At 22.0% G+C, this 57,671-nt stretch carries 43 protein-coding genes, 3 tRNA genes and 1 pseudogene (1 of these 47 cut by a window edge); 27 read left to right on the top strand and 20 right to left on the bottom strand.

Annotated elements, in window-relative coordinates; all coding sequences use genetic code 11:
- Positions 1-4 precede the first annotated feature (4 nt).
- On the top strand, positions 5-1,003 hold the full coding sequence (gene gap, locus BUCISPPS3390_RS00985) for a type I glyceraldehyde-3-phosphate dehydrogenase (RefSeq protein ID WP_154060800.1): 999 nt from the start codon (positions 5-7) through the stop codon (positions 1,001-1,003).
- Between the two features lie 168 nt (positions 1,004-1,171).
- Here the strand turns inward: gap and BUCISPPS3390_RS00990 are convergent, their stop codons facing one another.
- Entirely contained in the window at positions 1,172-1,693 is a 522-nt protein-coding gene (locus BUCISPPS3390_RS00990) for a flavodoxin (protein WP_154060801.1), read from the bottom strand.
- Between the two features lie 1,465 nt (positions 1,694-3,158).
- Here BUCISPPS3390_RS00990 and BUCISPPS3390_RS00995 point away from each other — a divergent pair.
- The 5 genes from BUCISPPS3390_RS00995 (at position 3,159) to pfkA (ending at position 10,269) form a co-directional block, all read left to right on the top strand.
- The gene (locus BUCISPPS3390_RS00995) at positions 3,159-3,908 is read left to right on the top strand and encodes a Nif3-like dinuclear metal center hexameric protein (protein ID WP_154060802.1); all 750 of its coding nucleotides are present in this window, start codon (positions 3,159-3,161) and stop codon (positions 3,906-3,908) included.
- A 61-nt stretch (positions 3,909-3,969) separates the two neighbouring features.
- Positions 3,970-6,819: a 2-oxoglutarate dehydrogenase E1 component gene (locus BUCISPPS3390_RS01000; RefSeq protein ID WP_154060803.1), complete on the top strand. Its 2,850-nt coding sequence runs from the start codon at positions 3,970-3,972 to the stop codon at positions 6,817-6,819.
- Complete coding sequence (sucB, locus tag BUCISPPS3390_RS01005; protein WP_154060804.1) at positions 6,812-8,023, top strand: dihydrolipoyllysine-residue succinyltransferase; 1,212 nt, start codon at positions 6,812-6,814, stop codon at positions 8,021-8,023. The genes BUCISPPS3390_RS01000 and sucB overlap by 8 nt, the downstream gene beginning before the upstream one ends.
- Positions 8,024-8,418: 395 nt before the next feature.
- Positions 8,419-9,111, top strand: coding sequence for a 2,3-diphosphoglycerate-dependent phosphoglycerate mutase (gene gpmA, locus BUCISPPS3390_RS01010; protein WP_154060805.1), 693 nt, complete (start codon positions 8,419-8,421; stop codon positions 9,109-9,111).
- Between the two features lie 192 nt (positions 9,112-9,303).
- Complete coding sequence (gene pfkA, locus BUCISPPS3390_RS01015; RefSeq protein WP_154060806.1) at positions 9,304-10,269, top strand: 6-phosphofructokinase; 966 nt, start codon at positions 9,304-9,306, stop codon at positions 10,267-10,269.
- Positions 10,270-10,525: 256 nt separating this feature from the next.
- Here the strand turns inward: pfkA and tpiA are convergent, their stop codons facing one another.
- The 5 genes from tpiA to serS all read right to left on the bottom strand — a co-directional run bounded on the left by tpiA (position 10,526) and on the right by serS (position 17,727).
- Positions 10,526-11,290 carry a triose-phosphate isomerase gene (tpiA, locus tag BUCISPPS3390_RS01020; RefSeq protein WP_154060807.1) on the bottom strand — a complete coding sequence of 255 codons (765 nt, stop codon included), beginning with the start codon at positions 11,288-11,290 and terminating at the stop codon, positions 10,526-10,528.
- A 434-nt stretch (positions 11,291-11,724) separates the two neighbouring features.
- Positions 11,725-13,395, bottom strand: coding sequence for a 30S ribosomal protein S1 (gene rpsA / locus BUCISPPS3390_RS01025; protein ID WP_154060808.1), 1,671 nt, complete (start codon positions 13,393-13,395; stop codon positions 11,725-11,727).
- Positions 13,396-13,895: 500 nt separating this feature from the next.
- On the bottom strand, positions 13,896-15,182 hold the full coding sequence (gene aroA, locus BUCISPPS3390_RS01030) for a 3-phosphoshikimate 1-carboxyvinyltransferase (RefSeq protein ID WP_154060809.1): 1,287 nt from the start codon (positions 15,180-15,182) through the stop codon (positions 13,896-13,898).
- 55 nt (positions 15,183-15,237) lie between these two features.
- Positions 15,238-16,326, bottom strand: coding sequence for a 3-phosphoserine/phosphohydroxythreonine transaminase (gene serC / locus BUCISPPS3390_RS01035; protein ID WP_154060810.1), 1,089 nt, complete (start codon positions 16,324-16,326; stop codon positions 15,238-15,240).
- Positions 16,327-16,422: 96 nt separating this feature from the next.
- A complete protein-coding gene (serS, locus tag BUCISPPS3390_RS01040) occupies positions 16,423-17,727 on the bottom strand; it encodes a serine--tRNA ligase (RefSeq protein WP_154060811.1) in 1,305 nt (434 codons plus the stop codon).
- Between the two features lie 334 nt (positions 17,728-18,061).
- Here serS and trxB point away from each other — a divergent pair, with 334 nt between their 5' ends.
- The 4 genes from trxB to BUCISPPS3390_RS01060 all read left to right on the top strand — a co-directional run bounded on the left by trxB (position 18,062) and on the right by BUCISPPS3390_RS01060 (position 21,999).
- Positions 18,062-19,027 (top strand): thioredoxin-disulfide reductase, encoded by a 966-nt coding sequence (gene trxB, locus BUCISPPS3390_RS01045; RefSeq protein ID WP_154060812.1) that lies wholly within the window; start codon positions 18,062-18,064, stop codon positions 19,025-19,027.
- A 37-nt stretch (positions 19,028-19,064) separates the two neighbouring features.
- Entirely contained in the window at positions 19,065-19,280 is a 216-nt protein-coding gene (gene infA / locus BUCISPPS3390_RS01050; RefSeq protein WP_154048895.1) for a translation initiation factor IF-1, read from the top strand.
- Positions 19,281-19,447: 167 nt separating this feature from the next.
- On the top strand, positions 19,448-21,163 hold the full coding sequence (gene aspS, locus BUCISPPS3390_RS01055; protein ID WP_154060813.1) for an aspartate--tRNA ligase: 1,716 nt from the start codon (positions 19,448-19,450) through the stop codon (positions 21,161-21,163).
- Between the two features lie 113 nt (positions 21,164-21,276).
- Positions 21,277-21,999, top strand: a complete 723-nt coding sequence (locus BUCISPPS3390_RS01060) for a YebC/PmpR family DNA-binding transcriptional regulator (protein WP_154060814.1) — start codon at positions 21,277-21,279, stop codon at positions 21,997-21,999.
- Between the two features lie 418 nt (positions 22,000-22,417).
- Here BUCISPPS3390_RS01060 and pyk read toward each other — a convergent pair whose 3' ends face one another.
- Positions 22,418-23,860, bottom strand: coding sequence for a pyruvate kinase (gene pyk / locus BUCISPPS3390_RS01065; RefSeq protein ID WP_154060815.1), 1,443 nt, complete (start codon positions 23,858-23,860; stop codon positions 22,418-22,420).
- Positions 23,861-24,276: 416 nt separating this feature from the next.
- Between pyk and zwf the strand changes: the two genes are divergently transcribed.
- The 3 genes from zwf to tsaB all read left to right on the top strand — a co-directional run bounded on the left by zwf (position 24,277) and on the right by tsaB (position 29,140).
- Positions 24,277-25,740 carry a glucose-6-phosphate dehydrogenase gene (zwf, locus tag BUCISPPS3390_RS01070; RefSeq protein WP_154060816.1) on the top strand — a complete coding sequence of 488 codons (1,464 nt, stop codon included), beginning with the start codon at positions 24,277-24,279 and terminating at the stop codon, positions 25,738-25,740.
- Positions 25,741-26,824: 1,084 nt separating this feature from the next.
- Positions 26,825-28,402 carry a TerC family protein gene (locus BUCISPPS3390_RS01075; RefSeq protein ID WP_154060817.1) on the top strand — a complete coding sequence of 526 codons (1,578 nt, stop codon included), beginning with the start codon at positions 26,825-26,827 and terminating at the stop codon, positions 28,400-28,402.
- Positions 28,403-28,465: 63 nt separating this feature from the next.
- Positions 28,466-29,140, top strand: a complete 675-nt coding sequence (gene tsaB / locus BUCISPPS3390_RS01080; RefSeq protein WP_154060818.1) for a tRNA (adenosine(37)-N6)-threonylcarbamoyltransferase complex dimerization subunit type 1 TsaB — start codon at positions 28,466-28,468, stop codon at positions 29,138-29,140.
- A gap of 29 nt (positions 29,141-29,169) precedes the next feature.
- On the opposite strand, the gene minE is transcribed toward tsaB, so the two are convergent.
- From minE to minC, 3 genes are read right to left on the bottom strand one after another with little or no spacing between them, the layout of a single operon-like run.
- Positions 29,170-29,415, bottom strand: coding sequence for a cell division topological specificity factor MinE (gene minE / locus BUCISPPS3390_RS01085; RefSeq protein ID WP_232036963.1), 246 nt, complete (start codon positions 29,413-29,415; stop codon positions 29,170-29,172).
- Between the two features lie 2 nt (positions 29,416-29,417).
- Positions 29,418-30,230, bottom strand: a complete 813-nt coding sequence (minD, locus tag BUCISPPS3390_RS01090) for a septum site-determining protein MinD (RefSeq protein WP_154060819.1) — start codon at positions 30,228-30,230, stop codon at positions 29,418-29,420.
- Between the two features lie 39 nt (positions 30,231-30,269).
- On the bottom strand, positions 30,270-30,995 hold the full coding sequence (minC, locus tag BUCISPPS3390_RS01095) for a septum site-determining protein MinC (RefSeq protein WP_154060820.1): 726 nt from the start codon (positions 30,993-30,995) through the stop codon (positions 30,270-30,272).
- A gap of 253 nt (positions 30,996-31,248) precedes the next feature.
- Here minC and BUCISPPS3390_RS01100 point away from each other — a divergent pair, with 253 nt between their 5' ends.
- Positions 31,249-32,286, top strand: a complete 1,038-nt coding sequence (locus BUCISPPS3390_RS01100) for a class I SAM-dependent methyltransferase (RefSeq protein ID WP_154060821.1) — start codon at positions 31,249-31,251, stop codon at positions 32,284-32,286.
- An 11-nt stretch (positions 32,287-32,297) separates the two neighbouring features.
- On the opposite strand, the gene BUCISPPS3390_RS01105 is transcribed toward BUCISPPS3390_RS01100, so the two are convergent.
- The 4 genes from BUCISPPS3390_RS01105 to BUCISPPS3390_RS01120 form a co-directional block, all read right to left on the bottom strand.
- Positions 32,298-32,382: transfer RNA gene (locus BUCISPPS3390_RS01105), tRNA-Leu, on the bottom strand.
- Positions 32,383-32,411: 29 nt separating this feature from the next.
- Positions 32,412-32,482 (bottom strand) — tRNA-Cys (locus BUCISPPS3390_RS01110).
- Between the two features lie 31 nt (positions 32,483-32,513).
- A tRNA-Ser gene (locus tag BUCISPPS3390_RS01115) sits at positions 32,514-32,598 on the bottom strand.
- Positions 32,599-33,000: 402 nt separating this feature from the next.
- Entirely contained in the window at positions 33,001-33,813 is an 813-nt protein-coding gene (locus tag BUCISPPS3390_RS01120) for a hypothetical protein (RefSeq protein WP_172599028.1), read from the bottom strand.
- Between the two features lie 2,137 nt (positions 33,814-35,950).
- Here BUCISPPS3390_RS01120 and BUCISPPS3390_RS01125 point away from each other — a divergent pair.
- The 11 genes and pseudogenes from BUCISPPS3390_RS01125 to BUCISPPS3390_RS02150 all read left to right on the top strand — a co-directional run bounded on the left by BUCISPPS3390_RS01125 (position 35,951) and on the right by BUCISPPS3390_RS02150 (position 44,120).
- Positions 35,951-36,667, top strand: a complete 717-nt coding sequence (locus BUCISPPS3390_RS01125) for a hypothetical protein (RefSeq protein WP_154060823.1) — start codon at positions 35,951-35,953, stop codon at positions 36,665-36,667.
- Between the two features lie 254 nt (positions 36,668-36,921).
- Positions 36,922-37,548: a flagellar basal body L-ring protein FlgH gene (locus BUCISPPS3390_RS01130; protein ID WP_154060824.1), complete on the top strand. Its 627-nt coding sequence runs from the start codon at positions 36,922-36,924 to the stop codon at positions 37,546-37,548.
- 84 nt (positions 37,549-37,632) lie between these two features.
- The gene (locus tag BUCISPPS3390_RS01135) at positions 37,633-38,412 is read left to right on the top strand and encodes a flagellar basal body P-ring protein FlgI (RefSeq protein WP_154060825.1); all 780 of its coding nucleotides are present in this window, start codon (positions 37,633-37,635) and stop codon (positions 38,410-38,412) included.
- Positions 38,413-38,753: 341 nt separating this feature from the next.
- Positions 38,754-38,999: a S4 domain-containing protein gene (locus tag BUCISPPS3390_RS02120; protein WP_232036964.1), complete on the top strand. Its 246-nt coding sequence runs from the start codon at positions 38,754-38,756 to the stop codon at positions 38,997-38,999.
- Between the two features lie 11 nt (positions 39,000-39,010).
- Entirely contained in the window at positions 39,011-39,718 is a 708-nt protein-coding gene (locus BUCISPPS3390_RS01140; RefSeq protein ID WP_232036965.1) for an RluA family pseudouridine synthase, read from the top strand.
- A 98-nt stretch (positions 39,719-39,816) separates the two neighbouring features.
- On the top strand, positions 39,817-40,014 hold the full coding sequence (gene rpmF, locus BUCISPPS3390_RS01145; RefSeq protein WP_154060826.1) for a 50S ribosomal protein L32: 198 nt from the start codon (positions 39,817-39,819) through the stop codon (positions 40,012-40,014).
- A 277-nt stretch (positions 40,015-40,291) separates the two neighbouring features.
- Positions 40,292-41,230, top strand: a complete 939-nt coding sequence (locus BUCISPPS3390_RS01150; RefSeq protein WP_154060827.1) for an ACP S-malonyltransferase — start codon at positions 40,292-40,294, stop codon at positions 41,228-41,230.
- On the top strand, positions 41,227-41,964 hold the full coding sequence (gene fabG, locus BUCISPPS3390_RS01155; RefSeq protein WP_154060828.1) for a 3-oxoacyl-ACP reductase FabG: 738 nt from the start codon (positions 41,227-41,229) through the stop codon (positions 41,962-41,964). Before BUCISPPS3390_RS01150 ends, fabG begins: the two co-directional genes overlap by 4 nt.
- A gap of 76 nt (positions 41,965-42,040) precedes the next feature.
- Positions 42,041-42,304, top strand: a complete 264-nt coding sequence (gene acpP, locus BUCISPPS3390_RS01160; protein WP_154060829.1) for an acyl carrier protein — start codon at positions 42,041-42,043, stop codon at positions 42,302-42,304.
- On the top strand, positions 42,297-43,280 hold the full coding sequence (locus BUCISPPS3390_RS01165) for a DNA polymerase III subunit delta' C-terminal domain-containing protein (protein ID WP_154060830.1): 984 nt from the start codon (positions 42,297-42,299) through the stop codon (positions 43,278-43,280). Before acpP ends, BUCISPPS3390_RS01165 begins: the two co-directional genes overlap by 8 nt.
- 34 nt (positions 43,281-43,314) lie before the next feature.
- A pseudogene (locus tag BUCISPPS3390_RS02150) lies at positions 43,315-44,120 on the top strand (TatD family hydrolase).
- 515 nt (positions 44,121-44,635) lie between these two features.
- On the opposite strand, the gene asnS reads toward BUCISPPS3390_RS02150, so the two are convergent.
- From asnS to BUCISPPS3390_RS01185, 3 genes are all read right to left on the bottom strand, one after another.
- A complete protein-coding gene (asnS, locus tag BUCISPPS3390_RS01175; protein WP_154060831.1) occupies positions 44,636-46,033 on the bottom strand; it encodes an asparagine--tRNA ligase in 1,398 nt (465 codons plus the stop codon).
- 637 nt (positions 46,034-46,670) lie between these two features.
- Positions 46,671-47,624: a rhodanese-related sulfurtransferase gene (locus tag BUCISPPS3390_RS01180; RefSeq protein ID WP_154060832.1), complete on the bottom strand. Its 954-nt coding sequence runs from the start codon at positions 47,622-47,624 to the stop codon at positions 46,671-46,673.
- 98 nt (positions 47,625-47,722) lie between these two features.
- A complete protein-coding gene (locus tag BUCISPPS3390_RS01185) occupies positions 47,723-50,590 on the bottom strand; it encodes a valine--tRNA ligase (RefSeq protein WP_154060833.1) in 2,868 nt (955 codons plus the stop codon).
- A gap of 965 nt (positions 50,591-51,555) precedes the next feature.
- On the opposite strand from BUCISPPS3390_RS01185, the gene argF reads away from it, so the two are divergent.
- A complete protein-coding gene (gene argF / locus BUCISPPS3390_RS01190) occupies positions 51,556-52,581 on the top strand; it encodes an ornithine carbamoyltransferase (protein WP_154060834.1) in 1,026 nt (341 codons plus the stop codon).
- Positions 52,582-52,657: 76 nt separating this feature from the next.
- Entirely contained in the window at positions 52,658-53,047 is a 390-nt protein-coding gene (locus BUCISPPS3390_RS01195; RefSeq protein ID WP_232036966.1) for a Rid family detoxifying hydrolase, read from the top strand.
- Positions 53,048-53,116: 69 nt separating this feature from the next.
- Here the strand turns inward: BUCISPPS3390_RS01195 and BUCISPPS3390_RS01200 are convergent, their stop codons facing one another.
- The 3 genes from BUCISPPS3390_RS01200 to rpsO form a co-directional block, all read right to left on the bottom strand.
- The gene (locus tag BUCISPPS3390_RS01200) at positions 53,117-54,862 is read right to left on the bottom strand and encodes a DEAD/DEAH box helicase (RefSeq protein ID WP_154060836.1); all 1,746 of its coding nucleotides are present in this window, start codon (positions 54,860-54,862) and stop codon (positions 53,117-53,119) included.
- Between the two features lie 267 nt (positions 54,863-55,129).
- Entirely contained in the window at positions 55,130-57,232 is a 2,103-nt protein-coding gene (gene pnp / locus BUCISPPS3390_RS01205) for a polyribonucleotide nucleotidyltransferase (protein ID WP_154060837.1), read from the bottom strand.
- A 212-nt stretch (positions 57,233-57,444) separates the two neighbouring features.
- Positions 57,445-57,671, bottom strand: the 3' portion of a protein-coding gene (gene rpsO / locus BUCISPPS3390_RS01210; RefSeq protein ID WP_154060838.1) for a 30S ribosomal protein S15. 43 nt of this gene lie beyond the right edge of the window; only the last 227 of its 270 coding nucleotides appear in the window; the start codon falls outside the window, past its right edge — the gene reads right to left on this strand; the stop codon is at positions 57,445-57,447.

Raw genomic sequence — 57,671 nt, forward strand, 5'->3', positions numbered from 1 at the left:
TTAAATGAATATTAAAATTGCTATAAATGGATTTGGTCGAATTGGACGCATGATATTTCGACTAGCCCAAAAAAGACCCAACGTAGAAGTAGTTGCAATCAACGATTTATTAAATCCGCAATATATTGCGTATATGTTAAAATATGATTCGACACATGGTTTATTTAAAGGATCGATTCAAGAAAAGAATGGTTATTTACTAATAAATAATAAAAAAATTTATATCTTCTCTGAAAAAGAACCTAAAAATATTGATTGGGGTTCTCTTAATGTTGATATTGTTATGGAATCTACTGGAGTTTTTTTAACTACTGAATCTGCTTCGAAGCACATACAAGCAGGAGCAAAAAAAGTTATTTTGACAGGACCGTCAAAAGACGATACCCCTATGTTTGTAAGAGGCGTTAATTTTAGTCAGTATAATAATCAAAAAATTGTTTCCAACGCATCTTGCACAACAAATTGTTTAGCTCCTTTGGCAAAAGTAATAAATGATGAATTTGAAATTATTGAAGGTTTAATGACTACAGTTCATGCGACAACAGCTACTCAAAAAACAGTAGACGGCGTTTCTTTAAAAGATTGGAGAGGGGGAAGAAGCGCTTTACAAAATATAATACCTGCATCTACAGGAGCAGCGCAAGCTGTAGGAAAAATTCTTCCAGAATTAAATAAAAAAATCACTGGTATTGCATTTCGAGTACCTGTAGCAAATGTATCAGTAGTAGATTTTACGGTTAGATTAAATAAAAAAGCAAGTTATCCAGATATTTGTTCTGCTATAAAATTAGCGTCAAAAACACATATGAAAGATGTTATTGGATACACAAATGAAGAATTAGTATCTAGTGATTTTAATGGACTACATTTAACATCAATATTTGATGAAAAAGCCGGTTTATCTTTAAATAAAAATTTTGTCAAACTAATATCATGGTATGACAATGAAATTGGTTATTCTAGCAAAGCACTGGACTTAGCGGAATGGATTTCGTTAAAATAATTTTATATATTTTATGAATGTATAAATGTCATATTTATATATATTCTGACAGTATTCAGTAGCATTTATTTCAATACTGTCAAATATATATCCGTTATATATAAAACTTTCATTCGTAATAACTGTTAAATATTTTATATAATTAAAAAAATTTACAATAATTAGAAATTAATTATACAAATTATTAATTTCCAGATTAATTAATTTCAACCAATCAGTAACGCGTTTTTTAGTTAAGTGTGGTTGATTATCTTCATCAATTGGTAATCCAAAAAAATGTGTTTTATTTTTTTGCGCTCGAGAAGCTTCAAAAAAATAATTTTTAATTGGCCAAGAACCTACAAATCTAACATTCTTTTTTTTTAAAAAATGATACATAATTCCTAGCGAATCACAAAAATATTCTGAGTAATCTTCTTGATCACCACATCCAAACAATGCTACTATTTTTTTATTTAAATGTGTTTTTTTTAAAAATTGTAGAGATTCTTCCCAGTCGCATTGAAGTTCGCCATAATACCATGTAGATATACCGAAAAATAAAATATCAAAATTTTCCATGTTTTTTAACGGAGAAACAGCAATATCAAATATTGCAGATTTTTTAACATTTAGTTTTTTTTGTATCATATAAGAAATTTTTTCTGTATTTCCGGTATCACTGCCGTAAAAAATACCTATGTTTTTCATTGTGCATCCATATAAAAAAATATCAACAAAATTGATATTATTAACACATAAAATATATACTATATTTATATTAATGTTATTATTTTAATTTTTAAAAAATAGATAAAAAAAGAATCATTTTTTATACATATAAATAATATATTACATTTATATAATATATGATATTTTGAAGTAGTTTATACAAATATTTTGTTTATATATTTCATATAATATAGTATATTATATTTAATAGTATATTTTTAATATTTATTTATTTTTCATGTCTTTTTAAAAAAATAAATATTAAAAATATACTAAAAAAAATATTTATATACAATATATTTCTCTCAAAATAAAAAATAAATTTTTATAAAAAAATTAACAATAAAACTATGTTCATGTATTTAAAATTATTAAATAAAATCTAAATATAAAAAAATAACGTTGTCGTGTAGTACGCGCAAAAAAAAATACGTCTATTCTTTCTATTATTATATCAATTTTTTCGAAATAGAAATATAATGATTAATTATCTAAATAAAAATTTAATTTTTATAAAATTAAATTTATATATTTCTATAAAAATAGATCATTTTTTTATTTAATCCATAAAATATATTAAAATTAAAAATATAATTTCAACAAGAAAAGAGATAACCTTATTTAAAATATTTTTTATAAAAAGATATTACTATTAATAAATTTTACGTTCAAAAAAATATTATATACAATATACCAACAATAATTGTTATATATTGTATAAAGATTTAATTTTTTATGGAAATCATTAAACTATATATTTAAAAATTACTTTTTATATACAATTTGAATTAATATTTTTAACAATTAAAGCTATAAAAATATAAATTTTATTTAATATACATTAAAATTTAATATATTATTTTTCTGTAATAAATATTAAAAATTATATTCCATTCAAAAATTTTTATAGATTATATATTTCATTGAATAGAACCATAAAATAAATATTTATATTAATATTTATTAATTTTCAATATCTACTTTAAATATAAGAATTTTACTAGTATAAATGTATTCATTAAGTACATTAAAAAACAATTAATTTAAAAACTCAATCAAGTATTATAAAAAGAAAAATTTTTTAAAAAAATTTATCTAAATTAAAATATAGAAAAATATATATTTAAAATCAATTAATATAAAATAATCAACAAAAATTATTAATAATAAATTATATTAATTAAAATTAGAAATAATTTTTTTAAAAAAAAATTAATACTATTTTTCTATCTATAATTATAAATTTTGATAATACTTTTAAAAATAAATAAAAAAAAATATGATAATATTTTGAAAAATATATAAAATCCTTCAATTCATAAAAAATATATTTAGATATAATTAGAAATTTACTTTCAAATATTAATATATATAAATATTATTTATAATTTACCAAAAAATTTTTCAAAATATATAAGTATTCACAAAAACAGAGCTCTTGAATATGAATAATTTTATTCTCGAAGAAATTATAAATAAAAAATTAAAAAACTATAAATACAAAAAAGATCATGCACCTAACGGTTTACAGGTAGAAGGAAAAAATGAAATAAAAAAAATAATTACAGGAGTAACGGCCTGTAAAAATCTTTTAAAAATTGCTTTACAAAAAAATGCAGATGCAATTATTGTACATCACGGTTATTTTTGGAACAATCAAGAAAAAAAAATTTTAGGTATGGATAGACATCGTTTAAAAATATTATTATCAAATGATATTAATCTATATAGTTGGCATTTACCTCTAGATTTACATCCTAAATTTGGTAATAATATTCAACTAGGAAACTTACTAAACATTACTACTTATGGTTATGCACTCCCGTATGTTCTTATAGGAAAATTTAAAAAAAAACAAACTGCAACATCATTAATTCAAACCATATCAAAAAAATTAGAAAGAACCCCATTTCATTATGGTCGAACAGGACCTAAATACATTAAACGCGTCGCTTGGTGTACAGGAAAAGGGCAAAATTTTTTCAATCAATCTATAAAATTAAAAATTGATGCATATTTAACTGGAGAAGTTTCGGAAGAGACAATTCATATAGCCGAAGAAAATAACGTGCATTTTTTCTCTTTAGGGCACCATGCTACAGAAAAATCAGGAATTTTTTCATTAGGAACATGGTTATCTCAAAAAGATAAAAACCTGATAGTTAATTTTGTTGATGTACATAATCCAATTTAATAATATATACCATTTATTAAATTTTAATTCGTATTTAACTATATAGATATATAAAATATATATGAAAAATAAAAAAAAAATATTTTCATTATGGAATACAGGATGGTTATACTCAAACAACCAATTATTTTTAGAAAATATTTATAAAAAATTTTTATCCAATTCAAAAACACTGGATTCATGTTGGAAAAAAACATTTAATAATATATCTAATAATAAACATATGACAAATAGTAATAACATTACTAATAAACCTAATTCTCAAATAAAAAAAAACACTTTGTATTCTTATTCTGATGTCACCTCAAAAAATTTAACACAAAAATACAAAAATGAATTATTAAAAGAAAAATTTTTAAAATTAATAAATTCTTATCGAATATATGGACATTATGTATCAAATTTAAACCCGCTGATATTTTTAAAAAAAACAAAAAATATTCCTGAATTATCTCATTTATTTCATAATATTCAATTAAAAGAACTTAATCATAAGATAAACTTCAATTTTTTATGTTTTAGAAAAAACATTAATTCTTTTAATGAAATATATTCATTTTTCAAAAAAAAATACTGTGGTTATATTGGATTTGAATATATGCATTTAAATAATATTAAACAAAAAAAATGGTTAAAAAATTATATCGAAACTAAAAACGTTAAAAACTCTTTATCCAGCAATGAAAAAAGAAAAATATTAGAAGATTTAATTCAATCTACTACTTTCGAAAAATTTATTCATACTAAATTTCCAGGAAATAAACGATTTTCTTTAGAAGGATGTGATATTTTAATTCCGGTATTAAAAAAAATTATAATGTTTTGTATTAAAAAAAAAACTAAAAAAATATTTTTAGGTATGGCTCATAGAGGTCGGTTAAATGTAATGCATAATGTCTTACATTATGATGTATTAAGCATGTTTCATAAAACAACCTTGTCCTGTAAAAATCACAATGGTACTGGAGATGTGAAGTACCATATAGGATTAAAAAAAACCATCCAAAAAAACAATAAAAAAGTTGAAATTAACTTATTGGATAATCCTTCACATTTAGAAATTATAACACCTGTTGTTATTGGTTGTTGTAAATTTTTTTTAGATCAAAAATCTTCTCAATATAATCCTTTACCTATTATTATACACGGAGATGCTGCTTTTATTGGACAAGGTGTAATACAAGAAACTTTAAATATGTCTCAAGTTCCTGCATATAATGTTTTAGGTAGCGTACATATTATTATTAATAATCAAATTGCTTTTACTACATCTAAAAAAAAACATTTAAGAACTAGTTTTTATTGCACAGATATTGCAAAGATGATTAATTCACCTATTTTCCATGTTAATGCTGATCAACCTGAACATGTTATATTTACTATTAAGTTAGCTTTAAAATTTCGATATTTATTTAAAAAAGATGTTTTTATTGAATTAGTATGTTATCGAAGATTAGGTCATAATGAAGTTGACGATCCATATATAACTCAGCCAAAAATGTATAATACAATAAAAAAACATAAAAGTATTTGTATTTTGTACTCTAAAAAAATAATAAATATATTAAAAGAAAAAGATACTTCATATGAACAACTATATATACATTTTATGCAAAAATTATATAAAAAAATACAAAACTATAATTCCAATAAAAATAATTTAAAAAAATTACATTACAATAAACATCCTAAAAAATATTTAATTAACCAAAATCACGATTTAAATTCTTTAAAAAGAATAGCAACTGAACTCTTTACTTTACCAAAAAATTTAATTGTACATAATCAAGTAAAAAAAATTTTTTTCAATCGCACACAAATGATCAATAATAAAATTCCTTTGGACTGGGGTTCTGCAGAAAATTTAGTTTATGCTGTTTTAATGTACTATGGTGTTACATGTCGATTAACTGGAGAGGATGTACGAAGAGGAACCTTCTGTCATAGACATGCTTCTGTTATTTGTCAACAAAAGAATACTGCATATATTCCATTACAAAATCTATCCTCTGTCAGCGGCTCATTTTATGTCTGGGACTCAGTTTTGTCAGAAGAATCTACTTTAGCCTTTGAATACGGTTATTCAAAAGTATCCCATACTACATTAAATATATGGGAAGCTCAATTTGGTGATTTTTCTAATGGAGCTCAGATTGTTATAGATCAATTCATAACATCTAGTTTACAAAAATGGGGACATTCTTCATCTCTAGTAATCTTACTCCCGCATGGTTATGAAGGACAAGGACCTGAACATTCATCTGGTCGATTAGAAAGATATTTACAACTATGTGCACAAAATAATATTAAAATTTATATACCTACTACAGTATCCCAAATGTATCATATTTTATTAAAACAAGGATGTAGTATGTCTAAAATTCCTATAATTATATTTACTCCTAAATCATTATTAAGAAATCCATTAACATTTATATTCATGAAAGAATTGTTAATAGAAAAATTTCATAAAATTTTATTTACACAATCAAATAATACATATAATTCAATATCTTATATTATTTTTTGTTCAGGAAAAATCTATTATGAATTACTAAGTTTTTATCAAAAAAATAATATTATTGATACTGTAATAATACGCATTGAACAATTATATCCTTTCCCATATTTAAAAATAAACAAAGCTATTAAAAAATTTACTCAAGTAAAGTATTTTATATGGTGTCAAGAGGAACCAATAAATCAAGGTAGTTGGAAATATATATATTTTTATTTCAAAAAATATATTTTAATAAATTATAAATCAATTTTTTTAAAATACATTGGTCGACCAAAATTCTCTTCTACTGCAGAAGGAAATTTAATAGATCATACAATACAACAAAAAAAAATTATAGAATCAGCATTTTCAATGTCAATGAAAAAAATAATAAGTGAAAAATATGAATAAAAATATAAAAATTTTAGCTCCTGATTTACCTGAATCAGTTAATAATGCAGTAATCTTAAAGTGGCATAAACAAATAGGAAATATCGTTCAAGAAGATGAGTTAGTAGTTGAGATTGAAACAGACAAAATTATATTAGAGGTATCATCTCCCGTTTCTGGTATTTTACACTCACAAAATATGTCTACAGGTCAGAGTATACAGTCACAGTCTATATTAGGATACATTCAGCCAATCGAAAAAAAATCAAATATATTTAATACAAAAAACTATTCAACACAAAAAAATAATGAAAGAGATTTTTTTACACCAAAAATGCGTAGATTAATAACAAATAATGAAATTAACAAGGTGATGATTAAAGGAATAAAAATAAAAAAAAAAATTACTAAGGATAATTTTATTTTTAAAAAATCATGTATTTTAAATAAAAAAAACCAAAATAAAAAAGAAAACACAAATTTTTTATCAGAAAAAATTATAAATAATGATACATCATCTAGAACAAGATCTTGTGATCGAATTGCAATGAATCCATTGAGAAAAAAAATATCAGAGAGATTATTATCAACTATTCAAAACACAGCTATGTTAACTACCTTTAATGAAGTTAATATGAAACCAATTATGTTGCTCAGAAATAAATATGGTGACTATTTTAAAGAAAAAAATGGTATAAAATTAGGATATATGTCCTTTTATGTAAAAGCAGTAATACATGCATTAAAAAAATTTCCAGATATGAATGCCTCTATAGAGGGTACTGATATTATTTATCATGATTATTATGATATTAATATTGCTGTATCTACTCCTAGAGGATTAATAACACCTGTTCTAAAATACGCTAATCATTTATCTATGTTTGAAATTGAAAAAAAAATAAAATCTTTTTCTGTTCTAGGTCAATCTGGAAAACTACAATTAAAAGATCTAGAATCTGGTACATTTACTATTACTAACGGAGGAGTTTTTGGTTCACTATTTTCTACTCCAATTATTAATCCCCCCCAAGTAGCCATTCTAGGTATGCATCATATTAAAAATAGACCGGTAGTTATATGTAATAAAATAAAAATACTACCTATGATGTATTTAGCTATATCTTATGATCATCAATTAATTGATGGAAAACAAGCAATACAATTTTTAAATTGTATAAAAGATACTATAGAAGATTTTTCTAGAATTATAATAGACATATAATATTGAGATTTTATACACATAATATTTTATTATAATTATTATAATACAATAAAATCAATATGTAATTAATATACTTGGAATATTTTTTATATAATAATTAATTATTCTATTAAAATTTATATACTGTATACCAAATTAATTATACAAAGTATTAAATTTGTTTTATTAGTTTAAAAACCGATTAACCATATTTTCTGACATATTGAATATAATATATATTACGTTCTCTTATATTATGAAAAATAAAAATATGTTGTATTGTGATTAGTATTCAGTATACAAAACTAATCAATTTACATATTTTAACAAAAATAATACAATATTTTTATATACAGAAAAATACATATGAAATTATATTGTTCTGTGTATTGTAAAAAATAAAATTTAGGTGAGTGATGAAAAATAAAAAAATAGTACTAATGCGACATGGAGAAAGTCAATGGAATCAACTAAATAAATTCACTGGATGGAAAGATGTTTCTTTATCTGAAAAAGGAAAAAAAGAAGCTCGACATGCAGCTAAAATATTAAAAAAAAATAAATTTAGATTTGATATTGCATATACATCAGTATTAAAAAGAGCTATCCATACTCTATGGATAATATTAAAAAAATTGGATTATATATGGATACCAGTGCATAAATCATGGAAATTAAATGAAAGAAATTATGGATCTTTAGAAGGTTTAAACAAAGATGAAGTAGTGAATCAGTACGGGCATAAACAAGTTCAATTATGGAGAAGAAGTTTCTTCGCTTTACCCCCAAAAAACAATAATTTAGATGTTATTCGCTTAAAAAATGATAAAAAATATCAAAATCTAAAAAAAGAAGATCTTCCAAATTCTGAAAACTTAAAAATGACATATAATAGAGTAATTAATTTTTGGAAGTCTAATGTTTTACCTCAAATACAAAAAAACAAAAAAATAATCATAGTAGCACATGGTAATTCCTTACGTGCTTTAATAAAATACTTAAATAATATTAATGATGTAGAAATTGAAAAAGTAGATATTTCTACTGGTTCTCCAATTGTATATGAATTTTCTCACGATATTAAACCTTTAAAATATTATTATTTATAATATTTTTACATAAAAATTAAATTTTTAAATCATTTAATAAAATATTAATATAAATATTTTTTAGTTTCTAATAAAAATGTTCTATTTAAATAATCTTAATTTTTAAAATTAATACATTATTTTCATAAAATTAATATTCAAAAATTTTATGTTATTTAAATAAATATTTAACATTAAGGTCGCATCACTATAATGATTAAAAAAATAGGAGTTTTGACAAGCGGTGGCGATGCTCCAGGAATGAACGCAATTATACGATCTATAGTATACACAGCTCGAAATAATAATTTAGAAGTAATTGGTATTAAAAATGGTTTTTTAGGTTTATATAACGATACTACCATTCCATTATATCGTAATAATGTATCTAACTTAATGAATACAGGTGGAACATTTTTAGGATCTTCTAGATTTTTAGAGTTTAGATTACCAAAAATACGACAAACTGCTGTTAGTAACATCTTAAAAAGAAAAATTGATGCTTTAATTATAATAGGAGGTGATGGATCATATATAGGAGCTAAATGTTTAACTGATATGGATATTCCTTGCATAGGAATTCCAGGTACAATTGATAACGATGTTTCTGGAACTGACTATAGCGTAGGATATTTTACTGCCTTAGAAACAGTAGTTAATGCCATTGATAAATTAAGGGACACTATTTCTTCACATCAAAGAATTTCTATTATTGAAATAATGGGTCGTTATTGCGGAGATTTAACATTATTATCAGCTATTGCTGGAGGATGTGAATTTATTATTATTCCAGAAATAATTTATAGAAAAGAATCATTGTTATTAGAAATACAAAAAAGTATAAAAAAAGGTAATAAACACGCTATTATAGCTATTACTGAGCATATGTGTGATGTTAACAAATTAGCCAATTATATTCAAAGAAAAACTAATAAAGAAACACGAGCTACTATATTAGGACATATTCAAAGAGGTGGGGTACCGGTAGCATACGATAGAATATTAGCATCTCGTATGGGCATACACGCTATAAAACTACTTTTAAATGGACATAAAGGAAAATGTGTTGGTATTATAAATAATCAAATGGTTCACCACGATATTGATTATGCACTAAAAAACATGAAACAATCATTGAAGAAAGATTTATTACACGTAATAAACAATCGTATTGTCTAAAAAAAATTTAATTTCTTTAAATACTATTGTTATAATAAGTGCCGGTGATCCGGCGCTTTAATATAAGTTATTATTTTAAAAATTAAAAAATATTATACATAAATATATATAATATTTAATTTTATAATAATAACTCATATTATTTTATTTAAAAGAAACATTTTAGTAATAATCATTTATATAAAAAATAATAAATTACTTATATGCTTATTAAAAAAATATTATGCAAATAAAATATTTGGTACAAAAATATAAATTAAATATTTATTAATTTTATAATTTTAATAAATTCTGTTATTTCCAGAGAAGATCTACCAATTAGGAAACCATCAATATCTTCTTTAGATATCAATTCTGATACATTTTTATTTGTTACCGCTCCACCATACTGAATAAAAAAATTTTTTATTTTGTAATTTGATTTAATATTTATATATTGACGAATAAATTGAGCAACATATTGTACTTCTGAAGGAGTAGCAGAATTTTGTGATCCAATCGCCCAAATAGGTTCGTAAGCAATAATAGAGTTATCAAATGCATGTGTACCACATGTATTTAATATAATATCTATTTGTTTAATACAGACTTCTTCAATTCTATTATCGACTTTTTCTTGTTTAGTTTCCCCTATACATAAAATTGGAATCAAATTTTCTTGTTTTAATAATCTAAATTTATTTGCAACTATATGATTAGTTTCTTTATGATTAAATCGTCTTTCAGAATGACCGATAATTACATATTTAATCATCATATCATTCAGCATATTAGGAGAAATTTCTCCAGTAAAAGATCCTAAAACATGATTATCAACATTTTGAGCGCCTGAAAAAATTTTTTTCTTTTTAAAAATTGATAAATTTTTAATTATATAAGTGTATATGATAGGTAAAGAAATTATTATTGTCCCTTTAGGATTGTATTTTTTCACAAATAAACTTAATAATTTTAAAAATTTTTTGATTTTTTTTTTTGTACCATTTAATTTCCAATTACCTACAATTATTGGTTTAATCATTTTACAACACCTATAGAAGCAATTATTAGAGTTCAGTATACTCAAATAATTGCTAAATTATAAAAAATTATTTACTGAAAAAATATTAAATTTTAGTTTTTAAAATAAAATAATATATTTAACTATTCTTTTATATACGATTTATATAATTTTTAGTTTTTAATTCAAAATAAGATATATATTTTTTTAAAAAAAATTTTTACTTATTCTATACCTTATATCTATTAAAATATATTGATAATACCAAAAATCACTAAATCCTTTTATTTCTATATATTACTATTATTTTAAAAAAAACATACATTCTAGAATATTTTTTGTTAAAAATTCAATAATTTATTTTGAAATATAAATATTTATTGACTTAATGTAATGATTTTAATTATATTAGATATTCTTTAAATAAATGTATTGAAAATATTTCTGTGATTGTATTAATTTTTAGCGTCTTCAAATGCTTGTGTCATAGTGTTATCATTTTTTTTAAAATCAATTGAATTTTCTTGTAATGAAAAATTTTGCATATTTTTTAAATGTAATTCTTCTGTAATTGACACATATACAGTTCTATTTTTTTTATCAAATCCAAGAATTTGAACCAATAAAGTATTTCCGATAGATAAATCAGATATATATTTTTGACGGTAAGAAGATGGTATATTTGCTAACTTTAAACATCCCAAAATACCTTTTTCTATTTTTAATAATATAGCTTTTTCTTCAATTGATTTGACTACACCAAAAATAGCTGTATTTTTTTGATTATTTGAGATATATTTATAGAATGGATCTTCTTGAAGTTGTTTAATTCCTAAAGAAATCCTTTCTCTTACAGAATCTACCTGAAGAACTATTGCTTCAATATTTTGACCTTTTTTATATTTTTTTACTTCTTTGTCTCCTGAAACAAACCAAGACAAATCGGATAAATGAACTAAACCATCAATACCACCTTTTAAACCTATAAAAATTCCAAAATCAGTAATAGATTTAATTTTACCGGATACCTTACATCCTTTATTATTTTTTTCAGCAAATATATTCCATGGATTAATTTTACATTGTTTAATTCCCAATGAAATACGTCTTCTAGATTCATCAATGTTTAAAATAGATACATTAATTTTTTCTTTAGGTTTTACAACTTTAGAAGGATGAATATTTTTATTAGTCCAATCCATTTCTGAAACGTGTACTAATCCTTCTACACCTTCTTCAATTTCTACAAAACAACCATAATCAGTTAAATTAGTAACATATCCCGTATGTTTACTACCTTCCGGATAACGTTGTGTAAGATTAGTCCAAGGATCAATACCTAATTGTTTCAAACCTAATGAAACTCTTGTTTTTTGTTCATCAAATTTTAATACTTTAACTTTAATTGTATCACCTATTTTTACTATTTCACTGGGATGTTGGACTCTTTTCCAAGCCATATCAGTAATGTGTAACAATCCATCTACTCCTCCTAAATCAATAAAAGCACCGTAATCTGTTAAATTTTTAACCATTCCTTTAATAATGTTCCCTTCTTGTAAGTTTTTTAACAACTGATCACGTTCAGCATTGTTTTCTAATTCAATAACTGCTTTTCGTGAAACAACTACATTATTTCTTTTTTGATCTAGTTTAATAACCTTAAAGTCTAAATTTTTTCCTTCTAGATGCAAAGTATCTCGCACAGGACGAACATCAACTAAAGATCCAGGTAAAAAAGCTCGTATATCATTTAATTCAACGGTAAAACCCCCTTTTACCTTACCATTAATTACACCTCTGACATTACGTAATTCTTTATGAGCTTTTTCTAAATTAACCCAAGATTCATGTCTTTTAGCTTTTTCTCTTGATAAAACAGTTTCACCGAAACCATCCTCTATAGCGTCTAAAGAAACATCAATCATGTCTCCTACTTTTACTTCTAATTTACCACTGGAATTTTTAAATTGTTCTATAGGAATAAAGGATTCTGATTTTAATCCTGCATCAACTATAACCATATCATTATCTATTGATACTACTGATCCTTTAATAATGGATCCAGGACGGGTTTCTACTTTTTTTAGTGATTCTTCGAATAGTTCAGCGAAAGATGTTGTCATATAAAATGTTTTATTTATGTGTATTATGAAAGTTTAAAAGTGTTTAAAATAAGTTAAACAACCATAAAAAGTTAGTCAAAAAACCATTTATTTTTTAAATGGAATATAATAAAGAATATATAAAAATTAATACTACTATTACCTAAAAAGGTAATTAACATGTATTTATAATGATATTAATAAAAAAAAATAATTTTATAAATAAAAACTTTAAATTGTTAAAATTATAATTTTAATATCTTGCGTTTTAACTGATTTAATAAAATTATTACACATTAAATAATATCTTTTTATTTAAAAAAATAATTTTATAAAAAAATATAAATATATATCAATTATTATAAAAAATATCGCTATATTAAGAATTAATATATATACTAAAATATTTGAAAATTTTTATATATAATCGTTTGCATTTACGTTTATTTGTAGTCAATTATACACAAACTCATTAATTAATAGAATTTTACATTTTAGATAAAATCACTACATTTAATTTTTTAAAAATGACAAATTGAGTTAAATTTTTCAAAAAAAGATGGAAATGTTTTATTTACACAAGTTGGATTTAATAATGTTATTGGTACTCCAGATAAAGCAATTAAAGAAAAACACATAGCCATACGATGATCGTTGTATGTATTAATAGTAGCATGTAAAAATTTTTTTACAGGATGAACAATTATAAAGTCACGTCCTTCTTGTACTTGAGCACCAATTTTTTTTAATTCAGTTGCCATAGCACACAAACGATCTGTTTCTTTAACTCTCCAATTATATATGTTTTTAATATAAACAAAATGCTCTGCGAATAAACCTAGCATAGCAATAGTCATAGCTGCGTCCGGAATATGATTACAGTCAATAGTAATACCAGATAAACTATTTTTAGTACAAATCAGTGAATTTTTTTTCCAAAAAATAGATACTCCCATTTTTTTTAATACATCAACAAACTTTGCATCTCCTTGTATACTATTTTTTTTTATACCGTTAATCTTTACAAATCTTCCCTTTATAGCTGCAGCTGCTAAAAAATAGGTAGCAGAAGACATATCGCTTTCTACTAAATATTTTTTAGGAGAAACATACGTTTGATTTCCCTTAACAAAAAAACATTTATAATTATCTATAATATTTATTGAAACACCAAATATTTTCATTAAATTGATAGTCATATCAATATATGGTTTAGAAACTAATACACCTTTAACAATAATTTTTGTATCCAATTTTGCTAAAGGAGCAATCATTAAAAGTGCACTTAAAAATTGACTTGATATTGATCCATCTACAACAATTTTTCCTCCTGTAAATCCTCCTTGCACGTATACAGGAGGATATTTTAAGTTGTTTAAATAACTAATATTAGCTCCTCCTAATTGTAACGATTCTACTAAATGATGAATTGGTCGTTCTTGCATTCTTTTATCACCGGTTAAAACAATTTTATTATTTTTAATAGATAATGCTGCTAATAATGGACGCATAGCGGTTCCAGCATTACCTAAATATAAAGTAATTTTTCTTTCTATATAAAATGGACCAGAATTTCCTTCTATTATACATTCTGATTTATTATAATCCCAATGATATGTTATACCTAACTGAGATAATGCTTCCAACATATATTTAACATCATCACTATATAATAAATTTTTTATGATCGTGCTACCTGTAGATATAGCTGATAATAATAATACTCGATTTGAAATACTTTTTGATCCGGGTAAATTTAATTCACCTTCAATATATTTAATAGGCAATAAAGTTAAACTTTTTTGCATGATAAATAAACTCCTACGAATAAATAGTGATAATTATAAATTTTTTATGTTAGTTTTAACTGAATTTTTCTTCAAAATATTTCATAAAACGAATTAAATGATAAATCCCTTCAATAGGCATAGCGTTATATATAGAAGCTCGAATCCCTCCTACTAAAGAATGTCCTTTTAATCCTAATAATTTATATTTTTCAGCAGTATCAACAAATAAATTCGTTAATTTTTTTTCCTTTAAATGAAATGTCACATTCATATGTGATTGATGAGAAGGTATAATATAATTTTTATAAAAATCAGTAGAATTTAAATACTGATACAGTAGTTTTGCTTTTTTTTTGTTGTTTTTTTCTATAACAGATAAGCCGCCTAAATTTTTAATCCATTTAAATACTAGTCCAGCTACGTACCAGGAAAATACACTAGGTGTATTTAACATAGAATTTGATTTCATTAATAATTTATAATTTAAAATAGAAGGAGATTGTATATTTGACTGCATTAACAAATCATCACGAATAATTACTAAAGTAATACCTGCAGGACCAATATTTTTTTGAGCACATGCATAAATAATACCGTATTTTTCTACATTAATTTTTCGTGATAAAATAGTAGAAGAAAAATCACCTACTATAATTTTATTATTCAGTATAGGTTCTTCAAAAATTTCTATTCCTTCAATAGTCTCATTTGGACAATAATGTAAATATGTATATCTAGAAGATACATCCCAATCTTTTATCGATTGAATGGAAATAATTTTATTTCTTGATATTTTTCTTACGGATATACATGTAGGGCTACAGTATTTTTTTGCCTCTTGATAAGCACATAATGACCAATATCCACTGTGTATGTACTCTGGTTGCACAAATTTATGCTTTAAGTTTAACGGAATAGCAGAAAATTGACCTCGTGCTCCACCATGACAAAATAAAATATAGTAATTACTAGGTATATTTAATATAGAACGTAAATCTTTTTCAACCTGAAAAGTATATTCTATAAACTTTTGACTACGATGACTGATCTCAATAATTGAAGATTGAGAGTCATTCCAATTGAAAAAATTTTTTTTTATTTCAGACAAAACTATTTTTGGAAGAACAGCCGGTCCAGGATTAAAATTATACACAATAGCCATATTTATCACCAATATAATTGCTTTATATTTTAAGTACTACAGAATAGAAATAAAGATTTTTATGTATTAACATATACACTAAAATTTTTTAGCAAATTACATTAAAAATTTTATACCGTTCATATAAGGTTTTTGCAATACTTTTGGAACAGATATTTTTCCATTAGAACATTGAAAATTCTCTAAAATAGCAGCTAAAATCCTTCCAACAGCTAGACCCGAACCATTTAAAGTATGTAAAAAAAAGTTTTTTTTATTACTACTGTCTTTATAACGAGCATTAATTCTTCTAGCTTGAAAATCACCAATCATTGAACATGAAGATACTTCTCTATATATTTTTTGAACAGGAAACCATACTTCTAAATCATATGTTTTTTGAGATGAAAAACCTAGTTCACCTGTACACAATAATATTTTTCTATACGGCAGTTGTAATAATTGTAGTATTTTTTCTGCATGTTGTGTTAAAATTTCAAGTGTATTTTCAGATTTAAGAGGATGTACAATTTGTACAATTTCAACTTTATCAAATTGACGATTCCTGATTAATCCTTTAACATTTTTTCCATAAGTATTTTTTTCAGCACGAAAACAAGAACTCAAAGCAACAAATTTTAATGGCAATTCTTTAAATAAAATAATTTTATTTTGAACCAAATTTACTAAAGGTACCTCTGATGTTGGTATCAAAAACAGTTTTTCATACCTATTCTTTTGATAATCCTCATGCAACGTATACGCATGAAATAAATCTGATTTAAATTTTGGTAATTGACCTGTACCAAACATACAAGAATCTTTTACAATATGAGGTACATACACTTCTTTATACCCGTGTATTCGAGTATGTACATCCAACATGAACTGTCCTAATGCGCGATGTAAGTGTGCAACCGGACCTTTCATAATCACATAACCAGAACCAGAGATAACAGAAGATGTCTTCCAATCAAAACCTTGTAATTTGTTTCCAATTTCTATATGATCAATAATAGAGAAGTTGTATTTTTTTTTTTTTCCCCATGAATAAATTTTTTTATTATTTTTTTCTCCTGTACCTATAGGTACATCATGATACGGTATATTAGGAACAAAAATCAGTATTTTATATATTTTTTTTTTTATTTTTTCTAATTTTTTTTTCAGATTTTTAATAGCTAAACGAGAGGTAATAATTTGATTTTTAAAAACATCACACTCGTTAAAAAGTTTTTTTCTATACATTAAATGTTGTGACATTCTTTTGTGTTCTGATGTTTTTTTTTCACTGTGGATCTGTAATTTTTTTCTTTTTTTTTCTAAATTTTTTAATCTATCTATATCTAGAATATAATTTTTTTTCTTTAATAAATCTTGATAAAAAGAATAATTATTTTTAATTGCATTAAAATTTAACATAGTACTTATAATTTTCCAGTATACAAACTTTTAATAAATCTATAATATGTATAAAATACATATGTATATATTTATTATATACATGATGTTTAATAAAATAAATTCATAAATACTGCATATTTCTTGTATTATTAAAATATTTAATAATTTTATTATTAAAATCTTTATTTTATATAAATATATATTTTGATTATTAGTGCAACACAAAAAAACAAACAAAATTATATTTAAGACAATAATCTTATTATTATACACAAATCTTACTTTTATTATATTAACTATTTTTATTTAAAAATTTTAAAATAGACATTTATTTTTAGGAAAGAAAAATGGTATGAATAAAATAAAACAAAAACATGCACAATTAATTATTATTGGATCAGGACCAGCTGGATACACGGCAGCAATTTATTCTGCTCGATCCAATATTGATACTATATTAATAACTGGATCTCAGCCAGGAGGACAATTAGTACAAACTAATGAAATAGAAAATTGGCCGGGAGATTATAATCATATTAATGGAATTACATTAATGGATCGTATGCTACTTCATGTAAAAAAATTTTCTGTTAATATCATTCATGACGTAATTAAATCTGTAAATTTTAAAGAAAATCCTTTTAAGTTACTTGGAGAAGAGTATTCATATACTAGTTACGCTATTATTATAGCAACCGGATCTCATACAAAATTGTTAAACATTAATTCAGAAAATCTATATATGGGAAAAGGAGTATCTACCTGTGCTGTTTGTGATGGATTTTTTTATAAAAACCAACTTGTAGCTGTAGTAGGAGGAGGAAATTCAGCTTTAGAAGAAGCTATATATTTATCTAACATAGCTAAAACAGTATATTTAATTCATCGTCGTAATCAATTCCGAGCAGATAAAATATTAATTAATCGATTATATGATAAAATAAAAAAAAGAAATAACATTACTATTTTTTTTGATTCTATTGTTACAGACATCTTAGGAAATGATATATCAATAAATAAAATTAAAATTTGTTCTACTATAGATAGTACGGTTAAATATTTAAACGTATCAGGATTATTTATTGCAATTGGACACATTCCAAATTCTCAAATATTTTCTAAATATATTGACATTCAAAATAATTATGTAAAAATCGATTATAATCAAAATTATATGAAAACACAAACCAATATACCAGGAATATTTTCTGCTGGAGATGTATCTGATTCAATCTATAAACAAGCTATAACAGCTGCGGCAAGTGGATGTATGGCTGCTATAGATGCTGAAAAATACTTAAATAATAATTTAAAATAATATAAAAATTTATATAAACTAGTTAAGGATTTATCTAATGAAAGAAAAAAGTATAGAAATGCAAGGCATAGTAATAGACACTCTTCCTAATACTATGTTTAAAGTTGAATTAGAAAACAAACACATAATCATAGCTCACATATCTGGAAAAATGAGGAAAAATTATATAAGAATCTTAACAGGTGATAAAGTTACACTAGAAATGACACCTTATGATCTTAGTAAAGGAAGAATTATTTTTAGAAGTAGATAAATTTTTAATAAATATTGTATTTTTAAAGAATAAATTAACTATTTTATGAAAAAGTTATAATTATATAAAAATATTTGTAACAATTAATATTATCTATTTTTATAATGTTCAAAAAATTATCAAATAAGTAAATTAATTTTTATAAATTAAAAAATATTAGGATAAATATGCGTACTAAATATTGCGGAGAAATTACACCAATTGATATAAACACAATAATTACTGTATGCGGTTGGGTTAATAAAATACGAATTTTAAAAAAATTAATTTTTGTTGAAGTACAGGATACTACAGGAATTATACAAGTTATTTTTAATAAAAAAAACAATACATATATTTCTTCAGTACCACATTTGCGTAATGGTTTTTGTATACAAATTCAAGGATTAGTTACTATAAAAAAATCATTTAATTTTCTAAAAAACATCTTAAAAGAAAAAATAATAGAAATCATAGGATTTACCTGTATTATATTTAATAAAACACTTCCTATACCATTAGACTATAAAAAAAAAAACAAGAAAGATATAAGATTTAAATTTCGTTATTTAGATTTACGCCGTACTGTAATGTTTAAAAACATTAAAACACGTAGTAAAATAACTACTATAATCAGAAAATTCTTTATAAAAAATAAATTTTTAGAAATTGAAACTCCTATTTTAACTAAATCTACTCCAGAAGGAGCATCAGATTATTTAGTTAATAGCCGATTATATCCGGGTAAATATTATGCCTTACCTCAATCCCCACAATTGTTTAAACAATTATTAATGATTTCAGGAATAGATCGATATTATCAAATTGCTAAATGCTTTAGAGATGAAGATTTGCGATCTGATCGACAACCAGAATTTACGCAAATAGATGTAGAAGTAGCTTTTTTAAAAATACATTATATACAAAAATTGATAAGTCATTTGATACAAAATTTATGGTTATCAATTAAAAAAATAACATTAAAAAAAATAAAAAAAATAAGCTATCATGATAGCATATTAAAGTATGGAACAGATAAACCGGACTTAAGAAATCCTATTCAATTTATTAATTTAGATAATTTTTTTAAAAATGATTTCCAATTTTTTTTCCCTTGGTTATCAAAAAAAAAATCTAATCGTATTATTTCTATTAGAATTCCTAATGGAACAAACTTGATTTCAGAAAAAAAAATACAAATTTATGAAAAATTTTTAAAAAAAATAAAATTAAATCAATTTATGTATACAAAAATTATTGATATAGATAGTTTTAATATACATACAGATCCATATTTAAACAAAAAAATCAAAAAAAAACAAATATGTCAAATATTTTCTCAAAATATTATCTGTAATGGAGATATGTTTTTTATAGTAGCAGAAGAAACAAATTTAGCTAATAAAATACTAAGTGATTTAAGATTAAAAATTGGAATTGATTTGAAAATAACAAATTTAGAAAAAGTATGTCCTATTTGGATTACAAATTTTCCGTTATTTAAAAAAGATAAACATGAAAATTTAAAATCTATGCATCATCCGTTTACTTCTCCGCAATATGAGATACCAGACATAATTTCTACAGATCCGTGCAAAATATTGTCTAGTGCATTTGATTTAGTAATTAACGGTTACGAAATAGGTGGAGGATCTCAAAGAATTCATGATTATAAACTTCAAAAGAAAATTTTTAATATACTTCAAATTAATAAAATTAAACAAAAAGAAAAGTTTGGTTTTTTTCTAAATGCTTTAAAATATGGTGCACCACCTCATGCAGGATTAGCATTAGGTTTAGATCGTTTAACTATGTTATTAACAGATAGTAGCACCATTTCTGACGTAATTGCTTTTCCAAAAACTACTTCAGCAACTTGTTTGATGACAGGTGCTCCATGCTAATAAATAGTCTTAAAATCAATATTATTGTATGGTCTACTTTATATTAAAATAAATAATAATAAATTATATCATAAATGTTTTAAAAAACTATTTCATAATATGAATGAGGAACTATGGCAGGACATAGCAAGTGGGCAAATACGAAACACAGAAAAAACGCCCAAGATATAAAACGCAGTAAAATATTTACTAAAATCATCAAAGAAATTTCTACTTCTAGTATGAAATATGGTTCAGACGTAAGTAAAAATTTTCAATTAAGAAATCTTTTAGAAAAAGCTAACACCTATAACTTAAAAAAAAAATCAATCAATAAAGCTATACACGGTAACGTTCTAGGTAGTAAAAAAGATATATTTAATTCTATGAAATATGCAGGATACAGTTCATTTGGAATTGCTGTTATTGTTTATTGTAATACTGATAACAGTAACAGAACAGTATCTAGCATCAGAAATATTTTTTCAAAATTCAATACTCATTTAATAAACTTCAATAATATTAAATATTTATTTGATTATTTTTATACAATAAAAATTGATTTTATGCTACATGAAAAAAAAAATTTATTAAATATAGTAAATACAAATAATCTAATTATTTCAAAAAAAATAAATAAAAATTTTTTAGAAATAAAAATTTTAACAAAACATTTAACTAAAATAAAAAAATATTTTTTATCTTATTCCATTATTTTTAAAAACGTTATTACAAAAATTATTCCTAAGAACATATTAAAAATTAATGAAGAAGATCATAAAAAATTAATGAATATGATTCATTTATTAGAAAAATTAAAAGAAACAACATACATAATTCATAATGGAAATAGATAAATTAATTGAAATAATAATATATAAATACTATTATAATACAATAACAATCAAAATATTTTTATGTTAAATATAATATATCTATTATATTTAACACTTAAATTATAACAATTTATATTATTATATTAAAAAATATATATACGCGATTTTAAAAATAGACTAAGTTTCTGAATTGACTATATATGATAAACAATTAAACATTATATTTATATTTACATGACAGTCATACATGATTTTTTAAAATGATGTTTTAGAAAAAATAACTATTTATCGTAAATCATTATTTCGTACCAATAAAAATTTTTAAAAAATTTATCCATATATAATTACATATATTTTTACATAGAACATATTCTATATGTTTACTCATATTAGTCAATACAGAATTTTTCTATTAATTAAAAAAATTCAAATAATACTGTTATATTATCGGCATAATTTTTAACATATTGACGATTTTTGTATTATTTTCTTTACCAGAATCTATAATTACTATATTTGTATTAACAGATAGTGAATATTTTTTTTTTAACAATAAAATAATTGAATTAATAAAACCGCTCTTAGTAGAATAATTTTCTAAATATATCGGAACAACGCCTCTGTATAAAGAAGACAATCTAAGATTTTTTGTGTGGTTAGATACGTAAAAAATTGGTAATCCAGATGTAATTCTTGATGTTAATAGAGCAATTTTACTGGACGTAAACATAATAATAACCGCAGAAACATTTATTAAGTGGTTAGCCGCATACATAACAGACATCGAAATTGTTTCAGAAATACTATTAAATTTTTCATTTAGTCTATGTTTTGAAATATTCACATCAGGTAATTTTTCAGCTCCTAAACATATTTTTGACATAGTCTGTACTGTAATATTAGGAAAATTACCAGAAGCTGTTTCTGCTGATAACATAACTGCATCTGTTCCATCTAAAACAGAATTAGCAACGTCCATAACTTCTGCTCGTGTAGGAAAAGGATTTACAATCATAGATTCCATCATTTGCGTAGCAGTAATAACTACCCGATTTAGCTTTCTTGCAATTTTAATTAATTTTTTTTGTATCCCTATTAATTTATCATCACCAATTTCAACACCTAAATCTCCTCTAGCAATCATAATTACATCTGATGCTGATACAATATCTTTTATTATTTTATCAGAAAATACAGCTTCTGCTCGTTCAATTTTAGCAATAATTTTTGCTTTGCTACCAGATTTTTGTAATAATAATCGAGCTTTGCGTAAATCTTCGGGAGATCTCGGAAAAGAAACAGCTAAGTAGTCCACATCAATTAAAGCTGCTAATTTTATATCATCTTTATCTTTTTGTGTTAAAACAGAAGCCGATAAACCCCCTCCTAATTTATTTAAACCTTTGTTATCCGATAAATATCCACCAACAATCACTTTAGTAAAAATTTTTGTATGATTTTTTTTTATAACCTGTAATTGTATTTTTCCATCATCTAGGAGTAGTATGTCATTATAGGACACTTCATTTGGTAGATTAGTATAATTTATTCCTACGGAATTTGTATTTCCTTCATGTTCTAAAACTTCTAAATCTAAAACGAAATCATCTCCGTTTTTTAAAAAAATTTTATTTTTTTTAAAACTAGAAATACGTATTTTTGGTCCTTGCAAATCACCAATCAAAGCTACAAAACAATTTAACTCTTTTTCTATTGATCTTATTTTTTTAGCTCGATTAATATGATCTATTGCTGTACCATGAGAAAAATTTAATCTTAATACATTAACTCCAGACTGTATTATTTTTCTTAAAATTTTTTTATCATCTGTTGCAGGTCCTAAAGTAGAAACAATTTTTGTTCTTCTTATAGAATTTTTCATATGCTAATTCCTTAAATATACATGTAAATATATAAAATAGTTAATTATTAATAAACAGTTTTTTTAAAAGAAAAATCTATACTATTTAATTTATCAAATATTTTAATTATATTAGTATAAACATTATTTATATAATTTAATTCATATTTGTGTAAAAAAAATCATTAATTTTTATATATATCAAATACTATATTATACATATTGTTATACAACATACATTACATATATAAATAATTTTTAAATAAAAAATCAATTATTGATGAATAATAGAGAAAAATTTAAATATATATCTATACTTTAAAAAATTAACGTTTATCATGAGTAATAATATAAATTAATATCATTATTTTAAATGAAATAAGCATTAATATTATTTAAAATATACATTAATAATTTTCAATACATAAGGTGTAATAATGTTACTTAAAAAAAATTATGATTTAATTATCTTTGGAGCTACAGGTGATTTAGCTCAAAGAAAATTATTTCCAGCTTTATATCAATTAGAAAAGAAAAAATATCTTGTTAGTAGTATTAGAATTGTTGGAGTAAGTAGAACTGATTACACAATAAAAGAATATCTTGATATTATTTATAACTCTTTAAAAAAATTTTTAAATGAAAATATACAATCATCCGTGTGGAAATCATTTAAAAAACGTCTTATATTTATTACCATAGATATTAATCAAATTCAAGATTTTGCAAAATTAATACCTTATTTTAAAAAAAAAAACTCAACGATAATTAACTATTTAGCTGTATCATCAGATATATTTGAAAAAATTTTCGAAGGGTTATCTTCAGTTAAACTGAATACATTAAATTCTAAAATTGTAGTGGAAAAACCAATTGGTAAATCTTTAAGTACATTTTCAATTATTGAAAAATCCATCAAAAAATATTTTTTTAAAAAAAATATATTTCGTATCGATCATTATTTAGGAAAAAAAACAATACTTAACTTAATTAGATTAAAATTTTTCAATCCCATATTCAATAAATATTTAAATAAAAGATACATTGATCATGTACAAATTACATTATCTGAAAGTATTGGAATAGAAAATAGGTGGAATTATTTTAATAATACTGGACAAATAATAGATATGGTTCAAAATCATATGCTACAAATAATTTCTATCTTTGCTATGAAAAAACCAAAATTATTTAATCGAAAAAATATTTGTAATGAAAAGATCAAAATTTTAAAATCATTACGAATAATTAACCAAAAAAACATTCATGATTACGTATCACTCGGACAATATTCTTCAGGTAATATTAATAATCATATTGTAAAAGCATATATCAATGAAAAAACAGCACAAAAAAATAGTTCTACTGAAACATTTGTAGCCATAAAATTATACATAGACACTAAAAAATGGAAAAATATTCCTTTTTATATTCGTACAGGAAAAAGATTATTTAAAAAATCTTCTAAAATTGTTATCTTTTTTAAAAATCAACAAAATATTTTATTTAAGAACAAGTACATACATACTACGTTAAATCGTATGAAAATTGATTTACAACCTATACTTGATATTTTTTCAAAAAACAAAACCAAAGAACTGCAGTTAAACTCAAATACTACTTATAAAAAAAATAAATTATTTGGTGAGGATAAACAATTATTTTTAAAAAACCATAGTTTAGAAGAGTACGAAAGATTATTTATAGAAATAATGCAAGATCGTCAATTTTTATTTGTTCAACAAAAAGAAGTTATTTATGCTTGGAAATGGATCGATCCAATAATACAAGCATATAAAAATTGTCCTACATTATTACAATACTATAATTCTGGTACATGGGGTCCTCAATCAGCTTTCAATTTAATAAAAAAAGATAAAAAAAAATGGGATAATACTTAATTATTGTATGTATACAAAAAATATAAATATTTTTAATGAAATTTATAGAAATTTTTAAAATATGTAATCATTGCTTAAATATAAAATAAAAAAATATATTTAAAATTTTTACTGTATTAAATATTATCAACATTTTTATAAAAATCAATTCAAAAAATTATTACTATATTCATAGAAATAATCAAAAAAAAACAAAAAAATAAAATAAATTACACTATAAGTACACAAAAAATAATTAAAAATATATAATTATATTAAATTAATTATAAAAATATTGATAAATTTCTATATTAAAAAATATCTTTAAATATCATTATTATAATGAATTAAAATGTTAGTATTTTTTGATTGTTATTTTAATTTTTAAATAATTATAATATATGTACATATATACAATGTAGTATGTAATTATATTTTTTGTATTATATAAATTTTTTGATATTTGAAAAATTTATATACATCTAGACAGTATCTAACAAATATAATCCTGTTTAATAAAAATTAACAAGAATATTTTATTTAAAAAACATGTGATAACATAAATTTACTAAAAATTTTTATCTTTATTAAAAATAATAATTTTAAAAAATTAATATATATTTTTTAAAAAAATAACCAATTGCAATAATAAACAATACTTAAAAATAGATACTTGTGTAATATAATACACAATCATTTTAATTTTGATATACTAATATTTTACATATATTAATAATCATTATATTTTACATAAAAGAATTAAAGTATAAATACATTTATATCCTAAAAATAACAACAAGATATATACGTGAATAATGTAAAAATTTGTTTTTTATCTTTAACATATTGAAGTTTTTTATTAATATTATATAAAAAATTCATTTATAAAATATCGAATTTATAAAATTTTTTATCAGAATTATAAATTTTATGAAAAATATTTATATATATAAATAAAAAAAATAATATAATTTTAAAAAAAATAATACAAAATTTACATTATAAAAAAAACAATTATAAAACGAATAATGTCGTATACTAAGTACAATATTCTTTTAATTCATCTTAAATAACACAAAGTGTCTTTGTTTGGAGTAATTTTTCTATGCACGTTTTTTTGGATCCATCCGCTTGGGCGGGTCTCTTTGTATTAATATTTTTGGAAACAGTATTAAGTATTGATAACATAATATTTATTGCTATTTTATCTAAACAATTACCACATCACCAACGTAATCGAGCAAGATGCACTGGTTTAATGTTAGCATTACTAATGCGTTTTGGGTTATTAATTATTGCGTCTAGTTTAGTGAATTTAACTAAACCTATTATAATAAATAAATTTTTTATTTTTTCTACAAAAGAAATTATACTATTAATTGGAGGATCATTTTTATTTTTTAAAACAATATTCGAATTATATAACCATATAACAAACATTACCTATCAATCCCACAAAAAAAATAAAAAATCGAGTTTCTGGTACGTAGTAATTCAAATTGTAATATTAGATGCAATATTTTCACTTGATTCTGTTATGACTGCTATAGGAATGATGCAAAATATAGTAATTATAATATCTGCAGTAACTATATCAACTATTATAATGATATTTATATCTGAAGTATTTATTAATTTTATTAATTCACAAAAAACAGCAATAATCTTATGTTTAAGTTTGTTATTAATGATTAGTATAAATTTAATAATAGAGTCACTAGGTTTTTGTTTTCCGAAAGAATATTTATATATATCTATTGGATTTGCTTTATTTGTTGAGATTATGAATCAAATTAGAATCAAAAATATAATTTTAAAAAAATCTAATCAACCTTTTAGAACAATAATTTTACATTCAGTAAAAAAAATAGTTCAAAAAACTTTAGAAAACAGAACTAATACAATCAAAAATTCAGAAATATCATATTTGACTAATAAAAATAGTCATAACTATTTAAATAATACAAGTTCTACTAATACAATGCAACACGAAGAAATTAATATTATTAATAATGTATTAAAAATAGGTGATACATCTATAAACAATATTATGGTTAATAAAGATAAAATTGTATGGATAGATATTACTAATAATTATAAGCAAATAAAAAAGATAATATTAAACACTTCACATAATATACTTCCAGTATGTTATAAGCAATTAAATGAAATAATTGGTGTAGTACCTAAATATAAACTTCTTCATGCAATAAATACAAATCAAGATATACATAATTTTATAATGCAATATCCACCTATCATTATTCCAAATACAATCAGTACGATTAACATATTGAAGTTATTACGTTATTCAGAAAATAACATAATTATGATCAATGATGATTTAGGTTCAATTCAAGGAATGATAAAATATACTGATATATTTAACATAATTATAGGAAAATTTTTAAATTCAAAAAAAATGCCTAAAATAATAATTAATAATAATAACTGGATTGTGCAAGGATCAATACCTTTAAATGATCTAAAAAAATTATTAAATATAAGAATTGTTAAACCTAATAATCATTGTTATTCAATTTCTGATTTCTTACTCAATAAGTACAAAAAAATTTCTAGAAATGGACAAATTCTTCACCATGGATCTTACTCTTTTTCTATACTACAGTCTAATTTATATAAAATACATTTAGTTAAAATTATTAAAAATCAAAAAAAATAATTATCATAAGTAAAATACACAATAAAATTTATATATAGTATATACAAAGGAATAATTTTAAACATGATATTTACAAAAACCATATTAGCTTTAGATACAACATTATTTTCTTGCTCTGTATCTTTATTACATAAAGGCATAATATATAGCTTATTTAAACAGTGTTCTAAAAACCACGAGAAAAATGTTCTTTCTATGATTACCCAACTTTTAAATAATGCAAATATTGCTTTAATAAATGTTGATTTAATCGCCTGTACTATAGGACCTGGAAGTTTTACAGGAATTAGAATATCCATAGGAGTATCACGAACTATTTCCATAGTCTATAGAATTCCTGTTATTGGTTTTTCTACTTTACAGATTTTATCAGAACAAAGTTGGAACATTAACAAAATTAATCGTGTATTACTTACTATTCAAATATCAAAAAACCAAATTCTATGGGCTAAATATTTAAAAAAAAAAACAGGTTTATGGACAGGACATCATACAGAAAAATTATTTCAAAATATTTATAAAATAAAAAAAACAATAAAATGTTATTCAGGAATTTGGTCTACAGTAGGATTAAAAATGCATATGAATAATTTCAAAAAAAATATTAAATTATTTTACACAAATATTACTACCCCTCATGCTAAATATATTATTATGTGTACTGTGACATACTTAAAATATAATTTAAAATATAAAACAACACAACTATATCCAAGGTATTTACATACAATATTCTAAACTACGTTTATTGACTAATTATTTTTGCACTAAACAGGAATGTTAAATTCTAATGTAAATACATTTTTTTTATTTCTTTCTATTTGAATATATATTTCATTGGGTGAAACTTTTATATATTTCGCAATTACTAATAATAAATCATTTTTTAATTGCGGAAAATAATCTGGATTATAAATATTTTGTTTTTTTTTTTTAATAATGATTTGTAATCTTTTTTTAGCTAAATTAGCTGTATAATTTTTTTTTGATAAAAATAAATCTAATAAAATCATACTTATCTCCTAAATAACCACTGTAAAAAACTTTTTTTTTCTTCTCGTAAAAATCGTAATGGTTTATTATTTCCAAGTAAACGTTGAGCTGTATCAGAATATGCTTGTCCAGCTATGGATGTAGTATCTAATACAATTGGTAATCCTTGATTCGAAGACTTTAAAACAGAAGAATCTTCTGGAATGACACCGATTAAAGAAATTTGAAGTATATCGATTACATCTTCTACACTTAACATATCTCCTTGTCGTACTTTTTTAGGATTATATCGTGTTAAAAGTAAATACTCTTTGATTGGTATATCATTATTTTCAGCTCTTCTGGATTTAGATGATATAATTCCTAAAATTCGATCAGAATCTCGAATAGACGCAATTTCTGGATTTGTTACTACAATTACTTCATCAGAAAAATAAAAAGAAAGAATAGCTCCATTTTCTATTCCTGCCGGAGAATCACAAATAATAAAATCAAAATCCATTTTTATAAGAATTTGTAAAATTTTTTCTACTCCTACTTTCGTTAAAGAATCTTTATCTCGAGTTTGAGAAGCAGGTAATAAAAATAAATTTTTTATACGTCTATCACGTATAAGAGCTTGATTAATAGTAGCTTCTTGATTAATAACATTTATAAAATCATAGACTACTCTACGTTCACAACCCATAATTAAATCTAAATTTCTCAATCCTATATCAAAATCAATAACCACAGTTTTTTTTCCATACAAAGCTAAACCAGTAGCAATAGAAGCGCTAGAAGTTGTTTTTCCAACACCACCTTTACCAGAGGTAACAGTTATAATTCTAGACATATTCTTTATACCTTTTCGCATTATGTTATATATCAAGATTTATTTTAAATATTTTATATATAAAATTCGATTTATTAAACTAATTTCTACACTTTGACCTAAAAATTTAACAGGTATTTGTTCAATAGTTAAATATTCTCCAGCAATTGATACTAACTCTGCAAATAAACATGTACAAAAAATTTTTCTAGTAACGTCTCCATTCATACCAGCTAAAACTCTTCCTCGCATATTTCCATATATATGTATATTACCCCCTGAAATTAATTCAGCTCCAGAACTAACATTATTAGTAATAATTAAATCATTATATGGAGAATAAATTTTTTGACCAGAACGTATTAAATGATTAACGATATAACTTCTACAAGAAATAGAGGTAGATGAGCGTGATTTTTGAAATATTTCATATTTATAATAACTATTAATATTATTATTACATCTTTTTAATGCAGTAGAATATTGATCAGACAAAATGGGTAAACCAGAACATAAAATTTTTTTTTTTAAACATTTATCCTTACAATCCATAATTCCAATTAAAAATAAACCAATTGATAAAATAAAATTTTTAATATTAATCCAATTAAATTTATGTGATATATTTTCCACATTCAATACGATTAATTTATTTTGAAAAAAAGAAGGAGATTCTTGAATTTTTTCACGTAAAAAACTTTCAAAATAATCAGGTTTTATATTTTTTAAATAAATAACTAAAATAGAAAAATTTTTATTTTTAAAAGTAATAGACTGATTTTTCATATATTTTAACCTAATACACTATAATTATAGTATAACAACAATTTTTATATATAAAATAAATTTTATATATAAAATAAAATATAATATTTTAAACTAAATAAAACATTTTTTAAAAAAAAACAACAAAACATTAATACTTATTTAAAGTAAATTATTATATAATATTTTTATTTAAAAAAAATAATTATAATAGAATTATTATAAATATAATTTTAAATATCACTAATATTTTTATAATTATATAGTTAAAATCATGAATAATAAATATACTAAATCTTCAAAAAAATCTAAAGAATATCAAATATTAAAAAAAAATTTTCAAATATTTATAAAAAAAAATACGATTTTATCGGGAATCATACCAATAGATTTATGTTATAAAAATTTTTTTAAAAAATCTATTATGTACGTTCAATATTATAATTTGTATGAAATAATTTCTAAAAAAAAACATAGTACTGTAATTTTTAATAATTTTTACAATCCATATTACTTTTATTTATCAAAACAATTAATCTATTTTTGTACTAAAAACAAAGAAGAAGTACGTCTACAATTTACATATTTATTATCATGTATATCAAAAAATTGTATTATCTATGTAATTGGAAAAAAAAATAGTGGAATTAATAGTATAATTAATATATTCAATAAATATATTATATTTAATAAAGTAGATTATGCAAGAAATTGTTGTTTATATCAAGGATATATGCAAAAAAAACCAATATTTCATTTTCCAAATTTTATAAAAAAGTACGTCTGGAATAATATTATTATTTATAGCTTACCTGGAGTATTTGGATATAATAAAATAGATCAAGGAAGTAAATTACTAATCTCAACTTTTACTAAAAATATAAAAGGAAAGATATTGGATTTAGGTTCCGGAACAGGAATTATCGGTATTTCTTTAGCAAAAAAAAATCCTTTAATTGATTTAACGTTAACAGATATTTATGATACAGCAATTTGGTGTAGTAAAAAAAATCTAAAAAAAAATGATTGTATCGGAAAAGTATTATTTAGTAATATTTACTCTAAAATAAATACAAAGTATAATTTAATTGTCTCAAATCCTCCTTTTCATAATAATTTAAATATTACAGTAAGTTTAATCCATAAAATTATAAAAAATTCAACTAAATTTTTAAAAAAAAGAGGAGAATTAAGAATAGTTATTAGTTCTTTTATATCATATAAAACTATTTTTAAAAATAAAAACATCAATTTTAATATAATATTAAAAAAAAATCGTTATACAATATATAAAATAGTTAAACAATCATAAATGCAAATATATACCCGGAGCGGGACTTGAACCCGCAAAGCCATAACAGCCGAGGGATTTTAAGTCCCTTGTGTCTACCGATTTCACCATCCGGGCATGCAATTTATTAATATTTAGAAATTAAAAGGCGCGTCCTGGAATTGAACCAGGTTTCACGGATTTGCAATCCGTTACATTACCAATCTGCCAACGCGCCACGTAATTATATCTATTTATATTAAGTAAACTGGAGGAAGAGGGATTCGAACTCTCGGATAATTTCTCATCGGCGGTTTTCAAGACCGCTGCCTTAAACCACTCAGCCATTCCTCCTAACATGGACATATAAGTATATTATAATAAAAAAAAAAACAAAAGTAAAGTACTTCGAAAAACGTTTTAAAAATTAAATCTATTAATCTTATATACAAATTATGTATAATAAAAAATTATTAAAGTTAATAATACAATTATTTTGTATTAAAAAATAATTATATTTACATACAATATCTAAACTAAATGCTTTAAAAAATTCTTTAATAATAAGTTTTTTACTTAAAAAATCACAAAAATCATTGTTTTTTCTTATAAAATTAGAATTTATTCCTTAAATAAAAGTATTTTTTTTTAAAAAATTGTTTTTAACAAAAAAATTAGATGCTTCTAAGGAACGTTTAAGAGGAAGTTTTATACTTGTACTCTTATTTTCTAAAGAATCTTTGTCCCTAGGAGGAGTTAAGAAAACATTTTTTTACCTATATGTAATATTCTATTTTTTAAATTATTTAAGATACGATAAGCTGAAGGCTTTAATTTAGAACTATTAAAAAAATAAGAAACATTTTTACATTCATGTATAATATTTTTCTTATTTTGTAAAAATAATTGTCCTTTAATTTTTTTAAAAATATTATACTTTGGGTTAATTTTAGGACATACATCACAATGTATTCCTACACGTATACTATTTAACAAACTAAACAGATTATTTAAGTCTATTTTGTTAATAGATTTATTTAAATCAATATTCATATTAAAATTCAAGTATTGACTAAACAAATATTCTAATCCGACAGCACAAGTAGTTTGAATCTGTTTTTTTTCTTTTAAAATTAAAATATCATCAAATCTATTATCATTAATTGCAGTGGTTAATGTTGTACCTAGTTTAGTATAAAAATTAATATTTTTTTTAATTGGATAATTAGCACGAGCAGCATACTCTGTAGTAGAGAAATACAGACTAGACATTTTATTTTTAATATCTTTTACAATGTGTTCGAATATATTAGATGTTACTTCTATATTAAAACGAGAATTAAACTGATATTTTGAAAAAATTCCTGGATGCAATGCAAAAATACCTCTTATTATATCGCTATAATTTCCGCAATATAAACTTTTATATTTTTTGAATATTTTCGTTGGATGTAAAGAATTACTGTGAACTCCAAAATGCCACTTTCTTGCATGAGATATAGATTTCGCATACGCTGTTGGAAAAAAACTAGATACAAATAAAATACATACAATAGTAATTTTGTTCATATACATTCCATTTATTAATGTTTAAAACACAATAATCATCATCTTTTTTAAAAAATTTTTTTAAAAAAATATCAATAAAATTAATATTATCTAAATAAATATAATTTATAGAAATTATTTTAATTTTTTAAAATATATCAAGATATATAATAAGATGTAATGAAAAGCACATTATTCATATATTTAATAATAAGAATTACATATTAATATCTTTATAAAAAATATTATAAATTTTTTAAATGCATATTATTTAAATTTATTTTTTAATTTTAAAATTAACTTATTCGTAACATCAAAACTAACAAATCAATAATACAATTTGTTTACTATAATATCAAGTCACCATATAAATTTTTATATTAATAATCAATCTTTAAAATAAATTCCAAGTATAATAGCTAATATAGCTTATATAGAATATTATTTATGTAAAAACTATATATTTAAATAAAATATCAATAATGCTAAAACAACTACTAATAAAATTTTTATACGTTAAACTATAGTAATAGTTATATTTTTCGCAAATGCTATTCAACTATTTTTATACAATAATTAATTAAAAATTTTTATCAATAAATACAAAAAAACAAAAAAAAAGTATTGATGTTTATGATTTAAAATTTAAAAAACATATAATAAATGTTTTTATTGCAAAAATTACTAAAAAATATATAAAATATTAAATTATTATTTTATTAATTTTAAATTTTTAAACTAGATTATTTTATTTAGATTAAAAATATCAGTATTTTTTTAAATAATTATTTTTAAAAAAATCAGGAAATAAAGAATAGACTATGTATAACAAATATTTGTAATAAAATTATTTTTCATATATTTATACATATTTAACAGGATAAATGCTTTAATAATAATATTTTTAATAAAAATATTTTATTTATGGTAATATATTCTATATATTTTCATATATAATAAGAATTATATCAATAATATATTATCGAAATAAAAAATATATATTTATGAATTTCATTTTCATGAAAAATCAAAAATCTTAAAAAATAAATTCTTTTATATTTACATAATAATTACATTAATTTCCTCTATCTAGTATATAAAAACTAATCTTTGACTTAATCAATTAAAAAAATATAATTAATGTTATTAAAAATATAAAAAATACTAAAATACATATTAATCAATAATAACTTATTATATTATATTTTAATCTTATCGCAATATACATACCAAAAAATTTCAATAAAAACGACATTATATTAAAATAAAATATTATATATGGATGTTTTACAATAAAAAAATTGATTTATAAAATTATTAGTATATTTGTATCATACATTAACTTTTAAAGCTATTGAACATAAAACACCAAGATGTTTATTATGTAATTAATAAATTTTATATGCACTTACGTAGTTATTTAATAATTAAAAATATTTAAATTTTTCATTTATATAAATGTATTATATATCAATAATATTAACATTACTAAAACATAAAAAAATATAAAAATATTTTTTAATGTTTTAGTAATATTTTTCGTATATAAAAAATTTATTTATATTAATAAATATCTCTAATATTATTATGACTGTATTTATATAAAACATGTGCGTTTAATACTATAATTATAAAACAATAATATTTATGTGCGTGCATAACTATATTTATAACAATGTATAGATAATAAAAATTGTTTATGACAATAAAAATATACACAAAAAAAAGTGATCTTAATTGTATTATTGTATAAAATAAAAAATTACTATTTGTAAAAGATAATTTTGTGATGTATTATATGAAAAATAAAATTTGTTAATTTTTATTATAAATATATTTATAATATATAAATTATATTTAAAGAAGATTAAAAATAACAAATAATAACATAAAAAATAAATTTGTATTAACAAAATTGTTTATATATGATAGAATTATTTATTCTATATATTAAATAGACATTAATAAATTTTCTTAAATTATAAAAATAATGTTTCTTTTGTATAAAAAGAAAACAATTAATTAAAATTAAATACTTATTAATTTTAATTAAAAATATTATTATGTATACATAAAAACTAAGATATTTAATTAGAAATTTTTAAATCATAAACTATAATTTAAAAATATTAAACATTTAAAAAAAATGGAAATGTAAATGAACAATACAATATATTCAACAATTATTTTAGATGACAAAAATGTAGTAAAAAATGACTCTATAAATAACAAGAAAACTGAAAATATAGAAAATAATTTTCAAAAACAATATGTATACAACATAAAAATTACGTCTGACCATAGAAAAATAATAAACAAACAAAATATGGATTTTGATGATATTCATACACAAACATCAGATATTACTAATGAATCCTCTAAAAATTTAGACGATACAGAAATTGGATGGTTTTCTGTTTTAGATGATCAAGGTTATGAAAGATTCATACGTGATGGCCATGTTACAATAAATGAAAATAGAGAAGTAGCTATGGATAATTATACTGCTTTAGATAATAACGATAGACCGATAGTAGTTCCTGTAGGAACAAAAATACTGATAAAAAACGCTGGAATAATTGTAATTAAAGAAGATAATCATCAAAAAGGTCAGGATCCAATTTTTTTAGGACAATTAAAATCTACTTTATTAAATGATAATGATGTCATAGCTCATAAAAATAGTAAAATGCATGACTTAAATACCTCAGGATTAGAAAAATACAAAAAAAATGATTTAAAACTTAAATCTAAATTGATGTCACCAGAAACAATGATGAAAAACTATGAGCAAGAAACGATCAATTTAATGAATACACTCAAGTTAGTTCGATTGATTGAATCGGATATGACGGCACAACAAGAAGATTATTAATTTGTTAAAATATCGAAAAAATATAGTTTTTTTACTGTAAAATACAAATAAATTGAAATAATGTTCTATAATAGAAACTATAGTTATCTTGGTTTCTATTATATAATTCTAATCTATAATTAAAAAAAATCTAAAAAAAGATTCAGTATCTATATACGAAATTTATAAAAATATATTTAATAATTTAAAAAAATCTATTAATTTTCATAAAAATATACATAAAAAAATATTATTACTAGGCGTGATATGAAATAATGAAGTCTTTTTTTTTAATTTGTAAAAATATCTTATATTGTATATTATTAACATGTCATATACATAATCAGCCAATATCTTGTAGTACTATCAAAAACAAACCTTCTGTTTTACAACCATTGTCTTTAGTTACTAATATTAAAAATAAAAAATCTATCCAGAATGATTTATCATGGTTTACTACATATAAACATTACAAAGTCGGTGATCTTATAACCGTAATATGCAATGAAAATAATACTGTAAGAACTACTGTTAAAAATACCTATAATTATAAATTATATAATAAATTATATTCTTGTTTATTTTTAATAAAAAAACACATTTCATATTATTCCAAACAAGAAAAAACGAGAAAACCGCTCACTCTAAAAAAAATATATTTAAATAATCAAATAAATTCACATTTTTCCGTTAGGATAGTGTCTATTCTAAAAGACAAATATTTAAACGTATTTGGAGAAAAAAAAATATTAATTAATAATCATCGTCAAATAATACAATTTTACGGAATAATCAACCCAAAAAAAATAAATTTAAGTGATTCTATTGAATCTTATAAGATATCTAATTTTGTTATAAAATATATACAAAAAAATAAAAAAAAAGTATTTTTTTTATTTTAAAAGATTTTTATATATTTTTTTATAATTTAATAAAAATTTTTAATTAAAAATATACATAATGTACTGAATAAATAATTTAATTACATGAAAAAAATATCAACATTAAAAAATATAATAATCATGTTTTTTTTACTATTAAATATATCAAACGTATCAGCAAAAAAAATTCACAGTTTAATAAATATTTCTGGTATTAAAAATATTCAGATTATAGGATATGGATTAGTAGTAGGATTACCTGGAACTGGAGATAATACATTACATATTCCATTTACACGTCAATCTTTGAATAATATGCTAATAAAACTTGGAATATATACAACATGTAATAATAATATACAAACAAAAAACGTAGCAGCTGTAATAGTAACAGCAATAATTTCTCCTTGGAATTATATTGGAAAAAAAATTGATATCACAGTCTCTTCTATTGGAAACGCTAGCAGTTTAAATGGTGGAACTTTATTAATGACACCTTTACAAGGTATAGATAAAAAAATCTATGCTATTGCTCAAGGCAATATATCCATGAATTGGAGAAAAATCAAAATAAATTATACAGAAAAAATTTCTATAAATAATCCAACACGAAAAAAAATAATTCATGGAGCAATCATAGAAAAATCTATATCAAATATTCTTGATGAACATAAAAATGGAATTTTTTTATTAAAAATAAAACATAAAAATTGGCACTTGTTACAAAAAATTTATAATACAATTAATATACATTATTTTGATATAGCTACTATTATAGACAGTAATACTATACAAATAATAATACCCAAGAACAGAAAATTACAAAACCAAGTTTTGATGAATATTATGAATATAAATATATCTATAAAAAATTATAAAAAATAATTTATTAAAATTAAAAAAATCAAAAAAACTATTATAAAATATATATTAAAATATATATTTTAAGATACATACAAATATATACCTTAAAATATACATTGAACTTAATATACATTAAAATATAAAAAATGTAACATTAAATACATGGTAACTTAAATAAAAAATTTTTATATAATTCTAATATTTTATTTAATATTGCAAATATATTAACTATAAATATAAAAATATTATTAATATAAAACTATAAAAATATTAGTATGTTATGAAAAATTTTTATATGTAATACAAGTTATACATAATTAAATACATATTTTTAATAAACCTTAATTTTATAGAATCAATATATGAATACTATTCATGCTAAACCAATATCCATTATCATTACGAAACATATGTCAGAGCAAAGAATCGATAATTTTTTATTCAAAACTTTTAAAAAATTACCTAAAAGAATGATATACCGTAGTATACGAATAGGAAAAATAAAAATTAATAAAAAAAAAGTACAACCATTTTATAAATTAAAAATACATGATAATCTTACTCTATACTCAATAAAAATTGAGATAAAAAAAAAAAAATTAATTTAAAATCATCAACAGTGCATTTATTTTTAAAAAATATATTATTTGAAGATAAATATTTAATTATTTTTAATAAACCATATGGAATTGCAGTACACGGAGGAAGCGGTATAAATTATGGTGTAATAGAAATATTTAGAAAAATTCGTCAAGAACTAAAATTTCTAGAATTAGTTCATCGCATTGACAAAGAAACGTCTGGAATATTAATGCTTGCAAAAAAACGTTCTATTTTAAAAAAAATGCATGAAAATTTAAGAAATAAATTAATATATAAAGAATATTTAGCATTATTGCATGGTCGTTGGTCCGAAAAAAATACTACGGTTAATCTTCCTTTGCTCAAAAAAAAAAATGATCATCAAAAAAAAAAAGTATGCGTTCACAAAAACGGAAAGCCGTCAACTACTTGTTTTAAAATTTTTCAATACTTCCATAATACCACTCTTATGTCCGTAATTCCAATAACAGGACGTACACATCAAATTCGAGTACATGCTGCACAATTTGGACATCCTGTTGTTTTTGATCAAAAATACGGAAACATTAAAAAAGAAAAAAAAATCATCCATAAAAAGAATGGCAGACTGTTATTACACGCTTACAAAATCTTTTTTTATCATCCACTAAGTAATAAAAAAATTTTTATAACTGCTAAATTAGATGAACAATTTAAAAAATTATTGAAAATATTTTCAAAAAAAAATATATTTAATAACTTTTAAATTGATATAATAATTGTAGTTTTTAAGAATGTTTAATATACTTAAATATTACTCTAAAATTAATAAAAATAATTATTGATTATTATAAAGGAAAAAAAATGGCCGTACAAAAAAGTAAACCTAGTCGTTCAAAAAGAGGAATGAGACGATCTCATGATCATGTATTAGAGAAAAAAATATCCATAGATAATACTTCTAAAGAAATACATATTCGTCATCATATTACTGAAAAAGGTTATTATAAAGGAAAAAAAACATTTTTATTCCATAAAAAATCTGCAAAAATAATTAAATAAAACATCAATAATTTTATATAAATACAAATTATACGGTAATTATAATAAAATTATATTTATATAAGATATAAAATTTAATAATTTGTTTTTAAATGGAATAAATTGTTATATTTTATTTTAATATTTTTTAATATATGTTAATAATTTTGATAAAAAATTAATAAATAATTTTTATTATCATTAATTATTATTAATATTATTTATATCATAGTTATACAACAAAATATTTTTCTATATACTATATAGTAGTATATAGAATAAAAAGGTAATTCAATTTATGAAAAAAATTTCATTAATTTTTCCAGGATATGGATTATCTAATATAGATTGCTTAAAATTATTTTTTAAAAAACATATTATAATAAGAAAAACGTTTGAAGAAGCATCTGATATCTTGCATAAGAATATATACAATAACTGTTTTAAAAAAAAAAATAATCCTTTGTATCTAAAAAAAAACATGCATTTATTAATATTTATATCATCTATTGCAATATATAAATTATTAAATCAAAAAATATACATTAAACCATCTATTTTTGCTGGACATAGCTTAGGTCAATATTCAGCATTAGTATGTAATAATAATATCTTGTTTCAAGAAGCTTTAAAAATTGTAAATATACGTCATAAAATAATGTTGTTAGCCGTAAAAGATACCCGAGTATTAACATTAGTTATAATTGGACTAAATTATATTTTGATTGAAAAAATTTGTTCATTAATTTCAAATAAAAAAAAAGTATTTATTTCTATTATTAATTCTAAAACACAAGTAGTGATAACTGGACATTACTCAGCAGTATATACAGCCGGTCAAATATTTAAAAAACAATTACATGTAAAAGTAATACGTTTACCTATACCATTTACATCACACTGTTTTCTCATGAAAAATTATAAAAAAAAATTTTCTAGATCTTTAAGAAAGATAAAGATATCAAAAGGAAAATATCCTATCATTGGCAATTATCGTTCAAAAATTTTAACTTCTAAACAAGACATATATATTTCATTACTAAAACAAATATATAAAAAAGTACATTGGAAACAATGTATTATGAAAATAATTTCTATGGGTATCAGTATTTTTATTGAAGTAGGATTGGGAAAAGTTTTAACAAATTTAAATAAAGAATATCGTAAAATTTCATCATACTCGACTAATAATAACCAAAAACTATCATTAATTATTGATATAATAAAAAAATTATGAAAAAAAATATAGCATTAGTAACAGGAGCTAATAAAGGTATTGGAAAAAAAATTTCAACAGAGTTAATAAGCAAAGGAATATATGTAATAGGTACTTCTACAACTCTACAAGGAGTAGATAAAATAAAAAAAACATTTAAAGGTCATGGAATTGGTGTATTAATAAATTTTTTAAAAATTATAGAAACTAAAAAAAAAATTCAAAAATTAATTAAAAAATTTAAAATAATTGATATATTTGTACATAATGCAGGTGTTATACAAGATAGTATCTTACTTAAAATGCATGATTCCTATTGGAATAATGTAATTAACATTAATTTATCTGCAATATTTCATATTACAAAAATTATTTTGTTACCTATGATTAGACAAAGATATGGGAGAATAATAGTTCTTAGTTCAATATCAGGTTATACGGGACAAATTGGACAAACTAACTATGCTGCTTCAAAATCTGGACTTGTTGGATTTTCAAAATCTTTAGCTTTAGAAGTAGCATCAAAAGGAATTACTGTTAACGTAATTTCTCCTGGATATATATATACTGATATGACTAAAAAAATATTATCTTTAAAAAAGGAAGAAATTTTAAAAAAAATACCTGTAGGTCGTTTTGGAAATACCCAAGATGTTGCTTACGTTGTATCTTTTTTATCATCAAAAAAATCTTCGTATATAACTGGTCAAAATATTCATGTAAATGGAGGTATGTACGTTGACTTTAATGTATAAATTATTATTTATATAAATAAAATTTTCATTTCACGGATTTATTTTAATAATTGTTAAATATATAGGAAACTATTATATGAAAAATATTTTTAGCAGAATAGAAAAAATTTTAGCAAAACAATTCCAAATAGATAATAAAGATATTTCTTTATCCAGTAATCTGAAAAAAGATTTAAAAGCAGATTCATTAGATTTTATTGAATTAATCATGTTATTGGAAGAAGAATTCAATATTGAATTATTTGATATGAATCCAGAAAAAATACAGTCTATACAAAATCTTGTTACGTATATTAGTAATAAACTTAAAAAAAAAAATAAAATACATAAACATGAATAAATATCCTTGGCTAATTACTCAGTATTTAAATATAATTAACAAATACCGTAAAAATTCATTACATCCTGTAAATTTAATTCAAGCTCCTACTGGTGTAGGAATTTCAAAATTAATCTTTAATATTTCTAAATGGATTCTATGCTCATATAGAAATAAATTTACTAATTGTAAAAAATGCATATCGTGTTTTTTAATAAAAAAAAAAAATCATCCTGATTTTTACAATATAAATTATATTTCCCAATATAAAAATATTGGAATTGATATAATCCGAGATATAATTAAGAATTTATATAAAACATCGCAACAAGGTGGGTGTAAGATAGTCTATTTTTCAAATATCAATTCTTGTACTTTAGAAGCTAGTAATGCTTTATTAAAAACATTAGAAGAACCTCCAAAAAATACTATTTTTTTTTTACATACAAGAAATATCACTCAAGTAATTAATACTATTAAAAGTAGATCAATTATATATTATATACACGCACCACAAGAAAATATCGCTATTTCATGGCTAAAAAAAAAAAACAAACAACATAATTTTTTACAATTATTAACTGCACTACGAATAAATAATAATGCTCCTATATCTACTCAAAAATTTTTAAAAAGTAATGCATTTAAACAGAGAAATATATTTATGCGCGCAATACATACATATATCAATGAAAAAAATGACAGTGATTTATGGAGTGTAATACTAGATTATGATGAAAAGATTATAACTACTTTAATTTGTTATTTTTTATTAGATATTATTAAATATAATATATGTAAAAATAATACAATCAAAAATGTAGATCAATTAAGGTTAATCAAAAAAATTGCACATATAAATAAATTTAATGTATTAAAAAATAATTTGATATCCTGGATTCAATTCCAACAAATACTATCTACTTCTTATAAAATAGATAAAAAATTAATATTCATAGAACAAATTTTTTTATGGATGAAAACATTGCATACATAATATTTTAATTAAAAAAAACACAAGGATTTTAGACATGTTTCTAATAGATACTCATTGTCACATTAACCGTATAGACGATACCAATAAGCCTGAAAAATTAGATTGTATTTTAAAAAAAGCATATACAAATAATATAAAATTATTCTTATCTGTATCTACTTCTATTGAAGATTTTTATAATTTATACCAATATACTTATACCCATAAAAATATTTTACTATCATGTGGTTTACATCCTAATGATCAACATACAAATAATGATTTACAGACAATACTATCATTATCTAAAAAAAAAAAGTTATTGCAATTGGAGAAACAGGATTAGATTTTTATAGATCTATAAAAAATAAAAATAAGCAAATTGAATTATTCAGACATCATTTACATATATCTGATATAACTAAAAAACCTCTAATTATTCATAATAGATGTGCTGATTACGAAATATTTCAATCTCTAAATTCAAATAAAAATAAATCATATTCCGGAGTTATACATTCTTTTACAGGAACGATAGATATAGCAAGAAAATTTTTAGATGCTGGATTCTATATATCATTTTCTGGAATTATTACGTTTAAAAAATCTAATGATTTAAGAAAAGTATTAAATTTTATACCATTGAATAGATTATGTATAGAAACAGATGCACCTTATTTATCTCCAGAGCCGTATAGAGGAATAATTAATCAACCATATTTTTTATATTATATAGCAAAAACTATTCAAGAATATTTAAAAATTGACTTTTTTGAATTTACTAAAATTTTAAACAATAATTTTTTTAAATTGTTTAATGTTGAAAAAAAAAATATAGCTAATCTTATCGATACTAAATAAAAAATTACAAAAAATATCATGTAAATCAATATAATCAATATTATTAACTATATATATTATATCAATTTAAGAAATCATTATATAAAATATTAATATAAATAAAATATATACTTAAAAAATCAAATATTATAAATATTTTTTAAAACTATAAATTAAAAAAAATATTAAAATAATAAACTTTATTTTTATAAATATACATTAATAGTTTATTATGTAAAATGTATATTAAGTTATCACAACGTGTAAAATTATATTGAAAATTTTATTACTTATAAAAATAAATAATTAACAGTATTTATTATTAATAATAAACAGGAATGTACATCAATACATGTTCTCTGTTTTACATACAAAATATATTTTTATATTTTGTATATATAACATAAAAATAAACATAACTAATTTTACACATAAAATATATATATATATTAAATAAGTTAATTATATATAAATATAATTTATGTTTATTTATATAAAAACATAAAATTATTTATAATTTATCTTTAATAAATAATTCAAAAATCCGCATGTCCTACCGTTCTAGGAAAAGGAATAACTTCCCTAATATTATTAATTCCAGTAATAAATAATACTAATCTTTCTAATCCTAAACCAAAACCAGCATGCGGAACTGTTCCATATCTTCTTAAATCTTTATACCAGTCATAATTTTTATTATTTAATCCTATTTCTTGCATTCTATAATCCAAATAATCAATTCTATCTTCTCGTTCAGAACCTCCAATAATTTCACCTACTTGTGGAATTATCACATCAAAAGCAGCAACCGTGTTATTATCATCATTTACTCGCATATAAAATGCTTTTAATTTCTTCGGATAATTTTGTATTATTACTGAAGATTTGAAATGATTATTTACTAAATATTTTTCTTGTTTAGAAGATAAATCTTTTCCCCACAATATATCTTCATCAAAAATATTTTTATTTTTTAACAAAATATCTATAATTTCAGTATATTCTACATGTATAAAATTAATTTCTAAGAATTTATTTAATCGATGAATAATAGTATTATCAATTTTTTTTTGTAAAAAAAGTAATTCTGACATACAATTATTTAACACATCCGCAACAGAATTTTTCAATAACTGTTCAGCAAAAACTGATATATCATTAATATCTGAAAAAGATTTTTCTACTTCTAACATCCAGAATTCAGTTAAATGTTTTTTTGTATTAGAATTTTCAGCTCTAAATGTAGGACCAAAAGAATATACTTTAGATAAAGCGCAAGCGTAAGATTCTAAAGTTAATTGACCGGAAACAGTTAAAAAAACCTTTTTTTTAAAAAATTCATTGTTTTTTCTTATGTAATTGATTTTACTATTAACATTATTATCATCTAGCATAGATACCCTAAACATAGATCCAGAACCTTCAGTATCAATACTAGTAATAATAGGAGTAGATACCCATAGATATCCAAAGTTATTTAAAAATTGATTTAATGACTGAAATACTGTATTTCTGATTCTAGAAATTACTCCAATTAAGTTAGTTCGTGGACGTAAATGACAATAACTTCTAATATATTCAATACTGTGTTGTTTAGCAGACATAGGATATATATCTGGATTATTTATCCATCCCAAAACTTTTATATGAAGAGCATAAATCTCATATATTTGCAAATTTCCTTTAGATAATTTCAAATGACCAGAAATTAAAACTGAACAACCAATAGTTAACTTAACGATTTCTGTAAAATAATTACATAAAATTTTTTTTGCTATTACCTGTATTGTGGATGTAGAAGATCCGTCAGATACAGTTAAAAAAGATATTCCTATCTTAGAAAATCTATTATTGCGTATCCAACCATTAATAGTAATTAATTTATTTAAATGATTATTTTGTTTATAAATATCTAATATAGAGATTTTGTTCATAATCATGTCCTATTTTATGGTATATATATTTTAATGATATATATACAATTTAATATGATGATGTTACACACATTTTTATATATATCAATCTTTATCAACTCCATATTAATATCATGAATCTAGGCTTACATATATTAATACAAAAAATCAAAATAATAAAATCAAATATCTATCAGAATAATTCAAAATTTAAAAAAATCATGTATTTTATATTAAAAGTAACACTTTATTATTAATAAATATTTATCTAATTTTCTATTCAATTAAAATATTAACTTATTAAACTTATTAATATTTAACTGTAAAATATAAAATATTTATTTTTAATAAAAAAATTTATATAAAATAAATTGTATTTATTTTACAATAAACTTTGTATTAATTTAAATAACAAAACTAAATAAAAAAACTATAAAACTTTTAATAAAAAATAAAAACTATATTATTATGCAATTATATAATAAAAACTATTTTTTTACGTCAATTTTGTACACTTTTGATAACAAGACAACTATTATACATATAATAAAAACAATTTAAACATAGATCATATTAGTATATATTTAATATAATAATGAAAATTACATAAAAATAGTGTAATCTTTTAAGAATCTATTTAAAAATGATTTAAAAAATACTACATAATGTTATGCAATTGATTTTTACAATCTACACAACAACACGAATTTAATTTAACCGAACATCTTTTACATTGAATAAATAAATGATGACAAGAATCATTGAAACAATTTATATGATTACGATTAGTATATTTTTGACAATTTATACATATAGAAAAAACATCATTAGTAATTTTTTTTGATAAACGCGCATCAAAAACAAAAATTTTTCCTTTAAAATAATTAGGTAAATTATATTTTTTAACTTGTTTAATATAACTTAAAATTCCCCCATATATATGATATACATGAGAAAAACCATAATGTTTTAATAAAGCAGTGGATTTTTCACAACGTACACCGCCTGTACAATACATTACAATTTTTTTATTTCTATACGGTTCTATATACTTAGGTAATTTTTTCAATTGATCACGAAAAGTTCGTGCAGGTACAGTTAATGCATTACTAAAATGCCCAATTTCATATTCATAATCATTGCGCATATCAAAAAAAATATAGTCTTTATCAAGAAAACATTTATTTACTAAAAATGCATTTAAATATGTACTTTTTTTACATTTAAAAAAATAAAAATTTTTAATATTACTAAATACAATTTGTTTTTTAATTTTTATTCTTAAATCCCAAAAAGCCATTTGTTTGTTTTCAAAAGTATAATTTATATACATTTTTTTAGTTTTTATATCAATTTTTTTAAAAAATCGAGCAATATATTTATATTTTGCAAAAGGAATACTAATTGTAGCGTTTATTCCTTCTTTAGCAATATAAATTCTACCTAAAATACTTTTATTTTCTAAATGTAATTTTAGAAAAAAAAACAATTTTAAAGGATCAACAACATAAAAATATTTATAAAAAGATAAAATAACCCGTTTATTATTAATAGAATGCAAATAAATATTTTTTAAATACATATCTGAAGAAAATTTTATAATTTTACACACAGTAACAACCAATTTATTTTAAAAACTCAATTAGTATAATATATACATATAAAAAATACCATAATTTAATATAATATGTATATATCATAAAAAAATATTCATACTAATATTTGTTGTAATAAAATTTTTTTTTGATTATTAATTTTATACAACGAATTTTGAAGATTCAATAACAAGTGTCGTTTTTTTAATATGAAAGATGTAGGTGCATTTTTTAAAAATTTTTTATTTACCAATAAATTTTCAGTCGTGTTAACTTTAACCTCAATAGATTGAATTTTTTTGTTTAACCTATTAACTTCTATATTTATATTTAATTTAGCATCCAGTATAATAAATATTTCTACATCATCAATAATTCGTATTATAGCAGGAGGTAGTTTGTCAGTTAATTCAATTTCCATTAAACAATCTAGATAAGCAATTTTTTTTAACAGACTATTATGTTCTAATAAAAAAATTTTTTTTTGTAAAGGAACATTTTTAAAATATACTTTTAATAATGTAGTATGTTTAACTTTTGTATCAATTCGAATAAATCGTAAAACAGAAATAATCTTTTTAAACCAAGATATAAATTTAACAACAATTCTATTATTTAGTGAAATGTCATATTGAGGAATAGGATTCAAAATAATAGATGCATCAAATATTGTATTTAGCTTATCTAAAATATTCCAAATATATATTGTAATAAACGGTATTATAGGATGCATTAAAAGAATTAAAGAACTTAAAATTTGAAATAAAGTATTTTTAATTAATTTCTTTTCATATTTTGAACCATTATACAAAATAGGTTTAATCATTTCTAAATATTGATCACAAAAAGTATGCCATACAAATTTATACAATAATGATGATAAATGATCAAATCTAAATGATTTCAAAAAAAAATGATATTTTTTAATAACATTGTTAAATTTTGAATAAATCCACTTATCTAACAATACAGTAGAAAAAATTTTTTTTGTAAATACATTATTTTTAATATTGTTAATAACAAAACGACTAGCATTCCAAAGTTTATTACAAAAATTTTGATATCCTTTTAATCTATTCATATCCCAATGAATATTTCTACTCGTAGAAGCTAAAGATAAAAAAGTATATCGTAAAGCATCAATACTGTGTGAAGAAATACCTTGTGGGAAATTTTTTATAGTATTTTTTTTAATAAAATCAAATTTTTTCGAATGAATTAAATTATTTGTTCTTTTTTTAATTAATTTTTTTAAGCTAATTCCATCAATAATGTCTAAGGGGTCTAAAACATTACCGTAGGATTTAGACATTTTTCTGCCATGTTCATCTCGTATTAATCCAGTTATATATACTTTTTTAAAAGGAATTTGAGGTTTTCCATATTTATCCTTAATGATATGTACAGTTAACATAATCATACGAGCAATCCAAAAAAAAATAATATCAAAACCACAAACTAAAACATCAGTTGGATGAAACATCTCTAATTTCTTTTTATCTTTTGGCCAACCTAAACCAGCAAACGTCCATAAGCTAGAAGAAAACCAAGTGTCTAGTACATCAGGATCTTGTATTAAAAGTACTTTTTTATCTAAAGAATATTTTTTTCTAATAGATTTTTCATTTTTTCCTACATAAACATTGTCTTTTTTATCATACCATATCGGAATTCTATGTCCCCACCATAATTGACGTGAAATACACCAATCTTGAATATTATTCATCCAGGATAAAAACATATTTTTATATTGTTTCGGTACAAAAATAATTTTTTTTTCTTCTACAGACCTAATAGCTTCCTTGGATAAAAATTTAGTACTCAAATACCACTGGTTGGTTAATCTAGGTTCTAAAATTACTTCGCTTCTATCACCATATGGCATAGTACCTATCCGGGTACTAGATTTTTTTAATAAATTTAGTTGATTTAATAATAATAAAATTTTTTCTCGTGCAATAAAACGATCTAAATTTCGCAAATTTTTAGGAACAAAATTATCAATTATATTAATATATTTCCCTTTATAATTAAAAATATTTAATTTTTTTAATACTTTTCCGCTTTTTGAAAAAATATCAATCATAGGTAACTTATTACGTATACCAATTTCATAATCATTAAAATCATGAGCAGGTGTTACTTTCATACATCCAGTACCTTTAGTCATATCAATTGAATCATCACTGATTACTGGAATAATGCGATTTACGATAGGAACTATAACGTGACTACCGATATATTTTTTATATCTTACATCTTGTGAATGAACAGCTAAAGCTGTATCTCCTAATAATGTTTCTGGTCGTGTAGTAGCAACAGTTAGACTCTTTTTATCAAATGAATCTATATTATCACATTCAGATGTTAAAAAATATTTTATATACCACATTGTGTTATTACTAACACGATTTTCGACTTCTAAATCAGAAACTACAGTTTTAAATTTTGGATCCCAATATACTAATTTCTTATGCCTATAAATCAATCCTTCTTTATACAACATAATAAAAACTTTATTAATAGCTTTTGAAAAATCAGAATCTAACGTAAAACGAATAGTGTTCCAATCAATCAAATGACCTAATCTTTTTATTTGGTTAAACATAATCAATTCTGATTTTTTTTTCCAAGTATAAACTTTATTTATAAATTCTTCTCTAGAATATGCATTCTTATTCTTTCCTTCTTGAATTAATAAATTTCTTTCTACTACCATTTGTGTTGCAATGCCGGCATGATCTGTTCCTAATTGTAGTAGTGTATTTTTTCCAGACATGCGTTGATATCGCGTTATTACGTCCATGATAGTCTGCTGAAATGCATGACCCATATGTAAATAACCAGTTATATTTGGTGGAGGGACCATAATACAAAAATTTTTATTTTTTATATTGTTATAGTTATAATTAATACACTGATTTGTATTCCAGTATTTTTGTATTTTTTTTTCTATTAAGTTAAAATTATAATTTTTATCCATAGTCTTACTACATCTATTCAGTTATTTAAAATTACACAATATATTATATTAACAGTCAAAAATCAGAAAATATTCTTTATTTTATACATTATATGTTAAACAATACATTTAATAAATATTAATAAAAATTTTTCAAAATAGTTATTTATAAAAACATAAATTTTATAAAATAAAAGTTTCTAATATTTAAACTTTATATTTAATAAATATCTTATTTTAAAAAAAAGTTTAATTGTTATTTTTATAAAAATCTGATTATAGTTGTTATATATATTTTATTTAAAATTATAAATACCAAATTAATATTTAACCACATAAAGTTATATTCAAAAAAATTATTTAATTTAAAACTATGTTATTTTATTTTTAAAAAAAATAAAAGTATTATTTGATAATTTTAAGACATAATATTTATATTTTTAATTTATATAGTTAACTATTTTGTAAATTAAAAAATTATTTTATTAATATTATATTAATATTTAAAAAAACCATAATTTATATATATAATGACATTAATAATACTTTATTTTATATATAAAAGTGTATTGTAAAACATAACGATTTTATTATCAATTAATTAAAAAAATAGATGCATGAAAATATATTCAAGTTTAAAAATATTTTTGAGATATAAATAATCAAAAAAATAATTACATAGGTAAAAATATATCAAAAATATTCTGTATACTGTATGCTGTATATATATAAAAAATATTAATAAAAAATTTTAATAATAGTATCTTTAATATTTAAAAATTATTAATATTTTATATTAAAATGTTTAATATTATATAAATACCAAAAGTACTCTAAAATTTAAAATTTTTATAAATATAAATCAATATATAATCTAAAAAGCATATTTTTTAAGTGCATAAAAACAATCACCGTTTATAAAGCATAAAATAACATATAATTTACTTGTTTATTAACAAAAAAGTTGTATACATACAGGATGTATAATGAAAACACTATATAAAAAAAGTTTTTTACAATTTTCAGATTTTACACAAGAAGAAATTTTATATTTAATTAAATTATCTGGATTTGTAAAAAACCAAAAAAATAAAAAAAAAGAAAAAAAATACTTAAAAGGAAAAAAAATAGTATTAATTTTTGAAAAACAATCTACTAGAACTAGATGTGCTTTCGAAATAGCTGCTAATGATCAAGGTGCCTATACTACATATATTGGTCCTCATGATACTCATATTGGATATAAAGAATCTATTCAGGATTCTGCAAAAATACTAGGTACAATATATGATGGAATACAGTACAGAGGTTATGATGATAAAGTTCTTCATGACTTTAAAAAATATTCCAATAAACCGGTTTGGAACGGTTTGACTAATACTTTCCATCCTACTCAAATTTTAGCAGATTTATTTACCATGAAAGAAATCTATCCTAATAAAAAATTACAAAAAATAAGATGTGCATATATAGGAGACGCTCAAAATAATATAGCAAATACACTTTTAGACGCAGCTACTTTTATGAATTTAAAAATAAATATTGTATCTCCTAAAATATATCAACCTAAAAAAAATTTTTTATTAAATTTGAATAAAAAAAGAAAAAAAAATACCAATATTTTGTATACTGATAATATTGAGAAAGGTGTAAAAAACGTTGATTTTATTTATACTGATGTATGGGTTTCTATGGGAGAAAAAAAAAGTGCTTGGGAAAAAAAAATAAAAACACTATATCCTTACCAAGTTAATCAAAAAATATTAGATATGACAGAAAACCCTAATATTAAGATACTGCATTGTTTACCAGCGTTACACGATAAACAATCTTCTTTAGGATTAGAAATTCATAATATATTCAATATCAAAAATGGATTAGAAATTAGTAATGACGTTTTTAATTCTAATTTTAATATCAGTTTTCAACAATCAGACAATCGATTGCATACAATTAAAGCTCTATTAATATCATGCTTATCAAAAAAAATTTTTTTTAAAAGTAAAAACTAAAAGACATATTTTTATACTCTATGTTCAAAATATAACTTACATAAAACAAATCACTACAAAAATAATGGAGAAGTTTGTGTCAAAAAAAAAATATGTTTTAAATACTGTATTTGGACCATATTCTTCTGTTATACGAACAAAAGATTTATTTTTCATTTCAGGTCAAATTCCAGTAAACAAAAAAACAGGAATAATACCTAAGTATATATCAGATCAAACTACTTTAGCTTTACAAAATATAAATTTAATATTACACGAAAATTATTTAAGTATACAAAATATTGTTAAAATCACTATTTTTACAACCCAAATGGATAAATTAAAAGAAATTAATTTATCCTATCAAAAATTTTTCAACAAATATACTAACCAATATCCTGCACGATCATGTATAGGAATATCAGAACTACCTCAAAAAGTATCTATAGAAATTGAAGCAATAGCATCTGTATTATATAAAAAATAAATATGCCACTACGTGGCATAAAATTAATAAATTAATTAGTTTTATAATCACTTACATTATACAAAAAAATTAAAAAGTACGTTTAATATAATTTTTACGATTTCCGAAAGATAAAGATTTTTTATTTTCTCGTAATGATGAATATGCTATGAGCTTAATATTAATAGGTTTATTTAAAATACGTGTACGCAATAAACAAGCGAGTAACCTTTTAGAATGATTTTTAGGTAATTCAACAGTAGAATAAGTCGAAAATAATTTAATTGCTCCTATTAATCGACTACTAATATCTCCTTCATTAGCAATTGCTCCAACAATGTGACGTACTTCTATACCATCATTTTTACCAACTTCAATACGATATAATGTCATATTTTCTGATTTCTTACGATCATGAATAAAACGAGAATTTGGATTTATTTTATTATTATTAAACTTACGTATATTATACGTACTCGTTGAAAAACTATTATTAAAAGATAAAGATGAATAACGTTTATCTGGAGGAATAATTAAAGGTCGTTCACCTTGAACTAATTTTAATAAAGCTGCTGATAAATTTTCAAAATTCCAACCATCTTTTAAATTTAATTTTGATAAAAGTAATTTATATGATTTTAAATCAGCACTATTTAATTGTTTTTGTATTTTTTCTGAAATAATTTGTAGTCTTTTCTGTATAACAAGTTCAGATTTTGGTAATTCTATCTCTTTAATAGGATGTTTAATAGTTCTTTCGATATTATTTAATAATCTGCGTTCACGATATTCAACAAATAATAAAGCCCTTCCCGTTCTTCCTGCTCGACCAGTACGACCAATACGATGAACATATGATTCGGAATCCATAGGTATATCATAGTTAATAACAAAACTAATACGATCTACATCTAAACCACGCGCAGCAACATCTGTAGCAATCAATATATCTAGTTTTCCAGTCTTTAATCTTTCTAATGTTTGTTCCCGCAATGATTGATTCATATCACCGTTTAATGCCGCGCTATTATATCCATGCTTTTCTAACGCTTCTGAAACTTCTAAAGTAGCATTTTTAGTACGAACAAAAATAATGGTAGCAGAAAAATCTTCAACTTCTAAAAATCTAATTAAAGCATCAGTTTTTTTTCCACGTACAATCCAATAACTCTGTTGTATATCTGGACGTGTAATACCAGTAGATTGTATTTTTATTTCTTGTGGACTATTCATAAAACGCTTTGATATTCTACGAATTATATTAGGCATAGTAGCAGAAAATAAAGCTGTTTGATGTTTTTTAGGTATTTTAGACATAATATTTTCTACATCTTCTATGAAACCCATACGCAACATTTCATCAGCTTCATCCAAAACTAAACTATTTAAATTGACTAAATTTAATGTTCCACGTTTTAAATGATCTAACAAACGACCAGGTGTTCCTACAATAATTTGCGGTCCTTGTCTAAGAATTTGTAATTGAATGTCATATCTTTGACCACCATACAATGCTAATACTTTAACGCCAAAAATATATCTAGAAAAATCAGAAAAAGCTTTTGCTACCTGTATGGCAAGTTCTCTAGTGGGGACTAGAACCAAGATTTGAGGATGTTTTAAAGAAACATCGATATTATTTAACAAAGGTAATGCGAAAGCAGCTGTTTTGCCGCTACCCGTTTGGGCCATCCCAAGTACATCCTTTCCTAATAATAGGTGAGGCATGCAAGCTAACTGAATTGGTGAAGGCTTTACATATCCTAATTGTTCTAAAGATTTAAGTAAATGAGAATTAAGCCCAAAAATAGAAAAAGAATGATGAATTTGAGTCATGCAGAGTATAAGCCTCTTTATGTTACAATCACGACCAGTATACTACATCACTCATGATGAAAATTTTTATGTATTTTCATTAAAAATGTATGAACCGGCTAAATTGAATGTATATAAATTTTTTAAAAATAAAAGATATATTTAATACAATTAAAATACAAAAATACTGAACATAAAAAATAAACTAATAAAATTTATTATACAATAAATATTAGTAATAAGATAGTCCGTCTATCTGATAAAATCTATCATACATAATATATGAATTTAAATTTTATTTAATACATTAATATTTTTCATACTTAAACGAATTCTTCCTTGTCGATCTATCTCTAAAACTTTAACGGAAACGATCTGATCTATTTTTAAATAATCAGCTACTTTATCTATTCTTTTATGTGAAATTTGTGAAATATGTATTAATCCTTCTTTTCCAAAACCAAAAGAAACAAATGCTCCAAAATCTAAAATACGTGTTACCTTACCAGTATAAATTTTTCCAATTATAATATCTTCCGTAATTTCCTTAATTCTACGAATAGCATGTTTAGCTTTTTCGTCTACAGTAGCTGATATTTTTACTATTCCGTCATCTTTAATTTCAATAACAGTACCAGTTTCTTCAGTCAACATTCTAATAGTAGATCCTCCTTTTCCAATAACATCTTTTATTTTTTCTGGATTAATTTTCATTGTATATATTCTTGGTGCAAATTTCGATATATCGCTTCTAGGTATTTGTAAAGTAGCTTCCATAATATCTAAAATTTTCAATCTAGCAATTTTTGCTTGATATAAAGCATCTTTAATAATATTACTAGTAATGCCAGAAATTTTTATATCCATTTGTAATGCAGTAATCCCAGATCTGCTTCCAGCTACCTTAAAATCCATATCACCTAAATAATCTTCATCTCCTAAAATATCTGACAAAATAATATAAGTATCTTTTTCTTTTATTAACCCCATAGCAATTCCTGCTATAGCTGATTTGATAGGAACTCCTGCATCCATTAAAGCTAAAGATGCACCACATACAGAAGCCATAGAAGATGATCCGTTAGATTCTGTAATTTCGGAAACCAAACGAATTGTATATGGAAATTCTTCAATATTTGGCATAACCGCTACAAAACTACGTTTAGCTAATTTTCCGTGACCTATTTCTCTTCTTTTAGGTGATCCTACTATTCCTATTTCGCCTACAGAGTAAGGAGGAAAATTATAATGAAATATAAAATTATCAGTTCTATCTCCCAAAAGATCATCTAGATTTTGCGCATCTCTAGACGTTCCTAGCGTTGCAGATACTAGCGCTTGTGTTTCTCCTCTAGTAAATAGAGCAGATCCGTGGACACGAGGAAGAACACCTGTTCTTACATCAATTGGTCTAATTACATGATTTGTGCGACCATCAATTCTTATATTTTCTTTTAAAACACGTTGACGAACTATATTACGTTCTAAAGCATAAATATTTTCTTCAATTTTAAAATTCGTTAAAGTATTATCATCGTTAAGCAAATCTATAACTATTTTTTGCTTAATATCACTTAATTTACTCAATCGATCTTGTTTTATAAAAATACGATATGCTAACTCAATATCTTTACTAAATTTTTTAGATACTAAATCATAAAAAATTTTATCAGGTGTATTTTTAATAAAATCAAAATTAGGACGTTTATTAGCTTTTTTAGAAAAAGCAAAAATATTATCAATTAGTAATTTTTGTTTGTTATGACCAAACAGAATAGCTTGTAAAATATTTTCTTCAGGTAATATACTAGCTTCTGCTTCAACCATTAAAATATTTTTTTTTGTTCCAGAAACTACTAAATCTAGGCAACTATTTTTAATGATTTCTACTGATGGATTTAAAATATATTCATTATCTATTAATCCAACACGAGCTGCTCCTATAGGGCCTAAAAACGGTAGGCCAGATATACATAAAGCAGCAGATACACCAATAATAGAAATTATGTCTGGATTAATTTGAGGATTTACTGAAATAACTGTTACAATAATTTGTACCTCATTAAAGAAATCTTTAGGAAACAAAGGACGAATAGGTCTGTCAATTAATCTAGAGATTAAAATTTCATTTTCACTGGGTCTTCCTTCACGACGAAAAAATCCACCAGGAATTCTACCTGCAGCATACGTACGTTCTTGATAATTTACAATTAACGGAAAAAACTTTTGTCCAGATAAAATAGGAGTTGCCCCACTTACTACAGTAATCAAGGCAGTAGTATCATCCATACTAGCTAAAACTGAAGCGGTAGCTTGTCGAGCTATCATACCAGTTTCTAAGCTAACAGAATGTTTACCATATTTAAATGTATGTATAATTGGTTTTAACAAAATCTACATCCTTAAATAAAGATAAATTAATTTAAAAAATATTTTAAAAATACAAAAATCATATTTTTGATAAAAATTGTTGAAAAATAAAACTATAGTTTTAATAATATTTATATACATAAAGAAAAGAGCTGCAACAGCTCTTTTCTTTACACAAATTATACTCTATTTTTAATAAATTTTAATATTATAAATAAATATTTTGTAGTACGTTAATAACGTAAACCAAGATCTTTAATTAAAAAAAGATAAACTGAATGGTTTTTTGATTTTATATAATCTAATAATTTTCTACGCCGAGAAACCATTTTCAACAATCCTCTTCGACCACAGTGATCTTCTCTATGTTCAGCAAAATGTTTTTGTAAATAATTTATTTTTCTAGTCAATAAAGCAATTTGTACTGATGTACTACCACTATTAGTATGCAATTTACCAT

The organism is Buchnera aphidicola (Cinara cf. splendens/pseudotsugae 3390) (assembly GCF_900698845.1).
GTDB classification, from domain to species: domain Bacteria; phylum Pseudomonadota; class Gammaproteobacteria; order Enterobacterales; family Enterobacteriaceae; genus Buchnera_F; species Buchnera_F aphidicola_AM.

What these genes read in the sequence shown, in the direction of transcription:
- gap (WP_154060800.1), top strand. Translation starts at nt 5, where the DNA reads ATGAATATTAAAATTGCTATAAATGGATTTGGTCGAATTGGACGCATG.
- BUCISPPS3390_RS00990 (WP_154060801.1), bottom strand. Translation starts at nt 1,693, where the DNA reads ATGAAAAACATAGGTATTTTTTACGGCAGTGATACCGGAAATACAGAA.
- BUCISPPS3390_RS00995 (WP_154060802.1), top strand. Translation starts at nt 3,159, where the DNA reads ATGAATAATTTTATTCTCGAAGAAATTATAAATAAAAAATTAAAAAAC.
- BUCISPPS3390_RS01000 (WP_154060803.1), top strand. Translation starts at nt 3,970, where the DNA reads ATGAAAAATAAAAAAAAAATATTTTCATTATGGAATACAGGATGGTTA.
- sucB (WP_154060804.1), top strand. Translation starts at nt 6,812, where the DNA reads ATGAATAAAAATATAAAAATTTTAGCTCCTGATTTACCTGAATCAGTT.
- gpmA (WP_154060805.1), top strand. Translation starts at nt 8,419, where the DNA reads ATGAAAAATAAAAAAATAGTACTAATGCGACATGGAGAAAGTCAATGG.
- pfkA (WP_154060806.1), top strand. Translation starts at nt 9,304, where the DNA reads ATGATTAAAAAAATAGGAGTTTTGACAAGCGGTGGCGATGCTCCAGGA.
- tpiA (WP_154060807.1), bottom strand. Translation starts at nt 11,290, where the DNA reads ATGATTAAACCAATAATTGTAGGTAATTGGAAATTAAATGGTACAAAA.
- rpsA (WP_154060808.1), bottom strand. Translation starts at nt 13,395, where the DNA reads ATGACAACATCTTTCGCTGAACTATTCGAAGAATCACTAAAAAAAGTA.
- aroA (WP_154060809.1), bottom strand. Translation starts at nt 15,182, where the DNA reads ATGCAAAAAAGTTTAACTTTATTGCCTATTAAATATATTGAAGGTGAA.
- serC (WP_154060810.1), bottom strand. Translation starts at nt 16,326, where the DNA reads ATGGCTATTGTGTATAATTTTAATCCTGGACCGGCTGTTCTTCCAAAA.
- serS (WP_154060811.1), bottom strand. Translation starts at nt 17,727, where the DNA reads ATGTTAAATTTTAATGCAATTAAAAATAATTATTCTTTTTATCAAGAT.
- trxB (WP_154060812.1), top strand. Translation starts at nt 18,062, where the DNA reads ATGAATAAAATAAAACAAAAACATGCACAATTAATTATTATTGGATCA.
- infA (WP_154048895.1), top strand. Translation starts at nt 19,065, where the DNA reads ATGAAAGAAAAAAGTATAGAAATGCAAGGCATAGTAATAGACACTCTT.
- aspS (WP_154060813.1), top strand. Translation starts at nt 19,448, where the DNA reads ATGCGTACTAAATATTGCGGAGAAATTACACCAATTGATATAAACACA.
- BUCISPPS3390_RS01060 (WP_154060814.1), top strand. Translation starts at nt 21,277, where the DNA reads ATGGCAGGACATAGCAAGTGGGCAAATACGAAACACAGAAAAAACGCC.
- pyk (WP_154060815.1), bottom strand. Translation starts at nt 23,860, where the DNA reads ATGAAAAATTCTATAAGAAGAACAAAAATTGTTTCTACTTTAGGACCT.
- zwf (WP_154060816.1), top strand. Translation starts at nt 24,277, where the DNA reads ATGTTACTTAAAAAAAATTATGATTTAATTATCTTTGGAGCTACAGGT.
- BUCISPPS3390_RS01075 (WP_154060817.1), top strand. Translation starts at nt 26,825, where the DNA reads ATGCACGTTTTTTTGGATCCATCCGCTTGGGCGGGTCTCTTTGTATTA.
- tsaB (WP_154060818.1), top strand. Translation starts at nt 28,466, where the DNA reads ATGATATTTACAAAAACCATATTAGCTTTAGATACAACATTATTTTCT.
- minE (WP_232036963.1), bottom strand. Translation starts at nt 29,415, where the DNA reads ATGATTTTATTAGATTTATTTTTATCAAAAAAAAATTATACAGCTAAT.
- minD (WP_154060819.1), bottom strand. Translation starts at nt 30,230, where the DNA reads ATGTCTAGAATTATAACTGTTACCTCTGGTAAAGGTGGTGTTGGAAAA.
- minC (WP_154060820.1), bottom strand. Translation starts at nt 30,995, where the DNA reads ATGAAAAATCAGTCTATTACTTTTAAAAATAAAAATTTTTCTATTTTA.
- BUCISPPS3390_RS01100 (WP_154060821.1), top strand. Translation starts at nt 31,249, where the DNA reads ATGAATAATAAATATACTAAATCTTCAAAAAAATCTAAAGAATATCAA.
- BUCISPPS3390_RS01120 (WP_172599028.1), bottom strand. Translation starts at nt 33,813, where the DNA reads ATGAACAAAATTACTATTGTATGTATTTTATTTGTATCTAGTTTTTTT.
- BUCISPPS3390_RS01125 (WP_154060823.1), top strand. Translation starts at nt 35,951, where the DNA reads ATGAACAATACAATATATTCAACAATTATTTTAGATGACAAAAATGTA.
- BUCISPPS3390_RS01130 (WP_154060824.1), top strand. Translation starts at nt 36,922, where the DNA reads ATGAAGTCTTTTTTTTTAATTTGTAAAAATATCTTATATTGTATATTA.
- BUCISPPS3390_RS01135 (WP_154060825.1), top strand. Translation starts at nt 37,633, where the DNA reads ATGAAAAAAATATCAACATTAAAAAATATAATAATCATGTTTTTTTTA.
- BUCISPPS3390_RS02120 (WP_232036964.1), top strand. Translation starts at nt 38,754, where the DNA reads ATGAATACTATTCATGCTAAACCAATATCCATTATCATTACGAAACAT.
- rpmF (WP_154060826.1), top strand. Translation starts at nt 39,817, where the DNA reads ATGGCCGTACAAAAAAGTAAACCTAGTCGTTCAAAAAGAGGAATGAGA.
- BUCISPPS3390_RS01150 (WP_154060827.1), top strand. Translation starts at nt 40,292, where the DNA reads ATGAAAAAAATTTCATTAATTTTTCCAGGATATGGATTATCTAATATA.
- fabG (WP_154060828.1), top strand. Translation starts at nt 41,227, where the DNA reads ATGAAAAAAAATATAGCATTAGTAACAGGAGCTAATAAAGGTATTGGA.
- acpP (WP_154060829.1), top strand. Translation starts at nt 42,041, where the DNA reads ATGAAAAATATTTTTAGCAGAATAGAAAAAATTTTAGCAAAACAATTC.
- BUCISPPS3390_RS01165 (WP_154060830.1), top strand. Translation starts at nt 42,297, where the DNA reads ATGAATAAATATCCTTGGCTAATTACTCAGTATTTAAATATAATTAAC.
- asnS (WP_154060831.1), bottom strand. Translation starts at nt 46,033, where the DNA reads ATGAACAAAATCTCTATATTAGATATTTATAAACAAAATAATCATTTA.
- BUCISPPS3390_RS01185 (WP_154060833.1), bottom strand. Translation starts at nt 50,590, where the DNA reads ATGGATAAAAATTATAATTTTAACTTAATAGAAAAAAAAATACAAAAA.
- argF (WP_154060834.1), top strand. Translation starts at nt 51,556, where the DNA reads ATGAAAACACTATATAAAAAAAGTTTTTTACAATTTTCAGATTTTACA.
- BUCISPPS3390_RS01200 (WP_154060836.1), bottom strand. Translation starts at nt 54,862, where the DNA reads ATGACTCAAATTCATCATTCTTTTTCTATTTTTGGGCTTAATTCTCAT.